The sequence below is a fragment of the Paraburkholderia sp. 22098 genome, from assembly GCF_052045935.1.
Taxonomy (GTDB): Bacteria; Pseudomonadota; Gammaproteobacteria; order Burkholderiales; family Burkholderiaceae; genus Paraburkholderia; species Paraburkholderia caledonica.
Window position 1 is genome coordinate 171304 of sequence record NZ_JBQEPV010000011.1, and the last position, 56496, is coordinate 227799.

The window sequence follows — 56496 nt, forward strand, 5'->3', positions numbered from 1 at the left end:
GGCCAAGGGAGTGAAGGCCCCTCGAGCGCCCGTGCGAACAACCTTTTGAGCCGCGCCCCGGGCAAAGCTCACGATTATCCCACAGGCCCCGGCTGCGTGCGGCTCACGCGGGCGGTCTTACGGTCATCGCACTGAAAATCGCCGTGATGCGGGAAAGGCGGTTCATAAAGAAAAGCGGCGCACGAAGGCGCCGCTTTGCGTTGCTACTGAGGCTGGAACGTCGCGCCCGCTCGTGGCCGACTTGTCGCCGCTTATTTAACGCCGCGGACTTGTCCCCGCTTACTTGTCGCCACTTACTTGTCGCCACTTACTTCGCGGTGACCGCACCGCCAGGCTGGGACCAACGCGGCTCCGCCGTTCTGTCCGCGCTTTTCGCGAGCAGACACACCACGGCGGCCGCGATAATGTCGAACACGGCCAGCACGACGAAGAGCGGACTGTAGCCGACCTGCGTGACGAGGACACCGAACAACGCGGTGAACGCCGCAGCGCCGAGATAGCCGGCCATGCCGCCCATGCCCGTTGCGGTAGCCACTTCGTTCTTGCCGAACATGTCGGACGTGATCGCATACAGCGCGCCGGACAACGTTTGGTGCGCGAAGCCGCCGACGCACAGCAGCGCAACCGCCACGTACGGACTCGCAACGAGGCCCACGCACGCCGGTCCGATCATGCACAGCGCGCCGACCACGAACACCATTTTGCGCGACGTGAACAGCGAGACTTTCGCGTACTTATGAAACAGCGGGCTCAGATAGCCGCCGAGCACGCAGCCGATATCCGCTGCGAGAAACGGCATCCATGCATACAGCGCTATTTCCTTCAGATTCATGTGACGCTCGGTCATCATGTACAGCGGAATCCACGCGTTGAATGTCTGCCATGCCGGTTCCGACAGAATGCGCGGAATGCCGATCGCGCAGAAGTCGCGGCTGCGCAGCATGGCCGACCAGCTGCGCTTGGGAGCGCCCGCGTCGCTGTGCTTCGCCTCCTGGCCGCTGAGGATATAGTCGCGCTCCCCGTCGCCGAGCAGTTTCTGATTGCGCGGATGCTTGTACAGCACCATCCACACGACGCTCCAGATAATGCCCGCTACACCGACGATCACGAACGCCAGTTGCCACTGGCCGTGCAGCAGCGCCCACACCACGAGCGGCGGCGCCAGCAACGCACCGATCGACGAACCGATGTTGAACCAGCCGATCGCAACCGAGCGCTCCTTTGCCGGGAACCACTCGCTGGTGGCCTTTACGCCGGCCGGAATGCCAGCCGCTTCGGCAATGCCGAGCAGGCCGCGGAAAAATGCGAGGCTGCGCCATCCGGTCGACCACGCCGCCGCCGCGCAGGCGAGGGACCACGCCAGCGCGAACGCGGCGAAACCGATTTTGGTGCCGACCGTATCGAGCAGGAAACCCGCAACCGGCTGCATGAATGCATAGCAAAGCTGCCACGCGACGACCACGTGAGCGTATTGCTCGGTCGTGATGTGCAGATCTTTCATCAACGTCGGCGCGGCCACCGACAGCGTATTGCGCGCGAGATAGTTGATGATGAGCCCGGCCGCGACCAGACTGACCATCCACCAACGGATGCCCTTGATCTTCATTGCTGCGTCTCCTAATACCTGATCGTTCAGGACGGCCGCGCGGCCGAAGCGGCTGCATCGCCTGCGCCGCTCTCCGCGTCGTTCTCCGCGTCGTCGCGCGAATAGTCGATGCCGACAAACCCGCCGCCCTGGAAGCGCTGACCCAATGCGTCGAGCGGATTGGGTCGTGCGAGAACCTCGTCGGCATAGTCTTCGGCGTTCTGCTTCGGCATGTAGCCGAGACGCTCGGCGCCGCTGTTGTCCCACCAGCTGCGCGTATTGGCCGACACGCCCCACACCGTGATGAAGCCCAGGTCTTCTGCTTCGATGCAGCGGTCGAGGAAATGCATCAGGTCCGCGTGACCGAACCAGGTGCTCAGATGGCGCGGCTCCGTCGGACGCTCGAGACAACTGCCGATGCGCACGCACACGCTTTCGATGCCGTGCTTGTCCCAGTACATGCGTGCGAGCGCTTCGCCCCACACCTTGCTCAGCCCATAGAAGCCGTCCGGGCGCAGTTCGCAATCGAGGCTCAGGCGCTCCGTCACCGGGTACATGCCGATCGCGTGATTCGAACTCGCGAACACGATCCGCTTGACGCCGTGCCGGCGCGCGCCCTCGTAGACCTCGACGAGACCGCGCAGATTGTTTTCGATGATCTCGGGCAGCGGACGCTCCACGCTGGTCCCGGCAAAGTGGATCAACACGTCGACGCCGTCGAGCAGCCGATCGACGACAGCCGGATCGCGCAGGTCGCCGTGCATCACATCCTCGCCTTCGACGAGAGGCGTCAGCGGCTTCGAGCCCGCCGCCGAACGCAACGGCGTGCCGCGCGCAATGAACGCGGCGCGCACGACCGAGCCAAGCTGGCCTCCGGCGCCACTCAGGGCAATCTTCTTCATAGGGGTTCCTTTACTGCACCGGCTCGCGAGCGGCGGGAATAACTCCACACCTCGGCTTGGGTGAGATCGGTTACTGCTCGATCTAGTTGTACGATGACGTACTATCTCTGATGCGGAAGAGGAATTCAATTAGGCATTTACCCTGATAAAAACGCTGCTTTCAAAGCTTTCTCTCAGATAGATTCAGCTGTAAACCGTTTAATCTTCATGCGATGTCGTATAACTCCTGATGGATGTCGCATTGGCTTCTGGTACAACGACATACTGAACGGGGCCGAGGCATCCGAAGCGCCTGGTCCGCAGGAGCACCGCGTGCGGATAGCTTTGCTGCGACGCGGTCGATTGCCGCAGTTTCGCGTCACCTCGCTTAATCACCGCAAAACTGACAATAAGAAAAAGCTGATATGCGTCAATGGCTTGCAGCATAAGAACCGCGCCGACCCACAAAACAACGCGGTTTTTTGACGCACGTCGCGGCGCAGCATAAATCCCGCGCTTCCCCTAATCTTCGGCCATCTGCGAAACGCAGTGCGCACCGACACCGGTCGACGCGCGTAGTCCGCCCACGCGGCATCACGCACTTCACGATCATGAACTCCGCAATATCGGCATTCGACCTCGCCCGCATCCAGTTTGCGTTCACCGTCTCTTTCCATATCGTCTTTCCGGCGCTGAGCATTGGCCTCGCGAGCTTTATCGCCGTGCTCGAATGGCGCTGGCTGAAAACCGGCAAGGCGTACTACAAGGACCTGTGCCTCTTCTGGTCGAAGATTTTCGCCGTCGCCTTCGGCATGGGCGTGGTGTCCGGCGTCGTGATGAGCTATCAGTTCGGCACCAACTGGTCGGGCTTTTCCAGTTTCGCCGGCCCAGTCACCGGACCTCTGTTGATGTACGAGGTCATGACCGCGTTTTTCCTCGAAGCCGGCTTCCTCGGCATCATGTTGTTCGGCTGGCAGCGCGTGAGTCCGCGCGCACACTTCGGCGCGACGCTGATGGTCGCCATCGGCACGCTGATCTCCACGTTCTGGATTCTCGCGTCCAATAGCTGGATGCAGACGCCGCAAGGATTCGAAGTCGTGAACGGCCGTGTGGTGCCGCTCGACTGGTTCAAGATCATCTTCAATCCGTCGTTCCCGTACCGGCTCGCGCATATGGCGCTCGCGGCGTTTATCGTCGCCGGGCTCGTCGTGGCGGCGGTGGGCGCGTGGCATCTGCTGCGCGGACGGCGCGACCCCGCCGTCAAGAAGATGTTCTCGATGGCGCTGTGGCTGCTGCTGATTCTCACGCCGATCCAGGCGTTCGTCGGCGATCAGCATGGCTTGAACACGCGCGAATATCAGCCGGCCAAGATCGCTGCGATCGAAGGCCTCTGGGACACCGAAAAAGGCGGCACGGCGCTGAACCTGTTCGGCATCCCCGATATGCAGGCGGAGACCACGCGCTATGCAGTGTCGATCCCACACCTGGGCAGCCTGATTCTCACGCATAGCTGGGACGGCGAAATACGCGGCCTGAAGGAATTCCCGCCGCAAGACCGGCCGAACTCGACAGTGGTGTTCTGGAGCTTCCGGATCATGGCCGGGCTGGGCGTGCTGATGATCGTCATGTCGGTCGCCGCGTGGGTGTTGCGCCGTCGCGGGCGTCTGTTCGAGTCTAAGTGGTTCCAGCGCGTCGCGGTGGCGATGGGTCCGAGCGGTTTCATCACGCTGCTGGCCGGCTGGGTCACGACTGAAGCCGGCCGTCAGCCATGGGTCGTCTATGGCGTGATGCGCACGTCGCAAGCCGTGTCGCCGCTCACCGCGCAACAGGTCGGCATTTCGCTGATGGCGTTCGTGGTCGTCTACTTCCTCGTATTCGGTACGGGCATCTATTACATGCTCAAGCTGATGCGTTCGGGCCCGGCGCTTCCTGGGCACACGCCGCACGGCGTGCCTGGGCAGACGCCAAACCAGACCGCGCGCCGCCCTTTCTCTGCCGCCGATCAGATGATCGACGCCGCCTAACCCTGATCGCCTGCGAGTAACAAAATGGACGTAACCGTGGTGTGGGCCGCAATCATCGCGCTGGGCCTTTTCATGTATGTCGTGCTGGACGGCTTCGATCTGGGCATCGGCATTGTCTTTCCGTTCTTCCCCGAGGAAAGCGAACGCGACCTGATGATGAACACCGTCGCACCGGTCTGGGACGGCAACGAAACCTGGCTCGTGCTCGGCGGGGCCGCACTCTTCGCCGTGTTCCCGATGGTGTATTCCACCGTATTGTCAGCGCTGTATTTGCCGCTCATCTTCATGCTCGTGTGCCTGATCTTTCGCGGCGTGTCCTTCGAGATTCGCGCGAAGGCGAACCGCACGAAGCATATGTGGGACCTCGCGTTCATCGGCGGGTCGGCGGGTGCAACGTTTTTCCAGGGCGTCGTGCTCGGGGCATTTCTGCAAGGCATTCCGGTGATCGACGGCGCTTATGCCGGCGACGCCTTCGGCTGGCTCACCCCGTTCAGCCTGCTGACGGGCCTCGGGCTCATCGTCACGTATGCATTGCTGGGCTGCTGCTGGCTCATCGCGAAAACGGAGGGCGACCTGCAGCGCCGCCTGCATCGCGTGGTGTGGCCGCTGACGGTGGTGCTGCTCGGTTTCATCGCGATGGTGAGCCTGTGGACGCCGCTGCAAGACCCGAACATCGCGCAGCGCTGGTTCCACGACGGTCTCTTCTATCGGCTACTGCCTGTTCCCTTCATGGTCGCGGCCTGCGCGGTCCTGATGCGACGGGCGGTGCGGGAGCGGCATCACAACACGCCGTTCGTCCTCGCGTTACTGCTCGTGCTGCTCGGTTATGCCGGACTGCTGGTGAGCTTGTGGCCGTATGCGATACCGTCGAGCGTGACGCTGTGGGACGCGGCCGCGCCGCGCTCCAGCCAGACCTTCACGCTGGTCGGCGCAGCGGTGATTCTGCCGATCATCATCGCGTACACGACGATGGGTTACTGGGTATTTCGAGGCAAGGTGCGTCATGGCGACCAACATCACTATCACTAACTCCGCGCGCAAGCTGCCGGGCTGGCTCTGGTTCATCGCGCTATGGTGCCTCGGCGTGGGCTCGGCCATGTCGCTTGGCTTCGCCTTCAAGCTTCTGATGAATGCGACGCTGTTTGCCGTGAAATGACGGCTCGCCGCGCGAGCGCTCGTACGGTTTATCCGGCTCGCATAAGCTTTCGCATCGGGCCGCCGCGGCTTCAAAAACGACGCGCACGGCTCGTCTACGTAGCAAGCCGGAACTAATGCGCGAGTGAGACCTGCCTGGATCAGGCATAGATAAAAACGTGGCGCCGGCGATGCCACCAGCAGAGAATGGGGCGGCGAGCCGCAAGGCCCGCCGCCCCACACCGATCGGCTTATGATCACGGGGTAGCCGGCAATGATGCGATTCACGACAACAGAAGTAAAACAAGACCCAGCAACAGCGGTAGTCCACAACGCGCAAGCCCGACTCGTGGAGACATCATGAAGTTTCTTGTGGCGGACGACCATGAATTGATCCGGCAAGGCGTCAAGGGCATGCTCCGCGGACTCGACGCCGACGCCCAGTTCGACGAAGCCGATACCTGGGAAACACTCGCCGCCGCGGCGCGGCCCGACGCCGATCACGATCTCGCAATCGTCGATCTGCATATGCCGGGCATGAGCGGCGCGTCGTCGCTCGAAATACTGCTGAAGGCAAATCCGGCTCTCCCGGTAGTCGTACTTTCCGCCGAAGAGTCGCCGGACGAGATGCGTGCGGTGCTGGCCGCCGGCGCGCTCGGCTTCGTGCCCAAGCGGCAGCCCGCCAGCGTCATGTTGAAGGCGATCGAGCTGGTGCTGTCGGGCGGCGCATATGTGCCGATGGAAGCGCTCAGCCTGCTTGGCTCACGCGACGCCCAATCCGCGGACTCATGCGCGGAGCGCGCCGGTGCTGGATCGTCGCAGCAGGCAGCGCCGGGCGGCGCCGGCCAGAGCACGGCGACGCTGACCGAACCGATCGCACAGTTGCAGGCGTTGCAGCCGCATCAGCAGCATCTGCTCGAGAACCTGTCGCCGCGTCAGCAGGAAATCATGCGGCTCGTGCATCGCGGCTGGACCAACAAGATGATTGCACGCGAACTCGGCGTGGCCGAGGGCACCGTCAAGGTGCATCTATCGGTGATCTTCCGGGCGCTCGGTGTGCACAACCGGTCGATGGCAATCGCGGTGATCAACGGCTGGCTCGAAGCGGGGAAAACGCTGTAGCGGCGGTGGTCGGCAGTGCGATGTGCTTGCGTTTATGAACTCCCGCGGGCACGTCGTGACGCAGATCCGCTTTTGCTCGTGCTTGCCCGTGCTTGCCTGCGCCCATTCTTGACCCTGGCGCCGCGCTGCTGCGAAAACCCGCGACCTCCCTGCTATCGCCGCCTACCCTTCCTGTTGCGATGCGCTCTGCGGACGATGCCGCACTTCGACACCCGCCCTGCCTTGCGGCATGATCGCCCGCGCGCCGCCAGTCTCTTCGCTCAGCACGGTCCCTTCACCGCCTGCATCGACGCTGTGGCCCGCAGGCGATTCGGAAGCGGCGCCCTGATGGCCCTTGTCGAGTTCCGCCTGTTGCCACAGCATTTCCAGCGTGCGGCGCAAACGCGCCGCCGTGACCGGCTTGTGCAAGACCGGAATGCCTTGCAACGCGAGCGCAGCCAGTTCGGCCGACGCCATGTCGCCAGTAATCAGCAGCGTCACCACACCTTCGTGGCCTGCGTGCGCGAGCATGCTGCGCACTGCCGTGAGCGCCTGCGCGCCGGTCCTGTGATTGGCCAGCTGGTAATCGCATAGCACCGCGTCAGGCACGAAACCGTCCGCCAGCGCGGCCAGCGCAGCGGCTTCGTCGCGTGCGCCGCGCACCGTGCAGCCCCAGCGCCCGAGCAGCGCGGAAAGGCCTTCGAGAATCGACGGTTCGTCGTCGATGCACAGCACCTGCCGCCCTTGCGCCGACGGTCCGCACGCCCCCGCTTCGTTCAGGCTCGCGACGATTGCGCTGGCGTCGCCCTCCTGCACCGGGAAGCGGAACACCGAACCGCGGCCCGGCGCCGAGCGCAACTGCAACTCGCCGCCCAGCATGCCGACCAGTCGCTTGACCGTCGGCAGCCCGAGGCCATGACCCTGACGCGCGTCGCGCTGCGGGTTCGCGACCTGATAGAACTCTTCGAAGATGCGTTCGTGCTCTTCAGCAGAAATGCCGATGCCCGAATCGCGCACCTCGATATAGCCGCCCGTGGTTCGCCCCGCGCGCCGGACACCGAGCCAGATCGCGCCTTCCTCGGTATAGCGCACGGCGTTCGACAGCAGATTGCTCAGCACGCGTTCGAGCAGCACCGGATCGTCCTGGACCACCATCGACGTTGGTGCAATTCGCAGTGCGAGCCCTTTCGCCGCCGCCTGCGGTCGATACTGGCTGCCGACGCGCTCGAACAACTCGGAGAGCCGGAAATGCAGACGGATCACCTGCGTGACGCCGCTCTCAAGCCGCGCGAGATCGAGCACCTGGTTGAACAGCTGATTGAGCGCTTCGACGTTATAGACAATGTGCTCGGCGGTCTTCGCATGCTGCGCGGGCGTCGCCGCCGGATCGTTGAGCGACGCCGCGAGCAGGCCGATCGCGTGCAGCGGCTGACGCAGATCGTGGCTCGCTGCAGCAAAAAATCGCGTTTTCGCGAGACTGGCCTCTTCGGCGACATGCTTTTGCAGCGCAAGCGATTCCGCGAGGTACTGCTGATCGACGCGCGCCTGCACTACCTGCTGGAAGAGCTTCCGGTAGCTGAGCGCATACACGTTGATCGCGCAGAAGAAGAACGCGAGCACGATGGCAAGAATCGTGCGGTCGAACGTATGCGTGCCGAAGTGCAGCAGGATCGACGGGAACAGCAGGAACGGAATGGCGGTGGCGAAATTGAGCATGTCGAAACCGTTCGACATGAACACGCCCGCTGCCAGCGTGACGAGCATCACCGTGTGCAAGAGCGGCAAATCGCTCTGCGGACTCTGGAACGCGAACCAGATGGCGATTCCAGGCGCGCTGTAAAGCAGCACGCCGCGCACCGCATGCAGATTGATCCAGCCGCGCGGCGAAACGAGATGCGGATAACGCCGGTTGCAGATCCACAGCGCGAGGCCCGCACAATTGGCCGCCGCATAGAACCCGAAGCAGGCGATGAAAAGCGGCGGCGAGGGGATGGCCGGCCAGTAAATGGCAACCAGCACCGCGATCGAAAACCAGTGCGAGAAGAACGCGATCGGATCTTGCGCGTACAGCACGCGCACCAGGTCTTCGTCGATTGCACGCTGGATCGGGTCAGCCCGCATCGCGCGGTCTCCTTGTGGGCACGGCAAATTCGGTGATGTGGCGCGAAAGCCCGGCGCTCGCATGAAGCGCGGCCCGGCGTGTTGCGCAAGAGCTTGCACGGTCTACGGCAATGCAGCGGCGAGGCGCAACCGCTTTCTCATCAGACGAATGAGGGGCGCCCTGTCGGATGGTTTACCCGGCAGTTTACCCATCAGCTACGACTTAATCCATATATGCGAAGCCGTCGGCGGCGACCATACTGCTTTCACAACATAGCGCGGCCCAAACAGTTCCATCGTCGATTCTTCGCCTGCAGTCGAGGCTCACCGCGCTTCTCGCCTTACCCTAATGGAGGCTTTCATGGGCGCAGTTCCGAGCCACGAGTTCGTCCGCAATCTCGACGATGCGATCCTGCCCGATCTATGGCGCCGCCGTACCCAGCTGTCCGCCGACGAGATGGTGTCGATGGTCGAGCTGGTCAAGCGGGCCCTGCGCACGTATCACCCGCTAGAATTGCAGGCGCTCGGCGAAGACAAGGAAGAACTGGTCGCGCAGTTCATTTATTCCAAGGTGTTGCGCCTCGCGCCCGGCCACACGGAAACGCATGCCTGCGCGGACAGCGCGCCGTCCAACGGCTACGCGTTGTGCGCGTACTTTCGCCGCTATCTGATCGACTGCCTGCGCAGCGCCGGCCATCAACGCAACGTGTCGATGGAAACCGACGGCATGGCGCAGGAAATCGATCTGCACGCCCAGGCATTGGAAGACCCCGTGCAAAGCGTGCTGCTGCAGTATGGTCTCAACGAGCAAAGGGTGCGGCTCGCAGCTCGCGCATTTATCGAAAGCCTCGACGAGCCCGAGCGCATCGTGCTGGCCGGCAGCCTTGGCTGGTGCTCGGAAGGCAAAGGCGGTTTGTCTGCGGTTGCGGCCCAGCATCGTGTGCCCTCGTATCACTATCGCGCCGTCAAACTCGGCGTCACCATGAAAAAGACGGCCACCGCCGACGATTTTTCCAACACGAAGATCGGCCGCTGGCTCACCGACGTGCTGGGCATCGAAATAGACGTCGACAATCGCGGCGCCATTCTGCTTGCGCTCAACCTGCTTGCGGCAGAATCGAACGACAGCGAAATGAATGAAGTAGCCGCGTAACAGCGCAAATGCATCAGCGCCACGCAGAAGGCAAAAACCGGGGGCGGCATCAACACCGCGTAGCGCATCGCTTCGATGCGCCTTTTTTTGTCATCCCGCACCGCCTACGATAAAAAAACCGCGAGAGCGCGCCGTCTTCGTTGCGCAGCCCGGATCCGTTTCCCAGCATCGATTCCTGACGAGGTGGTCCAGTATGAACCGCTTATCGAGCGCCATGACGGCGATGAAATCGCACTACGAAGTCGTCGTGATCGGTTCGGGTTACGGCGGCGCCATTGCCGCAAGCCGCATGGCGCGCGCGGGTCGCAGCGTGTGCGTGCTCGAACGCGGGCGCGAATTCATGGCCGGCGAGTTCCCGCGCACGCCGTTTCAGGGCGCCGAGCAGGTGCAATACAACACGGCGCTCGCGCAAATCGGCTCGCCGCTCGCGCTGCTCGAAGTGCATGTGAACGACGACGTCAACGCCGTGGTCGGCTGCGGCCTCGGCGGTACTTCGCTGATCAACGCCAATGTCGCGTTGAAGGCCGATCCGCGCCTGTGGGACGACCCGCGCTGGCCCGCCGCGTTGCGCGCCGATCAGGCCGGACGGGACAAAGGTTATCAGCGTGCGTGGGACATGCTCGAACCGTCGCCCGTCCCGGCGCGCTTCCGCAAATTGCCGAAACTGGTTGCGCTCGAAAAATCCGCCGAGGCGCTCGGCATGGCAGACCGCTTCAGCACGCCGCCCGTGACCGTTACCTTCGAGGACCGCACCAACGCGGCCGGCGTCCCGCAGAAAGCGTGCATCGGTTGCGGCGACTGCAATTCTGGCTGCAACTACGACGCCAAGAATTCCACGCACATGAACTATCTGCCCGATGCCGTCGCGCACGGCGCGCAGATTTTCACGGGAGCCGCGGTGCATTCGGTCGTGCGCAATGCAGACACGCAGAAGTGGCAAGTCGCCTACCAGCTCGTGCGCCTCGGCCGCGAGAGCTACGATGCGCCGGACCTGTTCGTCACCGCCGACATCGTGATCGTGTCGGCGGGAACAATCGGCTCGAGCGCGTTGCTCCTGCGTTCGCGCAACGAAGGCTTGAGCGTGTCCGCCATGCTCGGCCAGCGCTTCACGGGCAACGGCGACGTGCTCGCCTTCGCGTACAACACCGACGACGTGATCAACGGCGTCGGCTGGGGCGCGCATGTCGATCGTGACATACCTCCGGTTGGCCCGACTATTACTGGGCTGATCGATCATCGCAATACCGCGGACGTCAAAGACGGCTTCGTGATCGAGGAAGGTTCGCTCGCCGGGCCGATCGGCGCGGCGCTCGTCGGCATGCTAGGCGCCGCTGCACCGCTCTCGGGCGTGGACGTTTCGGGGCCGCGTACGATAGAACAGCAGCTTGCTTACGACGCACGGGTCGTCGAAGGGTTGCTGCACGGACCCTATCGCGGCGCGCTCAATCACACGCAAAGCTACCTCGTGATGGCGCATGACGACGAAAGCGGCCAGATCAGCGTGAATGAAAAGGGACGGCCACGCATCGCATGGGAAAACGCGGGCAAGCAGACCATTTTCGCAACCGTCGAGGACACGCTAAAGAAAGCGACGGTTCCGCTCGGCGGCAAATACCTGCGCGATCCGATTTCGAACGACATTTTCGGCAATCGGACCGTGACCGTGCATCCGCTTGGCGGCTGCCCGATGGGCGAGGACGCGGAACATGGCGTGGTCGATCATCTGGGCCGCGTTTTTAGCGGCAAAGCCGGCACCGGCGTACACGAGGGCCTCTACGTGATGGACGGCGCGGTCATGCCCCTGTCGCTCGGCGTGAATCCGCTGTGGACGATCTCCGCGCTCGCCGAGCGCAATTGCGCGCTGCTGGCGGCATCGCGCGGCTGGACGATCGACTACGATTCGAAAGGCACCGCCGGCACGCCACCCGCTCAGAAGATCGGACTGCGTTTCACCGAAACCATGGTCGGCCACTACACGCCGACTGGCGCGAACGAGGCCGCCGCAAGCCCCATGGCGTTCACGCTCACCGTCGAATCCGACGACCTCGCCGATATGCTTGGCAATCCCGATCATATGGCGAGAACCGCCGGCACGCTGACCTGCCCTGCTCTGTCCGCGCAGCCAATGACGATCACCGAGGGCACCTTCAATCTCTTCGTGGCCGACCCGAATGACGTTGACGAGCGCAACATGAACTATCGAATGACGCTCAATTCGGCAGAAGGCAAGACCTGGTATCTGAGCGGGCAAAAGATCATTACACGTACGTCGCCGCTCGAGTTGTGGGAGCAGACGAACACGCTGTATGCACAGGTTCGCGACGCGCCGTCGATCGACGCGCCGCCTGTCGGCAGCGCGAAGCTGGTCATCACGCCGGAAAACTTCCTGAAACAGCAACGCACGCTCGAAGTCACCAATGCGCCCGATCTGATAACGCGTCTCGAATGGACGTTGAAGTTCGGCAAATTCTTCGCTGGCGTGCTGTTCAGCGAATATGGCGGTGTTGCTGCGCCTTTGCAGTACTACGACCCGAACGGGGCACCACGCCTGAAGCGTGCCCTTCGTGCGCCGGCGCCACAGGTGTTCTTTTTCGACACGCCGGACGGCACGCACCTGCGGCTCACGCGCTACGTCGATCCCGCGCGCAAGAACGCGCGCCCTGTGTTGCTGATTCACGGCTCGGGCGTGTCGAGCCGCATCTTCTCGACGGATCTGGTCGGCACCAACCTCGTCGAATATCTGTGCGCCGCGGGGTACGACGTCTGGCTCGTGGATCTTCGCGTGAGCATTGAAATGCCGAGCGTGCTCGTACCGACGAACGTCGATAAGGTCGCGCTCGAAGATATTCCCGCTGCTGTTGCAAAGATTCGCGAAGTGACGGGCGCAGCGGATATCCAGGCGCTAGGCCACTGCATGGGCGGCCTCGCGTTGAGCATGTCGCTGATGGCGGGACTCGAAGGCGTGCGCTCTGCCGTGATATCGCAGGTAGCCGCGCATCCGGTGCCCGGCCGGCTCGGCAGGATCAAGGCCGGGCTGCATATTCCCGACATCATGCAGCACCTCGGCGTGACCGACCTCACCGCCTACACAAAGGACGAAAGGTGGCCGCACAATCTGTTCGACGAAGCACTGCGGCTCTACCCGGTCGATCACGACGAGGGCTGCGGCAACCCGATCTGTCATCGCGCGACTTTCATGTACGGCCTGTTGTACGAACACGCGCAGGTGAGCGAGACACTTCATTCGAATCTGCAGGAACTGCTCGGCGTACATGACGTCGGCGTGTTCAAGCATCTCGCCGCCATGGTGCGTGCGGGCAACGTCGTCAACGCCGACGGAGACGACGTTTATCTGAAAGGCGCGCGCGGCATGAAAGGCCTGGAGGGCATGCGGATTCCGATCGGCTTCATTCACGGTGACTGCAACGAAACGTATGTGCCGCAAAGCACCGCGCTCACCTACGAAATGCTCATCGATGCGTTTCCCGAGCAGCCTTATGAGCGGTATCTGATCCCGGGTTACGGACACATCGACTGCATCTTCGGCAAGAACGCGGCAGTCGATGTGTATCCGACTATTGCGCGCTATCTGAACGCGCACTAAAGCCGCATTTCAGAACAGCTTGCCTGGATTGAGAATGCCGTGAGGGTCGAGCGCATGCTTGATTGCTGCCATGGCTGCGAGTTCGGCAGGCGAGCGCGAGATGGGCAGAAACTCGCGCTTGAGCAAACCGATTCCATGTTCAGCCGACACGGAACCGTGCAGCGGCCCGAGCATTTCATAAACGAACGCGTACACGGCGTGATGATCGACGCCCGGGATCGAATGGCCGTCGACGGTGACATGCAAATTCGAATCGCCGATGTGCCCGAAGAAATAGGACTCGTTGCCGGGCCACCGTTCGTTCAGGGCCGCGCGGCAGCGTTCTACAAAGTCGCCGATCACGCTGATCGGCAGGCTCACGTCGAAATTGATCGCGTCGAGCCGCACTGGAAATTCGGCGGTGCATTCGCGAATTGCCCATAGCGCACGCGCGTCTGCCATGGATTGCGCAATCACCGCATCGCGGATCGCGCCTTGCTCGAGCGCGTCGGTGAGCGCAGCGGAAAAGCGCTCGCCGTTGTCGCTTGCATCGAAACTCGCGTGTTCGATCAGCGCGTAGAGCGGATGCGATCCGTTGAACGGCGAACGGGCGCCCGTCAGCTTGACGCCGAATTCGTAGAAGTCCGGCCACATGATTTCGAATGCGCCGATGTCGTTGCCGAAACTCGTCGACAGACGCCGAAGCAGATTGACGGCCGCATCATAGCCGTCGAGTGCGACGAGCGCCGTGTGACGCGCGGCGCGCTGCGGATGAAGCCGCAGCACCGCGCGCGTGATGATGCCGAGCGTGCCTTCGGAGCCGATGAACCAGTGCTTGAGGTCATAGCCGGTGTTGTTCTTGACCATCTTGCCAAGCGAGGTCAGCACGTCGCCATTGGCGAGCACGACTTCGAGACCCAGCACCTGGTCGCGCGCGGTCCCCGACTGGATCACGCGATTGCCGCCTGCATTCGTTGCAAGATTGCCGCCGATCTGGCATGAGCCGCGCGCGCCGAGATCGAGCGCGAGTTCAAAGCCCGCCTGCGCCGCCGCCTCCTGTGCGGTTTGCAAGGTAGTACCGGCGCGTACGGTCAGCGTGGCGGAAGCCGCGTCGATTTCCTCGATGCCGGTCAAGCGTTCCAGCGACAACGCGATGTCGGTGGCGCGCGCAATCGCTCCGCCGGCGAGGCCCGTCATACCGCCCTGCGGCACCACTGGCTGACAGGCGGCATGGCAAATGGCGAGCGCACGTGCGACGTCCTCGGTGCTGCGCGGCAGCAGCAATGCGGCCGGCCGGGTCGGAGCGTGACGCGTCCAGTCGGTCAGCGCGCGCTCGCCGATCTCGTCGCCCACGCGCACCGCCTCGTCGCCGAGCGCGGCACGCAGCGCGTCGAGCGTTGCGCCAAGCGGTGCAGTGAGCGCAGCCGTGCTGAGCGGCGGGTTCGCGTTGCTGTTGTCGGTCATGCAAGTGTTCCTTCGGTTACCTGTTTGCTTATGTCGTTTGAGCAGCGTGCTTTTTCCGATAGCCCATTGAATCGTTGATGCGCCCGAGAATATAGTCGCCCGCGGCCACCGGCTGATACTTCGAATGGTCCGCGCTCGCGCCCAGATCGCGCGGATCGACGATTGCACCGTAGGTCGGATCGTAGAACGTCGCGATCGAATAACGCTCACGCCCGGACGCATTGATCACGCGATGAAGCGTCGAGCGAAACCGGTCGTCGGTCCAGCGCGCAAGCAGATCGCCGACGTTGACGACGAAGCTGCCCTCCACAGGCGGCGCGTCGATCCACGTATCGTTAGCGATTTCGCGCACCTGCAAGCCACCCACCTGGTCCTGCCACAAAAGTGTGATGCAGCCGTAATCGGTATGCGGCGCCACACCGAACTGATCCTCGTCCGACTGAGGCGGCTGCGGCGGATAGTAGACCATCTGCGTGCGCTGCATCCGCTTCGTATAACGCGGCGCGAAAAAATGTTCGTCGACGCCAAGGCTGACCGCCACCGCGCGCAGCAGATCGGCGCCGCATGCGCCTACCGCCTCGTAGTAGCCGTACAACGCGGGACGCAGCTCGGGCATGAACTCCGGCCAGTTGTTCGGTCCGCGTAGCGCCTGGCCCGCGAGCACATCCGGGTCGTCTTCGGGCAGTTCGAGTCCGATGCTGAAGAACTCTTTGTAATCGGGCCGTTTTGCCTGGTACATGGTCGCGTCGCCAAGCGCATTGAAACCGCGATGCCGATGGTTGACCGCCGCGCGCCGTTTAATCTCGGGTGGAAAAGCGAAGAACGTGCGCGCCGCCTGTGCCGCCGCGTCGATTGTCGCTTGCGGCACGCCGTGATTGACGATGTAGAAGAACCCGATCGTCGTGCACGCTTCGCTAATTTCGCGCGCCACGCGCTGCAACGCATGCGGGTCGCCCGCGCCCACGCCGGCAAAGTCAATGAGTGGAATACGGGTCACAGGCATCGCGTTGCTCCGTAAGAGGACCGGCCGGACCGGCGGGTCGCCAGGTCATTGCAGTGGTATATACCGCCAAAAGCGTGCTCGCAAGTGAACGCGCGGCTCTTCCTATAAGGGCTTTTCTCTACTGGCGGGTTTATTTATTTCGCGCAAATACTGCGGTATATACTGCCTCGCATGACTTGCGCCGAACCGCTTTGTGCGGTCCTCGCTTTGCCAACCGGAGAATCTCATGAGCATCCTTTCAGGCTGGAAGTGTCGTTTGGTCGTGCTGGCATTGTGCGCCGCAAGTGTTGCCGCTCATGCGGAAGACCAGCTCGCCAAAGTGAAGAAGGCCGGTGAACTCGTGGTTGGCACCGAGATGCAGTTCGCACCTTTCGACTTCCTCGAAAACGGTCAACAGGCCGGTTTCAACAAGGATCTGTTCGCCGAGGTTGGCAAGGAACTCGGCGTGAAGGTGCGCTTTATCGACTTGCCGTGGCCGAGCGTGCTGCCCGGCCTCGAAGCGGGCAAGTTCGATATGGTAGGCGGCCCACTCACCGTCACCAAGGCGCGCATGGAACGCTACACATACACGCTGCCGGTTGCAGACGCCACCGACGCGCTCCTCAAGCGCGCGAACGACACCGCGCTCAAGCAATCGTCGGACATCGCGGGCAAGACCGTGGGCGCCGGCAAGGGTTCGGCTCAACTCGATCAGCTGAAGGCATATGTCGCCACGTTGCCGAAGCCGCCTGAAATCCGCGAATACGTCGACAACAATCAGGCGTATGCCGACCTCGCCGCCGGCCGCATTGCCGCGGTGGCGAATTCAATGACCAACATTGCCTACGTCGCCAAACAGCGTCCTGAAACCTTCGCAGTTGTGCAGCCGCCGTTCGGCGCGAAAGTGTACTTTGCTTACTGCCTGCGCAAAGACGCCGACAGCAAGCCGCTCGCAGACGCGTTCAATGCGGCGCTCGTGAAAATGCACAACGACGGACGGCTCGCGACTTTGCAGAAGAAGTGGTTCGGCGTTGCAATGGACGCCCCCACGACCATGCCCGCGCCGAACTATTGAGTTCGTTCCAGAAGCACGTTGCACGCATACTCAGCGCACGCTAGTGCCTGTTTAATGCGTACCTAACGCACATTGGCGAGGTCGACGCCCATGTTCAGCACGACCGTCTTCGTTCAGGGCATGCCGCTCCTGCTGCACGCGGCGCTTGCCACCATCGGCGTTTCGCTGACGGGCCTTTTCATCGGCTTTTTCGTCGCGGTCGGCGTGTGCGCAGCGCGCCTGTCGCCGAATCGCGCCGCGCGCAGATTCGGCGGTGCGTATGTGTTCTTCTTTCGAGGCGTGCCGATGCTCGTGCAATTGCTGCTGGTGTATTACCTGCTGCCGTTCGCAGGCATCAACGTATCGCCGCTCGTCGCCGCGATCAGCGCGGTGTCGCTGTGCTCGGCCTCGTACATTGCCGAAATTCTGCGCGGCGGTTTTCTCAGCATACCGCCGGGTCATATAGAAGCTGCACGCATGCTCGGCCTCTCGCCGTTCGACACGCTTCGGCGCATTCTCGTGCCCCAGGCGTTTCGCCTGACGCTACCGTCGCTCGTCAATGAAATGGTGCTGCTGATCAAGGCTTCGTCGCTGATTTCGGTTGTCGGTGTCGCAGAGTTGACCCGCACCGCGCAGAACATCGCCGCGAGTACTTACAGACCGCTCGAGGCATATCTTGCCGCCGGACTTATTTACTTCGTGATTTGCGGTGCGCTCGCGCTGATCGCGCATGCCGCCGAGTTCCGTCTGAAGCACGCCTGATCGGCCCGGAGCCTTTGCTATGCAACAGTTCGATCCCACTGTCATCACGCACAATCTTCAGCCGATCGCAGCGGGCCTCGCCACCACGCTCGGCACCTGGGCCGCGGGAGTCGTGATCGGCATGGTGATCGGCTTTCTGATCGCGGTGCTGCAGCTCTTTTGCGGACGCTGGGTACGCGGCCTGTTGCGCTTCTATATCGAGCTCTTTCGCGGCACGCCATTTCTCGTGCAACTGTTTTTGCTCTACTACGGCGGCCCGTCGTTCGGCCTCACGCTCGAACCGATGACAGCCGGCGTGCTCGGTCTCGGCCTCTATGGCAGTGCGTATTTCGCCGAAGCATTTCGCTCCGGGTTTCAATCTGTGCCGCCCGGCCATCTCGAAGCGGCGTCGTGTCTCGGCCTGACGCGCACACAGGCCGTGTGGCGCATCCAGATGCCGCAAATGCTGGTGTTGATCGTGCCCGCGCTCACCAACCTCATCATCGTGTTGAGCAAGGAGACGGCTGTGCTGTCCATCGTCACGGTCCCCGAGTTGACGTTCGTGCTGACCGGCATCGGCTCGGCAAGCTTCGCTTTCGTGGAAACGCTGCTCATGCTGTGCGTGTGCTATCTCGCGCTCGTCGAACTGACGTCGCGCGCGGGCATGTGGGCCGAAACCCGCATCGCGCGTTTCATGGCATAAAAGGAATCGGATCACTTCATGAACGCTATCGCCGACATGCCCTCCTCCGCGTCCGCCGTTCACGCCCGACATGGATCGCCGCTGATCCAGGTGCGCGATCTTCGCAAACGCTTCGGCGAAGTCGAAGTGCTGCGCGGCGTCGATCTGGAGATTGCCCGCTCCGAGGTGGTATGCATCATCGGGCCTTCCGGATCGGGCAAGAGCACACTGTTGCGCTGCCTCGCTGCGCTTGAAACGTACGATCACGGCGACGTGCGCATCGAAGGCGAACTGCTCGGCTACAGCGAGCGCAACGGCAAGCGCGTGCGTGCGACGCAAGGCGAAATCAATCGCGTGCGGCGTAACGTCGGCATGGTATTCCAGCAATTCAATCTATGGCCGCACATGACGGCGCTCGGCAACGTCATGGAAGCGCTGCTGCGCGTGCGGCATCTGCCGCACGCCGACGCGCGCCGCCGCGCGAACGCGATGCTGGAAACAGTGGGCCTCTCGAATAAGGGCGACGCGTACCCGGCGAAACTTTCGGGCGGCCAGCAGCAGCGCGTGGCGATTGCGCGAGCGCTCGCCATGGAGCCGCACATCATGCTATTCGACGAACCCACTTCGGCGCTCGATCCCGAACTCGTCGGCGAGGTACTGCAAGTGATGAAGCAACTCGCGCGCGACGGCATGACGATGGCCGTCGTCACTCACGAAATGGGCTTTGCCGCGCAGGTCGCGGACAAAGTCATGTTCATCGACCAGGGGCGCATTGCTGTTCAGGGCCAACCGCGCGAAGTTTTCCATGACGCCGGACAGCCGCGCTTGCGGCAGTTCCTGCAGAACTACTTCGACCGCAACGCATTCTGGGCGCGCGGCCCAGACGACGCAGAGCCGCTATGAACGCGCGCCCTGCCCCGACCGCATTGCGCGGACAGTAACCAGGGGCTGCCGATGTCCTCCATGCTTCGCGGCAAGAGCCACAAAGCCCACGGCAAGCCGCCAGCCGCCGCGGTTCGAAGCACGCGCGACGCGGCTGCGGGTACGAGCGCTGCAGGTGAGGCGCCGGCTGCACGCTACGAGCAGGTCAAGCAGCATATTCTTGGCATCATCGAATCGGGCGCGCGTCAGGCAGGCGAGCGTCTGCCCTCCGAACTGGACCTCGTTGCGACGCTGGGCGTTTCGCGCATGACTGTCAATCGCGCGCTGCGCGAGCTGGCGCACGAAGGGCTCGTTACGCGCGTGTCGGGCGTCGGCACGTTCGTCGCGCAAGCAAGGCCGCAATCCACGCTCCTGATGATCGCGCATATCGGCGACGAGATTCGCTCACGCGGACACGAATACAGCTACCGTACCGTGCTTTTGCAGCGCGAGACTGCGTCTGTCGTCGTATCGAATGCGTTAGGGCTCGCGCCGGCCGCTTCGGTTTTTCATGTTGTTTGCGTGCACCGTGAGAACGGCTTGCCGGTGCAACTGGAGGATCGCTACGTGAATCCCGCCATTGCGCCGGATTTTTTGCAGCAGGATTTTTCGGCGATCAGGCCGTCGGAGTATCTGTTCGAAACGGTGCCTGCGCACGACGTCGAACACATTGTCGACGCGGGATTACCGACTCAGGCCGAAGCCGGACTACTCGAAATTCGCGCGGAAGAACCCTGTCTCACGCTCGTGCGTCGTACCTGGACGAGCGGTGTTGCGGTGACGTTCGCGCGGTTCGTACATCCCGGCTCGCGGTACCGGCTCGGCTGCCGCTTCTCGCCGGATATGTCGCAACGGCAAGGCTGACGCGCCACGCTTCACGCTTCACGCGTCCACAACCTGGTTTCGTGCCGTGCCGGCGCCGTGCTGGTCCGTCACACATTGCCCGCCAGATGAAAGCGCGACGCCGGATGCCACAACTGCACGGACGTGGCCACGTCTTCGCCGACCCACGTACGACGCCATAGTTGCAAGCACGGCTCGCCGATTTCCATTGACAGATGACGGCGCACATACGCGTCCGGCTTCTGCGCGTAGATGCGAAACTCTGCGCGCTGGATGGGTGCAAGGCGCACCATGTAGTGATTCGGCGTCTCGATGGTGAAGTCCTGCTGCAGATACTCGGGAAACACCTTCGGGTTCACGTAGCGATCCTCGTACTGGATCGGCTCGCCCTCTTCGCTGTGCACGATGCACGAGTGGAACGCCGGGCCGCTCGACAGGCCGAGCGCTTCGAGCGCCTGCGGGTCGTCGCTCGGTTCGAGCGTCAACACGCGGGCCGAATGACGATGACCGCGCGCGGTGATTTCGTCGGCGATATTGCGGATTTCCAACACCGTCGATTCATAGCGCTGCGGCGCGACGAACGTACCGGACCCCTGCACACGGGTCAGCACGCGCTCAGTGGTCAATTCGCGCAACGCGCGCGACACCGTCATGCGAGCGACACCAAACTCCTTTACCAGTTCCGTTTCGGACGGGATCAGTCCGCCCGGCTTCCAGTCGCCTTCGCTGATACGCCGGATCACATAGCGCTTGATCTGTTCATAGGCGGGCATTGCTTTCGCGGGCGTCTCCTTGCACACGGCGCGGTCCGCGTTGCCGCCATTTGCCGCGCTTATTTGCGGGGCCGCATGTGCACCCGCATGTGCACCCGCTTGTGCACCCTCTTGCGCACCCTCTTGCGCACCGGCCTGTGCAACTGTCTCCGCGCTTTGTTGTGCGCGCTTTTGCTCATTTGTAGTTGTGTTCACTCCGACCTCGTGGGTGGGTTGCGGATCGCATCCGTTGTACCGCTTTTACGCCCGCAGTAAGTCCCTTGGGGACACCTCGGTCGGTTCGCCGGCGGGTAAGCCCGCTCACCGGATATGTCTGTGTCAGGCCACGTGAGCGACAACCGGCGCGCCGCCTGCAATGGCGACATGGCCCGCTACGTTCATCACGCCCGCGCTATCGCTCACACTATTTGCGGCAGCGGGCAAGTTACTGGCCGCTGCGAGCTTCCCGATAGACGCGTCCGCAACGACACTGAAATTGCGCTGCCTCAGCTTGTCAGGACCAGGCAACGGCGGCGGCGCCTCGCCAGCGATCATCCGGAACGCCACGCTCATGTCGTCAGCGAGCGGACGGTCGTCGCGATACGTCGGCACGATCTGCCGCACGCGCTGCCACAACGCCTGCGTATGCGGCGCCGGTGGGGCGTCCGTGGCTTGCAGGTCGTAGGCCTGCGCCGCGGCCAGCAGTTCTATCGCGACGATGCGCCCCGCGTTGTCGATGATTTCCAGCGCCTTCAATGCGGCAGGCGTGGCGTGGCACAAATGATCTTCCTGCAAGCCCGACGTGATGCCGCCGTCGAGACTCGCTGGCAGCGCGAGCCGCCGGTTCTGCGCAACCAGCGAGGCCGCCGTGTACTGCGCGATCATGAAGCCCGAGCAGGTGCCGCCAGGCTCGGCCAGAAACGCGGGCAAGCCGCTCACCAGCGGATTGACGAGACGATCGAGCCGCCGTTCGGCCATTGCGGCAACCTGCGCGATGGCGGTGGCGAGGCTGTCCATCGCAAGCGCAATGGATGCGCCCACCGCATGCGCCTGCGAATAAACGCGCGGATCTTCCGGCGTGCCCGCGACAATCGGGTTGTCGGTGATCGACGCCAGTTCGCGATCGACCACGTCGGCGGTCGCGGCAAGCACGTCGCGCGCCGCGCCGTGCACGTGCGGAATGGTGCGCATGCTGAGCGGATCTTGCGTGCGCTGGCCGACCACGGCCGCGAGAATGCCGCTGTCGGCAAGCGCGGTGCGCATGCGCTCGCCTACGAGGTTCAGCCCCGGCGAAATGCGCAGCGCGAGCGAGTCTTCGTCGAATGCTGCCAGTTGGCCGCGCAGATTCTCGAAGCTCATTGCGGCGACGACATCGGTCCAATCGAGCAGACGCACCGCGCGTGCAAGCGCCAATGCGGCAAGCCCGGTCACGCACGGCGTACCGTTGATCAGGCTGAGGCCTTCCTTCGCTTCCAGCACGAGCGGCTCGCGGCCGAGCATGTGCAACGCGTCGCGGCCCTTCATACGCTCGCCGCGATATCGCACATGACCTTCGCCGATGCACACCAGCGCGATATGCGCCATATGGCTCAGATAACCGACCGAGCCGAACGCCGGCACTTCAGGCAGGCAGTCGGCGTTGAGCAAGGCCACGAGTTGATCGGCGACCTCGATACGGATGCCCGAGTGCCCATGCGCGAAATTGTTGACGGCGGCGGCCATGATCGCGCGCGTCTCGGCGACACCGAGCGGCGTGCCGACACCGACTGCGTGACTCATCAGAATGTTGCGCGACAGCGTGCGCTGTTCGGTGGGCGACACGATCACGTCGCACAACGCACCCACGCCCGTGTTGACGCCGTACGCACGAATGCCGCGATCGACGATCTGTTGCACCAGTACATTTGCCGCCGCAATGCGCGCGCGGGCGTCGGCGGAAAGTTCGAGCGGCTCCCCGGCGGCGACCGCCGCCACCTGGGCCCAGTCGAGAGGACGATCGGAACGGATCACGGCCATGATGTTGCTCTGCTCGGTAGAGTGCGTGGCGATACGGATTAGTTGGTCGTGCGGTCCTGATGACTCGACACGAATTGACGGAAGCGTTCCGACTTGCATTCGACGAATACTTCGTCAGGCGTGCCGTCGGCTTCCACTTGGCCCTGATGCAGGAACATCACTCGGTTAGACACGTGCCGCGCAAAACCCATTTCGTGCGTGACGACCAGCATCGTGCGCCCTTCTTCGGCAAGCGAGCGCATCACGCGCAGTACTTCGCCAACGAGTTCGGGATCGAGCGCCGACGTGGGTTCGTCGAACAGCATCACTTTGGGATGCATGGCAAGCGCGCGCGCAATCGCCACACGCTGCTGCTGGCCGCCCGACAGATGCGCGGGATAGTGGCCGCGCTTTTCCGCGAGACCGACTTTCGCGAGCAGCGCCTCGGCTTCTTCCACCGACTCGGCGCGGCTGCGCTTTTGCACGCGCATCGGCCCTTCGATCAGGTTTTCGAGCACCGTCATATGCGACCAGAGATTGAAGTTCTGGAACACCATGCCGAGTTGCGAGCGCACGCGGTCCACCTGGCGGCGGTCGCTCGGTTGCAGCTTGCCGTCGCCGCGGCGCTTCATTTTCAGTTCTTCTCCGGCGAGCGCGACGGAACCGTCATCGGGTGTCTCCAGCAGATTCAGGCAGCGCAAGAAGGTGCTTTTGCCCGAGCCGCTCGCGCCGAGAATCGAGATCACATCGCCTTGATGAGCGTCGAGCGAAATACCTTTGAGCACGTGGTGGTCGCCGAACGATTTGTGAATGTTCTTGACCGACAGTGCAACGGGTGCCGTAGCGTTCATGGAATTCTCCAGGTTCATCCGGAATGGCCGGGCGCTCAGGGCGCGGCGCGGCGTGCTTCGGTAGTGGCGGACACTGGCCGGCTCGGCGCGGTCTGCCTGGGCGCCGCACGCAGATGCCGCGACAGTCGCGTTTCAAGCATGCCGAGTGCGCGCACGATAATGAAGTTCAGGAACAGATAGATCAGCGCGGCGCAGATAAACACTTCGGTCGTGCGATACGTTTGCTGAATGATCTGCTGCGCGACGCCGGTCACTTCCCACACCGTCACGAGACTCGCGAGCGCGGTGGATTTGACGAGCAGCACGGCTTCGGTCGAATAAGCGGGCAGACACTGGCGCAGTGCAATCGGGCCGATCACGCGGCGCAGCAGCCCGAAGCCCGACAGACCGATCGAGTAACCCGCCTCGATCTGACCGACCGGCACGGCCATCAGGCCGCCGCGAATGATCTCGGCCGTATAACCAGCGGTACAGAGCGCGAGCGATAAAACAGCGCACATATACGGCTCGCGCAGCACCGGCCACATGAAGCTCTCGCGAATCACGCCGAACTGACCCATGCCGTAGTACACGAGGAACATCTGGATCAGCAGCGGCGAGCCGCGGAACACGAGGATATAAGCGCGCGCGAACCGGTTTGGCAGCCAGTGCGGCGACACGCGCATCGTGACGATCACGAGCGACAGCAGCCCCCCGAGAACGAGCGAACAGAAGAACAGGCCGAGTGTGGTCGGCACGGCGGCGAGCAGTTGCTTCACCGTGTCGAGCAGAAAATCGAAGTCGAAGTTCATGATGCCGTCGCCGTCAGTTGCGCGCGAAGTTGCGCTTGAAGGACCGGCCCACGCGTGCCTCGGCGTGGTTGAAGACCCGGTTCGAGATGCTGGTCATCAGCAGATACAGCGCGCCGCCGACCACGAAGAACGTGAAGTATTGATGCGTGGAGCCCGCCGCCACCTGACTCGTGCGCAGCAGTTCGGCTAGACCCGTGACCGAGATCAGCGCGGAATCTTTCAGGCTCAGTTGCCATACGTTGCCGATGCCGGGCAAGGCGAAACGCAGCACTTGCGGAATCAGGATGCGGCGCGCCATGGTGAGCGTGGGCATGCCGATGGAGCGCGCCGCTTCGAGCTCGCCGCGCGATACCGCGAGCACCGCCGAGCGATACACCTCCGCCTGATACGCGCCGGAAATCATGCCGACAGCGAGCGCGCCGATTACGAACGGCGGCACGCCGACGAAGCCTTCGGCGCCGAACCATTGGCCCACGGTCGTCACGAGCGTCGAGCCGCCGAAGTAGAACAGGTAGATGACGAGCAGTTCGGGCACGCCGCGAAACACCGTGGTGTAAATGTCGCCGATCACGCGCAGTGTGCGCAGACGCGACAGCTTGGCCGCAGCGACCAGGGCGCCGAATACGGCCCCGACCGCGAGCGCTGCGAGCGTGAGCGCGACAGTCATCAACGCCGCGAGCAGCAGCACGCCGCCCCAACCTTCCGGCCCGAAGCCGAGCATCTGTATCAGAGCCATTGCCTACCTCCCGTCTTGACGGACGATGAAACAGCTGCACGCGCAAGCTCGCGCCCACGCATGCAGCATTCGTGCAACGCCTCGTGAATCAGGGCGTGACGTCGGTCTTGAACCATTTCGCGGACAGCTTTTTGACGGTGCCGTCGGCGAGCGCCGCGCTGATCGCGGTGTCGAACTTCGCTTTCAGGTCGGCGTCCTGCTTGCGGAATGCGAGGCCTTCACCCGGACCCCAGATCGGACCGCCGATCTTCGGGCCGGCCATCACGATCGATGCGGTTTCCTTCTTGTCGATGTTCGCGGCGTAGTACGTCACGTCGTCGAACGACGCGTCGATACGACCGTTCGCCAGATCGAGGTCGCGCTCGGGCGACGTCTTGTAGACGCGGATCGTGGCGATGTCCTTGAAGCCGTCGTTGATGAACTTGGTATAGACAGTGCCGGACTGGATGCCGATGGTCTTACCCTTCAACTGCTTGCGCAGCGCGTCGACGGTCGGCTGATCGGACTTCGGATCGCCCGTGAGCTTGACGACGCCCGCGTCCGCTGCGGCCTTGGGCAGCACCTTGGCGTCGGCCACCGCGAACGTGGCGGGCGTGGCCGCATACGGCTTCGAGAACGCGATGATCTTTTCGCGCTCCGGCGTGATCGAGATCGCATCCATCAACACGTCGAACTTGCCGGCCTGCAGACCCGGGATCATGCCGTCCCAGTCTTGCGCGACCAGGTTGCATTGCAGCTTGATGCGCTCGCAGAGGTTGGCAACCAGTTCAGGTTCGAAACCGCCGAGCTTGCCGCCGGGCAAGGTCAGGTTCCACGGTGCATAGCCGCCCTCGAGCGCGATCGTCACCGTCTTCCATTCCTTCGCCTGCGCCGGTGCGCCCAAAATCGCCGCGGCGCCGAGCACGGCGCCGATCAATGCTTTTGCTGCCGTGGTGCGTTTCACTTTCACGTCGAAACTCCTTTGATTGAGGAAACCGTCGAACCGGAATGCGGACCAGCGTTCTGAGCGCCGCTGAATTTGTATAGACAAGTCTGCATGAGTCAAAAAGCCGTCGCAAGCAGATTCTTGGAAAAATTGCCTGATCATCGGGTAAGCCCCTATAAGGCGCGGTGGATCGGGGCTTTCCGAGGGCATTAGCGACAAAGGCGCACCCCTGCCGCGCCGCAACGGATGCGTCGGCATGGTGCACTTTGTCTAGACAGGTTCGACGAATGCAACGCGAAGGTGCGCTGCGGGGATACGTCAGCCCGGCAAAAGGACCGACGGTGCGGGCGAGGAATTACTCGGAATCGGCCCGCGTGCGCACGCGGTCAAATATTTCCGCCAGGTCGATGTCGCTAGTCTTCAGTCCGAAGCGATCGTGCAGACAGGCCGCGAGTTCGTCAGCGCTTGCGAGGCGCTGCTCGCGGACGATACTGCCGTCCGCGGCGCGCTCGTTCAGTTGATCGTTCAGAAGAGTGAGGCGCGTTTCGTCCAACACGCGGCACACGATGAGATTGTTCGCGAAGATCGCTTCCGGCGACGTCGACGTGTACCAGTTCGACGTTTCGTAATCGATCCACTCGACCGGATGCAAATCGAAGCGATAGACGCGCGACCACGTTTGATCGCGCGCCTGCACTTCGAGATACAGCGCGTCGTGGGAAGCGTCGGCGAGACGGAAGATGCCAAGGTCCGTGCGTTGCGCAAGACCCGGCGTCAATCGCACCGGCGATGTCAGCGTAACGCTGCCGAAACCCACGTCCGCGATCCATGCTTCGTTATCCACATCGATTCGCAGCACCATGTGCGTACGAGGTGGAACCGCGTCGGGCTCCCGGCCCCACAGCACTCGCCCAATCAACGGCGTGACCTGAAAGCCCAATTCGATCAGTACGTTCGCGAGCAGCGCGTTCTGCTCGAAGCAGTAGCCGCCCCGGCGATCGTCAACGAGTTTTCTTTCGACGGATTCCAGATCCAGCTTCACTGCGCGACGCGTGAGCGGATTCAGGTTTTCGAACGGAATGGCTCGCGGATGCAACCGGTGAATTGCCTTCAGCACTTCGAGCGTCGGCGCACGCGGGCCCGTATAACCAATGCGCTCGAAGTAGTTGTCGAGATCGAGTGTGTGTGACATAGGCGTCGTCCGTCTGGTTCTAGTTACACTACTGCCCGCCTCCGAGCGCCGACTTCGCGATCGACGGCACGCTGATACCGTTGCTCGTTGCGAACTGTACCGCGGAACTGAGCGTCGACATCAGCGACTGCAACTGCCCCGGTGCCGATTGCGCGATATACGACGCGCTTTGCGCGGTCTGCGGATTCATGCCGGCCTGCAACAGCGAAGCAGGATTCATCTGCCCGATGCTGCCGAGGCCCGACTGCAAGCTCGAATACTGACTGACGCCTTTACCGAGCGACGCCAGGCCGTCGGTGAACGCCTGTTTGTTCACCGGCGTTTGCGTTGCGTTGCCCGTTCCACCCACGCGGCTGGCAAATGCCTGCGTCAATGTTTGCGACAGCGACTGCTGCGTGCTGCCCACTTGCGTCAACTGGCTGACCGACGGCGTACCACCGCTCAGCAAGCCCGCGGCCTGCTGTGCCTGCCCGGCCGCGCTCGACAGACCCATTGCGGACGCAAGCGACGACTGCCCGCTCAGCACCTGCTGATTCGCACCCACGTACGTTTGCAACAACTGCGATATGCCGCCAGACGATGCCGCGCCAGCATCCGCGGATGTGTCCCCGCCACCAATGCCGAACTGCTTCAGATTCAACTGTGCGTTCGAAACGCCGCTTGCGAAAAGACCGGCGCTCGCCAGCAACGAAATCAGAAGGACACGCTTCATATGTAACTCCTTGTAAGAGACTGCGGAAACTCGTGCGGTTCGACAAGCCGCACTGATACGCGTTCGCACAAATTTTCGACGCGTGAGTCCCCGGCATGTTGACGCGAGTCGTTTGCCTCGCGTTGACGCACCGGTACATGCCTCGGTACGATCACGCCCATTGTCCGGTTCGCGCGAACCGATGCCGGCCTGCGTCCGGTTAAATAGCTGTTTAACGCCGCGGCGCACGAAAGCAGTCGATAACAACATTAAAGGCATTTTGATGAAGCTCGCCCGATCCATTCGCCCCGTTGCATCCTTGCCTGTCCGCTTCGAGTTTCTGTCATCTGGCAGCAAGGCGGCCGGGCGCAGCCGCACGCGTTCGATTCGCCGCATCGCGTGGTGCACGGCGTTCGCTTGGGCTTGCACTTCGGGTGCGGCAATGGCGCAAGGCGATGCCAACGCAGCCGCAAATGCCGACGCCACGCGCGATGTAAGCAAAACAAACGAAGCAGCAGGCGCGGATACGGGCAAAGCCGCGGCCAGCGAGACCGGCTTCTGGAGCCGCGACCAGATGTTCGGCGACATGGGCGGCTTGCGCCCGTGGCTCGGCAAATATGGCGTGAGCTTCGCGCTTACTGAAACCAGCGAACTGCTTGGCAACCTGCGCGGCGGCCTCGCGCGCGGCGCCGCGTACGACGGCGTGACTACCGCGACTGTCCAACTGGATACCGACAAAGCGTTCGGGTTGCCGGGCGGCCAGTTCAACGTGAGCGCATTGCAGATTCACGGCGGCAACTTCAGCGGTGACAAGCTCGGCACGCTGAATACGGCAAGCGGCATTGAAGCCGAAAACAGCACGCGCCTGTGGGAGCTGTGGTATCAGCAGTCGTTCCTGAACAAACGGATCGACGTGAAGGTCGGTCAGCAAAGTATCGACCAGGAGTTCATCTCCAGCACGTACTCCGCGCTTTTCATCAACACGATGTTCGGCTGGCCCGCGCTGCCCACTTACGACATGCCGTCGGGCGGGCCGGCGTATCCGCTGTCGGCGCTCGGCGTGCGCGTGCGCGGACAGATCACGCCTTCGTTGACAGCGCTCGCCGGTGTGTTCGACGGCGATCCGCTCGGCAACAATCCGAACAACCGCAGCGGGACTAATTTCAACCTGCATAACGGCACGCTGTTCATCGGCGAGTTGCAGTATGCGATCAACCAGCCGGCGGACAGCGACACGCCGCCTGCGGCGAGCACTGCCGAAGGCGGACTGCCGGGTACCTACAAGATCGGTGTCTGGTACAACAACGGCCACTTCGCGGACCCACGCTACGACAGCAACGGTGTGTCGCTCGCAAGTCCCGCGTCAACGGGCGTCGCGGCGAACCATCGCGGCGACTACAGCTTCTATGCGGTGGCCGATCAGATGATCTGGCGGCCCAACCCGGGCGAAGCGCGCAGCCTCGGCGTGTTCGCGCGCGTGATGGGCGCACCGGGTGACCGCAATCTGGTGAGCGTCGCGGCCAACCTTGGCGTCGTGCTCAAAGCGCCGTTCGCCGGCCGCGACAATGACAGCGCGGGTCTGGCGCTCACGTACATCAAGATCGGCAACCACGCACACGGAATCGATCAGGATAACCTGGCATTCAGCGGCGGCCCGTACGGTGTTCGAACGAGTGAAACCGCGCTCGAAGCGACCTACCAGTACCAGATCGCCCCGTGGTGGATGCTTCAGGCCGACGCGCAATACACCTTCAATGCGGGCGCCGGTCAGAATCCGAACGATCCGACGAAGCCGCTGCGCAACACGTTCGTCGTCGGCTTGCGCACGAACATCGCGTTCTGATACGCATCGCACTGCGACCGAACGCGTGAAGTCGGCCGCACCCGTTCACTGCGCGGCCGCCGACCCGCGCGGCTGGGTGCGTAACGACAGATCCTGAACCATCTGCGCGGCCAGATAATCGCAGGTCGGCCTGTCTGACTTCGCGCTGCGCGCGACCACGATCTCCAGCGGCTCTATCTTCGGCAAGCCTTGTGCCTCGCCGAGAATAGCGAGACGCGGCGGCACGCTGCAACGCGTGAGCGCCACCACCGATAAACCGGCGTCCACCGTTGCGACGAGGCCCATCAGGCTCGCGCTGCTGAATGCCGCGCGATAGCGAATCCGCGCGCCGTCGAGCGCGGCCAGCGTATGCTGTCGCGCCACACAGCCGGGCTCGTACAGCCCGACGGGCAACGGCGACGCCGTCAGTACCGGCGTATCGACGCTAGCCCCTACCCACACCATCGGCTCACTGCGAACGAATTCGCCGCGCAATTTGCGGTCGCGCGTGACAAAGGCAAGATCGATCTTGTTGTCGGCCAGCATCGGCGCAAGCGAAGTGCTCTGCGCGCAGACGATTTCGATCTCCACGTGCGGGTAGAGATTCGAAAATCGCCGCAACACCGGCGACAACAGCGACGACACGTAATCGTCCGGCGCGCCGAGCACCACGCGTCCGGTAACTTCGGGCCGAACGATCGCCGACCACGCTTCCTCGTGCAATGCCAGCACGCGCCTCGCATATTCGAGCAGCGTATTGCCGGGGCGCGTGAGCGACAGGTTGCGCGTGTTGCGCGCGAACAGCGTGGTGCCGAGCATGGCTTCGAGACGCTTGATCTGCATGCTGACCGCGGCCTGCGAGCGGTGAACGGTTGCCGACGCTTTCGTGAAACTGCCCGTATCCACGACCGCGACGAAAGTGCGCAGCAGATCGGCGTCGAATTCGGGGTGCATGATTTATCAATCCCGCTTATGGAATTTCTCAATTTAATTCGTTTGTGGTTGCCGCGCAACCGGCGCAATACTTGGCTGCATCACTTCACGGAGACGATCGGCATGACCCTCACCCAACGTCAACAGGGCGCCATCACGTTGGCCGGCGGAGGGCTGCTGATGGGCACGCTCGGCGTCTTTGTCGAGGAAGCGCGGCTCGGTGCGCTGACCCTGGTGTTCTTCCGTTGCCTGTTCGGATTCCTCTCGCTGGCCGCGTACTGCGCGTGGAAGGGCTTCTTCACGCGCGCACATTTCACACGGCGAACGGTTGTACTCGCGCTGATCTCCGGCGTGCTGATGGTCACGCAATGGGTCGGTTTTTTCGATGCGATCCATCGCACCAGCATTGCGGTCGCTACCGTGGTGTTCCACGTACAGCCGTTCTGGGTCGTGCTGATCGGCGCGGCGCTTTTTAACGAACGGCTGGGCGCGGATCGGCTTGGCTGGATCGCGACCGCGTTCGTCGGGCTCGTGCTCGCGTCGGGTGTAGCGGCCACGGAAAATCTGCAAGGCCATGCGAGCTATCTGATCGGCATCGGCGAAGCATTGGCCGGCTCGGTGCTGTATGCGAGCGTCACGTTGATCGCCAAGGGACTCGGCGACTTGCGCCCGCACCTGCTGACACTCGCACAATGCGCGGTGGGTGTGGTGTTCCTGCCGATCATCGCGCCGCTTATTGCCCCTTTTGACGCCGGGCATATCGGGGCAATGCAGTGGTTCTGGATCGTCGGCATGGGGGTGCTGCACACGGGACTTTCGTATGTGCTGATCTACGGCGCGTTGCCCAAGCTCACCACGCCGATCATCGCGGTGCTGCTGTTCGTCTATCCGCTCACCGCGATTGCCGTCGATGCGATCGTGTACGGCCGCGCGCTTTCGCTGCCGCAACTCGCGGGTATGGCGCTCATCGTGATCGCGAGTCTCGGCGTGAATCTCGGCTGGCCGCTTGTATCGTTGCTGCTCCCGCACCGGCGCGCGCGGGGTCATGCAGAGTGAGTCGCAGGTTCAGGCTTGGCGATAAATAAGTGCCGGCAAACAGCCGGCACCGCGTTGCGAAGCCCTCTAAACCTACTGCGGCAGCACTTCACCCTTCGTCTCCGGCGCGAACGGAATGACAAACAGACCGGCGACGAACACGAGCGCCGTCAGGGCCACCGGCACCCCGAGCGTGTGCATATGAAGAACCGCCGCGCCAAGCAGAAAGTTCACGCCCGCGCCAACAAACCGTCCGAATGACGTACAGAACGCAAACGCCGTCGCACGCACGCGTGTTTCGAACTGCTCGGGCAGCCACAAGCTGAACAGCGCAAAGTTGCCGCCGAAGAAACCCAGCACGAACAGCCAGGCGATGAACGGCGCGAGCCCGTTCGGCAAATAGAAGGCCCAGCCGAAACTGCCGGTGATCGCCACCGCCATTCCGGCGAAGTAAAACGCCAGCGTCTTGCGGCGGCCGAAGCGTTCGGCGAGCGGCGGCAGTGCTAGGCATCCGAGAATCGTACCGATGGACAGCAAGCCCGTTGCGAGCGACGCCATTCTGATTGCATCGTTCTTCGCCATGCCCGCCTTGGACGCAAGCTGGATGACGGCCGACGGCTCATACACGGCTCCCGCCCACAAACCGATAATGGCAATCGTCAACAGAATGCACGCGACCCATGTGCGCCGCCGGTAGGCCGGTCCCAGGATCTCGCGCAGCGGTTTCGCGCGTTCGGCGTGCGCCTCGGCCTTCTGCCATTTCTCGGATTCCTTCACGCGCAACAAAATCAGAATCGCGACGACGACCGGCACGGCTCCCGTCAGGAACATTGCACGCCAGCCGAAGTGCACGCCAATTGTGTAATTTAGCGCCGCGGCCAGGAAGAAGCCCGCGTAATACCCCGTTTGCAGATAGCCGGCGCCCATCTTGCGACGATCCTCCGGCCACGCTTCCGCCACGTAGGTGCCGGCGAGCGCCCATTCCCCGCCTATACCGACTCCCGCGATGAAGCGATAGATGCCCAACTCCCACACGTTGTGAGAAGTCGCGGCAAGGCCCGTGAAAATCGCGAATGTGAAGATCGTGCCCGCCAGCACCTTGGTTCGGCCGAAGCGATCGGCGAGCGGCCCCCATATGAAGGACATGCCCCAGCCGACCAGGAACAGCGCAAACAGAATAGAACCGGCCAGTCCGATGTTGGCGGGCGTCGCCGCGTAGCCGGAGCGCGGCAATAGCTCGGTCAGCGCCGGCGTGAGCACGAGCGCGTAGATGAACGAGTCCATGCCGTCGAGCGTCCAGCCGGCCCAAGCGCCCCAAAAACCCGCAATCTGCGAGCGATTCAACGGCGTGCGGCGCCGTGCGGCCGACGTGCGGTCGGTGAGTGAACTCATCGTGCTCCTCCTGCCTGCTGTTACCTGCATATGAAAGGGAAACGACCGGACACGAGCTGTCGTGAAGCCATGGTTGCCGTGCAAGCCCGCAGCACTCTGCGGGGCCCGGAGAGAAATTCCGGGTTTGCCCGCGTTTAATTAGCGTCGTTTTGTATATAATATTTGAACTATGAACGACGCAACAGATGGTTTTCCCCTGGATGCCCCCGTACGCGCCCCGCTTCTTCCTGCAGCCGCGCCACGGGAGAGCACGTCCCGCGTAATCGCGGAGGCGCTGCGCGAGGCAATTATCGACGGCACGCTGGCGCCCGGTGCGCCGCTGCGCCAGGACGCGCTCGCCCGGCACTTTTCGGTTAGCGCAATCCCGGTGCGGGAGGCCTTGCGCCTGCTCGAGACCGAAGGCTGGGCGAAGGTCGCGGTGCACAAAGGGGCGACCGTCGCGCCCTTGTCCGCAGATGAAGCGCGTGAGATCTACGAGATCCGCTCCGCGTTGGAGAGCCTTGCCATCGGGCTGGCAATACCCAAACACACGGCGGCCACGCTGCGCGAATGCGCGGCGCTGTGCCGCGCGGCGGAGCGCGAGCCGGACCCGTCGCTATACGTAGCGCGCAATGCCGAATTCCACATGAGCCTGTATGCGCCGGCCGCGCGTCCTCAGCTCGAAGACCTGATCCGCGTGCTGCATCGGCGTGGCGAACGGTATCTGCGCCTGAAATTCGGTTTGCCTTCTTACAAGGGCGAATCCGACAATGAACACAGCGAATTGCTCGACGCCGTGCAACGGCGCGACGTGCCGGGCGCGCAAGCGCTCGTCGTTGCGCATCTGCTCGGCACGGGCGATCTGCTTCACCGTTTCCTGACCGAACGCGCGCAGGCGGAAGCCGCGCTCGCGAGCCGGCCCAAGCCGCGCGGCAGACCCCCGCGCATCACCACCGGGAGCTGATTGAGCCGATGAACCCATCCGCCGAAGCGTCATCCGCCGCACGTTCATGGACCACGCGCCGCGACGAAAAGAACCGCCGCCTTGCCGTTATCGCGCCATGGCTCGAAGACGGCGTCCTGCCGCCCAACCGCATCGTCGATGCTCTCGAAACGCTGATCCAGCCAGGCGACCGGGTCGCGCTCGAGGGCGACAACCAGAAGCAGGCGGATTTTCTGTCGCGCTCGCTGGCAAAGGTCGATCCGCAGAAGCTTCACGACGTGCATCTGCTCATATCGAGCATCAGCCGCCCCGAGCATCTGGCGCTGTTCGAACGGGGCATCGCGCATAAAGTGGATTTCTCGTTTGCGGGACCGCAGAGCTTGCGCGTCGCGCAACTGCTCGAAGACGGGCAACTGGAAATCGGCGCGATCTACACGTACGTCGAACTTTACGCACGCATGTTCGTGGACCTGACGCCGCACGTCGCACTGCTTTGCGCAGAAAAAGCGGACCGTCACGGCAATCTCTACACGGGCCCGAACACCGAAGACACACCGACTATCGCGGAGGCCGCCGCGTTTCGTCACGGCATCGTGATCGTGCAGGTCAACGAGATCGTCGATGAGTTGCCGCGCGTCGATATTCCAGGGTCGTGGGTCGACGTGGTCGTGCAGGCGGACCGGCCGTTCGCGGTGGAGCCGCTTTTTACGCGCGATCCGCGCCATATCGGCGACCTGCAGGTGCTGACCGCGATGATGGTGATACGCGGCATCTACGAACCGTACGGCGTGAGTTCTCTGAACCACGGCATTGGCTTCGATACCGCTGCGATCGAGTTGCTGCTCCCCACCTACGGCGAGTCGCTCGGCCTGAAGGGCAAGATCTGCCGCAACTGGACGCTCAATCCGCATCCCACGATGATCCCCGCGATCGAATCGGGCTGGGTCGAGAGCATCCATTGCTTCGGCAGCGAAGTCGGCATGGAGTCGTATATCGAGGCGCGTCCGGACGTGTTCTTCACCGGCAACGACGGCACGCTGCGCTCGAACCGCGTGCTGTGCCAACTGGCCGGGCAATACGGTGTCGATCTCTTCATCGGCTCGACGTTGCAGATCGACGCGGACGCCAATTCATCCACGGTGACGCGCGGACGTCTCGCCGGCTTCGGCGGAGCGCCGAATATGGGCCACGATCCGCGCGGCCGCCGTCATTCCAGCGAAGCGTGGCTCAAGCTTCTGAAGGATCAGGGGCCCGTGTCGCGCGGTCAGAAACTCGTCGTGCAACTCGCGGAGACATACAAGAAAGGCGGCGAGCCGACCTTCGTCGACGAACTGGATGCCGTCGCCGTGGGCGCGAAAAACGGCATGCCGATCGCACCGGTCATGATCTATGGCGACGACGTAAGCCATGTCGTCACCGAAGAAGGCATCGCGCATTTGCACAAGGCCGAAGGCATCGACGAACGGCGCGCCGCGATCGCCGCCGTGGCCGGCGTAACGCCGATCGGCTTGCGTGCGAAGCCCGAGAAAACCGCCGAACTTCGCCGGCGCGGCATCGTCGCGTATCCGGAAGATCTCGGCATTCGTCGCGGTGAAGCGAAGCGCTCGCTGCTGGCCGCACGCAGCATCGACGATCTGGTCACGTGGTCGGGCGGTTTGTATGCGCCGCCGGCTCGCTTCAGGAGCTGGTAATGAGAGCCGCTGCTGTCTTGTTCGAGCGCGATGAGCGTTCGCCCGCACAGGCCGCGCAAGCCGTGCAAGTCGGGCCCGCGCAGTTGCCGGCCGCTCGCGTCAGCAAGTCTTTCCAGAACCTGCTCACCGACGCGGAACTCGCCCATTACGCCGTGACAGCGTTAATCGACGAAGCCGAGCTCACGCCGAAGCCCGCGCTCGTCGATCGGCGCGGCAGCGGCGCGCATCGCGACTTGGACCTTGCGATCATGCGCCGCTCGGCGCAAGCGCTCGAACCGACGTTTGACGCGCTAGCGCGTACGGCGCGCCGCCGCGGCGAACCGTCGGCGCTGTTGCGCACTGAACTCGCGCAGATCGGCCGCGCGGGCGAGCAGGACATGCTGCGCGCGACAGGCGGCAGCAACGCTCATCGCGGCGCAATCTGGATTGTCGGGCTGCTGGTCGCGGGCGCGTCTTTGCAGCAGACCGCGGGCCGCCTCGACGCATCGAACATCTGCCAACGCGCGGCGCAGATCGCCTGCTTCCCCGACCGCTTTGCCGCTGCCACCGACAGTCACGGAGAGCGCGTGCGTCAGCGCTATCAGGTCGGCGGCGCACGCCGCGAAGCGCAAGAAGGCTTTCCGCATGTGATCGGCACGGGCTTGCCCGCGTTGATCGCGGCGCGCGAGCGCGGCATCGCCGAAGACGCCGCGCGCGTCGACGCCCTGCTCTCGATCATGGCTTCGCTCGACGACACCTGCCTGCTGCATCGCGCCGGTCTCGACGGCTTGCATGCCGGACAGCGCGGCGCGCAGCGCGTGCTGCAAGCCGGTGGCAGCTGGACACGCGAAGGCCAGATCGCGCTCGCCGCACTCGAACAGCAACTGCTGTCGCTCAACGCATCGCCCGGCGGCGCAGCCGACCTGCTCGCCGCCACCCTCTTTCTCGACATGCTGGCGCATCACGACGCCAGCGGGAGCTGAGCCACATGGAACATCTGACCTTCGACTATCCGGCGCAACGCGCCGTCACGACCCGCGCGCATGTCGGCGTGGTCGGCTCGGGCGATCTGGAAGTGCTGCTCGCCCCCGCCGATAAAGCCAACGCGCTGACCGCGCATGTCGTCGTGCGCACGAGCGTGGACGGCTACAGTCATATCTGGAAGAGCGTGCTCGACCGCTTCTTCACTCGCTACGACGGCGCCGCGCAAATCGAAATCAACGACTTCGGTGCGACGCCGGGTGTCGTGGCGTTGCGGCTCGCCGAAGCCGTCGAGGCCGCCGAACAGGGAGACGACGCATGAGCACGCTTGCAAGCACGCATGCCGCACCGCTGCTGCGCGACAGCTTCATCGAACTGCCCGCTCGCGAGCGCGCCCGCTCGCTGCTCGATCCGGGCACCTTTAGCGAATTGCTCGGCCCATTCGACAGGATCGAGTCGCCCTGGCTGCCGCTGCAAGGCGTCGTTTGCCAGGCGGACGACGGCTGCGTGATCGCGCGCGGCACGATCGACGGCGAGCCCGCCGTGATCGCCGCGATCGAATCGGCGTTCCAGGGCGGCAGCATCGGCGAAGTGTCGGGCAGCAAGATCGCCGCCGCGCTCGAACTGGCGCTGCGCGATTGCGAGCGCGGCAAGATCGTGCGGCCGGTCGTGCTGTTCGAAACCGGCGGTGTGCGCCTTCAGGAAGCCAACCTGGGCCTTGCTGTAATCGCCGAGATGCAGGCGGCGATCGTTGCGCTGCGTCGTCATGTGCCGGTGGTCGGCGTGATCGCCGGCATGGTCGGCTGCTTCGGCGGCATGTCGCTCGCGGCAGCGCTGTGTTCGTACCTCGTCGTGACGAAACAGGGCCGCCTCGGTATGAACGGGCCCGAGGTGATCGAACAGGAAGCCGGCATCGAAGAGCTGGATGCAAGCGACCGGCGCCGCGTGTGGCAACTGATCGGCGGAGAACAGCGCGCGGCGACGGCGCTCGCCGATAGCCTCGTCGACGACGACGCCGAGGCCGTGCGCGCCGCCGTGCGTTCCGCGTTCGCGCTCGGCGTGCCGGCAGCGCACCGAAGCGAACAGGTCGACGTGTTCTTGCAACGGCTTGCGCGGATCGACCCGGCCAGCGTGACGCCGGAAAGCATGCGCGAGGTTTATTCGACAAAGCAAAACGACAATCAGCCGCGCAAGGAGCAAGCATGAGCGACACCCAACTGAGCCGCGGCGCGCGCTGGTTCCACGCGCTCGCCGGCGATTCCCGCAGCGCGGCGCCGGTGTGGAGCGGCGATGCGCCGCTCGGCGACGAGACCGCGCGCTTCATCACCGTCGTGCCCGATCCCGCCAACCGCTTTCCGCGCGCGACCGACAACGTGGTCGGTCTCGAACAAGGTTGGCAACTTGCACGAGCGGTCCGCGAAACAATCGCGGCGGATGCGGCGAGCAGCACGCGCCGCCCTATCGTCGCAATCGTCGATGTGAAAAGCCAGGCGTATGGCTATCGCGAGGAAATGCTCGGCATTCACCTCGCGTGCGCCGCCGCAGTCGACGCATATGCATCGGCTCGCGATGCGGGACATCCGGTTATCGCGCTGATCGTCGGACCGGCGATGTCGGGCGCGTTCCTCGCACATGGCTACCAGGCCAATCGCATCGTCGCGCTCGATGCACCGGGCACGATGGTCCATGCGATGGGCAAGGAAGCCGCCGCACGCGTCACCCGACGCACGGTCGAAGCACTCGACGCACTCGGCGAAACCATCGTGCCGATGTCGTACTCGATGGCCTCGTTTGCGAAGCTCGGACTGCTCGATCAGCTGATAGAAGGCATCGACGCGGATGCACCTGACGCCGCGCAAATCAGGCGCGTACAGCAGGTGTTGTGCGAACAGATCAGCAGCGCACGCACGGGCAGCCGGAATCTGTCGCGGCGGCTGGAATCGGCGGCCGCACAGAAGAACCGCGCGGCGTCTATCGAAGTGCGGCGGCGGCTCGCCGAACAATGGGATGCCGTGTGATGCGTGTCTGTGCCGCGCCGCCCTTCGCCGCGCAGTCCGCTGCGCCATGCGCCGGGTCGTCTGATACACGTTGGCGGCCGCACGACCTGCTGCACTTACGGCGTCTCGCTACGTTCGAAGGCGAACCGGCATGGGTCCGCGACGCTTTCGAGCGCGCGCCGTATGCCGTCGTGCGGCGTGCGCTCACCGCGCTGGGCGTCGTTGCAGTCGGCGTGCGCGGCGCACAGCGCTCGCAGCGGTACGGCACGTGGGTGGCATCGGCGGAGATCGTCGAAGCAATCGCGCCCGAAGCGCTCGTGCGGAACGAGCCGCTCGCGGCGCGCGCCACATTGCCCGCCTTTGTCGCGCTCGCCGCGTTGCAGCGGGACCCGGCCAGTGCATTGAATCGACTCGTATGGGGTCCCACCGGAAGCGCGGGTTTCGAACTGGCAACGCGGAGAAACACGGTGTCGGAATCGAGCGACCTGGATCTTTTGATTCGGACACCCGAACGACTCTCTCGCGATTGCGCCGCAGACTTGCGGGACCGGTTCGACGCGCTCTCGCGACAAACCGGCATTCGCATCGACGCGCAGCTGGAAACGCCCGCAGGCGGTGTCGCACTCGCCGAGTGGGCCGCGGGCAAACCACGCGTAATGGCGCGCCACGCAAGCGGTCCGCAACTGCTTGCCGATCCGTGGGCCGTCGTTCAGCCGACTGACGTCTGATGCTCGCGCTGATCTTCCCGGGACAGGGTGCGCAGACCGACGGCTTCCTGCATCGCCTGCCGCCACATCCCGCCGTGCATTCGACGCTCGACGAGGCTTCTAATGTACTCGGCATCGACGTTCTCTCGCTCGACACACCCGACGCATTGCGCTCGACCGTTGCCGTGCAGTGTGGTCTGACCGTGGCAGGGGTGGCCCTCGCCCGCGCGCTGGCCGATGAAGGGCTGACGCCCGAGATGAGCGCCGGGCTGTCGGTGGGCGCGTACCCGGCGGCGGTGACCTGCGGCGCGCTCGCCTTTCACGACGCATTGACGATGGTTCGCCGTCGCGCCGAACTGATGGAGGCCGCGTACCCATCGGGCTACGGTCTCGCGGCAGTGTCGGGGCTGACGGAGCACCAGCTCGCAACGCTCGCCGCCCAGCATGCCGACGCGGGCGAGCAGCCCGTCTACATCGGCAATGTGAACGCGCCGCGGCAGATCGTCATGGCGGGTGCGAACGCCGCGTTGGACAGCTTCCTCGCCCGCGCGTTGGCTGCGGGGGCACGCAAGGCGACGCGCCTTGCGGTCAGCGTGCCTTCACATTGCGAACTGCTCGCGAACGCAAGCAACGAACTGTCGGCCTACGCACGTACCCTTCACTTCAGCGCGCCGCAAAGCATCTACATCGGCAATCGCGGCGGGCGCCCCTTATACACGGCTGACGCGATTCGCGACGACCTTGCGACCAACATGCGCTACACCGTGCGATGGTTCGACGCGCTCACCGTCATGCAGGAAATGGGCATGCGCGTCGCGATAGAGGCGCCGCCCGGCCAGGTGTTGACCGACATCACCCGCGAACACTATCCCGACGTCGCCGCGCTTGCGGCCAGCACGCTTCCGCTCGAACGACTGACGGCGACAGCACAGCGGCGCCTCGAAACCAGATAGGCACGCCGCGCCTCACCGGCGCTTTTCGGCGCTTCACGGGCGCTTCTCGATCAACTGCCGCCCCATCGCTTTCGCATACCCATCGCAGGCATTGCGCGCAACGCGTGCCGCTGCAAGCACGCCGACGTCGGAGTCGTCGCGGTAGTACATCGCCACGTTGATGGGCGGCGGCAGCGGACGCACCTGCAACTGCCCCAACTCTCCGCTCGTTAGATACGGCTCGACAAAAAGCGCGGGCACAGCCGCGATGCCGAAGCCGTCGCGCAATAGTTTGACGATGACCGCCACCGACGGCATGCACGTCACCTGCGTATCGGCGAGCGGTACGCCCGCGCGCGTGGCCAGCGTGTGCACGATGGCCTCCACCGCGATTTGCGGCGCCGTGCCGCGACCGAACGTGAGTACCGGTTTGCGCAGCAGCGCCCCGACATGCTTCGCACGGCTCGCGGGAATCAGGTCGCTCCGAGCAATCCAGCGCACCGGATAACTGGCCAGCAGCGCCGACACAATCGATGTCTCGCGCTCGCCCGCTTCTTCCACCTGGATCACGAGATCGAGTTCGCCCGCGCGCAGGCGAGGTCCGAGCACGGCGCTCGAATCGACAGTCAGGTCCACGACTATGCGGTGGTACTCCAGGTTCAGCATGCGAATGTAGTCGGGCAACCAGCTATGCACGACCGTCTCGATCACGCCGAGCCGCAGCCGGGTCGCCAACTGCGTTTCGTCCTGTGCGGCCAGTTGCAGCGAACGCGTGGCCTGCACCACCGAGCGCGCGTGAGCAAGCAGCCGCTCGCCATTTGCAGTGAGCTTGAATTCGGGTGCATCGCGTTCGATCAATTCGACGCCGAGCTCCGACTCCAGCGTCTTGATACGCAGTGAAATCGCGGCGGGCGTTGCGTGCATCGCCGCCGCCGTCGCACGAAAACTGCCGAGCCTGGCGAGCGTCAGGAATGTTTCGACGAAGCGGGTATTCATTGCATCTGGTCTCGCAATAGAGCGGATGAACAGGCGGCATGATCGCCGTAAAGCGGCACTTCCGCCGTTAAGTTTAATTTAACGGAACGGAAGAAAAACTCGCTGGATGGATATTTTTGACGTTACTACTCTGGAACGCATCAGAAGGTCAGTCCGTTAAATCCGAAGCGAGCCGTTCATGTCCTACACGCCATCCGAATTTCGTCAGCAGATACGCAGCGGCCGTCTGTCGGGCCCCACTGCAGGCGTTTGCGGCGACTACGCGCAAGCCAATCTCGCCATTCTTCCGCAGCAATACGCCGCCGATTTTCTGCGTTTCTGCACGCTCAATCCGAAGGCGTGTCCATTGCTGGGGATCGGCGAGACGGGCCAATGGCGCGTGCCGTCGCTCGGCGCCGACCTCGATATTCGTAACGACGTTCCTGCGTTTTATGTGTATCGCCACGGCGAGCGCGCCGAAGAAGTGCACAGCCTCAACGAACTCTGGCGCGACGACCTGGTGGTGTTCGCAATCGGCTGCTCGTTTTCATTCGAAGAAATGCTGCGTCGCGAAGGCATTGGTCTGCGTCATATCGAACAACAGGTCAATGTGCCGATGTATCGCACACGCGAACGCAATGTGCCCGCAGGCGTGTTCGGCGGCAACCGCGTCGTCTCGATGCGCCCACTGAAAGCCGCCGACGCAATCCGCGCGATTCAGATCACGAGCCGCTTTCCCGCCGTGCATGGCGCGCCCGTGCACATCGGCGACCCGTCGCTGATCGGCATTCGCGATTTAGGCCGGCCCGATTTCGGCGATGCAGTCGAAGTGCGCAGCGACGAACTGCCGGTATTCTGGGCATGCGGCGTCACACCACAAGCCGCCATAGAGAGCGCGCGCCTGCCGTTCGCGATCGCGCACAAACCGGGACACATGCTCGTCACCGACATTCCCAACGCCTCGCTCGCCGTCATCTAGCGCGGCGCCATTTCATCCGCAAGCCGCGCGCAAGACGCGGCCCATCACGACGACCGGAGTTCAAGCATGGAAACCAAAGCGCAGTTAACCGCGGACGCCGAGCGCTACGACGACTCCGTCGCGGCGAAAGGCCCATTTGCGTGGTATCGGCAGATCTCCGCTGCCGAGAAGCGCGCGTTCTGGAGTTGCAAGATCGGCTACGTGCTCGATGCAATGGATACTCAATTCCTGAGCTTCGTGATTCCGACGCTGATCGCGACATGGGGCATCACGCGCGGCGATGCCGGACTGATCGGCACGGTCACGCTGCTGAGTTCGGCGGTCGGCGGCTGGGCGGCAGGCGTGCTGTCCGATCGCATCGGCCGCGTGAAGACCTTGCAGATCACGATTCTGTGGTTCGCGATTTTTACGCTGGCCTGCGCGCTTGCGCAGAACTTCTCGCAACTGCTGTGGGCGCGCGGATTGATGGGGCTGGGTTTCGGCGGCGAATGGACCGCGGGCGCCGTGCTGATCGGCGAAGTGATCCGCGCGCGCGACCGCGGCAAGGCGGTGGGACTCGTGCAGGCTGGTTGGGCGATCGGCTGGGGCGTGTCGACATTGCTCTTCATGGCCGTGTTCTCGCTCGTCCCCGCCGATTACGCGTGGCGTGTGCTGTTCGCAATCGGCATTGCGCCGGCGCCGTTCGTGATCTGGATCCGCCGCTTCGTCGAAGAGCCGGAGGTGCATCGGCGGCAAAAAGAAGCTCAGGATGCGGCTCAGGCGCGTCCTTCGATGCTCGACATTTTCCGCGGCGATATTGTCTGGACGACGCTGCGTGCATCCATTCTCGCGACCGGCGTGCAAGGCGGCTACTACGCGGTGACCACGTGGCTGCCGACGTATCTGAAAACCGAGCGGCACTTGAGCGTGATCGGCACCGGCAGCTATCTCGGCGTCGTGATCGTCGGATCGTATTGCGGCTATCTGACGGGCGCCTATGTCAGCGACCGTATTGGCCGCAAGCGCGCGTTCATCGCGTTCGCTGTCGCCTCATGCGCGATTGCGTCGATTTACACGCAGCTTCCGCTGGATAATCTGTCGATGCTCGTGCTCGGTTTCCCGCTCGGATTTTGCGCATCGGGCATTTTCTCGGGCATGGGCGCGTTTTTGACCGAGTTGTTTCCGACGCGGATTCGCGGTTCGGGCCAGGGGTTCTGCTACAACTTCGGTCGAGCTATCGGCGCGACGTTTCCATTCCTGATCGGCTACGTGTCGCAGACGATGACGCTTGGACACGCAATCGGCGCATTCGCGGCGGCAGCCTACGGGATTGTGATTCTCGCCGCGCTTACTCTGCCGGAAACGCGCGGGCAGGCGCTGAGGGAGTGAGGGACGCGGCGGGTCTGGCGCGTTTCGATGGGCCGCTGAGGTTGCTGTTCGACGCCAGCGGCTCTCTCACGCCGCCGGCCACCGCTGATGCCTGCTCATGCCTGCTCACGCCTGGTCGGGCGCGCGTCCTATCACGTGCGAATCCGATGCGCCTGAAGGCTCGGTCTGCCCGCGCTCGCGTCCCGACGTGACGACCGCGCCGGTGCCGCCAGGTCGCCGCACCGACTTTGCATGCCGTTCGATCAGCCGTTGCAGCAAACAGAAAGCGCAAAGCAGCGCGCCGATCACGATGCGGGTCCACCAGGAACTGAGTGTGCCGTCGAACGTAATCAACGTCTGAATCGTGCCGAGAATGCCGACGCCGAACAGCGAACCGACCACATAGCCGACACCGCCTGTCAGCAGCGTTCCGCCGATCACGGTTGCCGCGATGGCGTCGAGTTCCATCCCTTGCCCTTGCAGGCCGTAGCCGGACAACACGTAAAACGTGAAAACCGCCCCGCCGAGCGCCGAGCAGAAGCCGCTCAGCGCATACACGCCGATGCGCGTATGCGCGACCGGCAGCCCCATCAGCAAAGCGGAGCGCGCATTGCCGCCTACCGCGTACACGTTGCGGCCAAAACGCGTGAAGTGAGCGACGTAGATCGCCCCGAGCAGCGCGACGAATGCGATCAGCACGTTCGCCGTCACAGAGCCGATGCCGATGTCGAGCCGGAATGCCGAGATGGCGTGGAAGGTCGGGTCCGTAATCGTGATGGACTGCGTGGTTATCAGGAAACACAAGCCGCGCGCGAAGAACATGCCGGCGAGCGTCACGATAAAAGCCTGCAGTCGAAAGAAATGAATCAGCGCGCCCTGCACGGCGCCAAATACGGTGCCCATCACCAGAACGATCGGCACGATTACCCACACCGATAAGTGATAGCGTTCCGACAATACCGCTTCGACGATAGTGGTGAGCGCAACCACGGAACCCACCGACAGGTCGATGCCGCCGGACACGATCACGAAAGTCATGCCGATCGCAACGATCAGCAAAAAGGCGTTGTCGACAAGCAGATCGAGCAGCACCTGCCACGAGAAGAAACCGGTGTACATCACGGAACCAAAGCCGAACAGCGCGCAGAACAGCAGGATTGTGACCGCGATCGGCAATGTGCGCGGATCGACAATATGCGCCCACGCAGAGAAGAATCGTCTCATCGTGCCACCCCGCGTTGCTTGATCATCTGCAAGCCAACCGACATTGCGAGTGCGCGCGCGGCCGGCGACTGGATTACGCTAACCGTGAGCACTACCGCTGCCTTTACGACCAACGTAGCTTCGGGCGGCACACCGATCGAATACGTCGTGTAGGTCAGCGTCTGGATGATCAGTGCGCCGAGCACCGTGCCGGCGAAACTGAAGCGGCCGCCGAGCAGCGACGTGCCGCCGAGCGTGACGGCGAGAATAGCGTCGAGTTCCAGCAGAAGGCCGGCGTTGTTGCCGTCGGCGCTACGCACGTTCGAACTGATCAGGATGCCCGCCATCGCCGCGGTCAGTCCGGAGAAGCCGTACACCGCGAAAACGAGCGCTTTCGAGCGCAAGCCGACGAGGCGCGTCGCAACAGGATTCACACCGATCGCGCGGATAAAGAGCCCGAGCGCCGTTCCCTCGACGAGCGCCGCTGTCGCCAGCACGGCGATCGTCGCGATCCACACCGAGCACGGCACACCCAGCCAGTACCCGCCGCCGACGAACAGATAGCCGGGCGCGCCGATCGGAATGATCTGCCCGGCCGTCAACAACTGTGCGATGCCGCGACCTGCGACCATCAGAATCAACGTCGCAATGATCGGCTGCATGCCGACAAAGGACACGAGCAAACCGTTCCACATGCCGCTCAACACACCGACGATCAGCGCCGCAAGCAACGCCTGCGCGATCAGGCTGCCGGTCGGCACAGGTTGCGTCGCGAGTATCGTCGCCGCGGCGGCGCCAGCGATTGCGACGACCGCGCCCACCGAAATGTCGATGCCGCGCGTCGCGATAACGAGCGTCATGCCGGTCGCGACCAGCACGAGCGGTGCGGCGCGGTTCAACACGTCGATCGGCGCGCCGAACAGATGGCCATCGAGCATGCGCAGCGACAGGAAGTGCGGATTGACCCAGAGGTTCAACGCGCACAACAACGCCAGTGTCACGCACGGCCAGATCAACGGACGCTCGACGCCGTCACGCGCGAGCCAGTTCGATAGCTTCATTCGCCGCTCCCCGCGATGAGTCGGTAGATATTGTCTTCATTCGACGCCTTACCCTCGACTTCAGCGATCTTGCGGCGGTCGCGCAAGACGACCACGCGATGACTGACGCGCAGCACTTCGCTGATCTCGGACGAAATGAACAGAATGCTCAGACCGTTTGCGCACAACGCAAGCAGACGGTCCATGATGTCGAACTTCGCGGCGACATCGATGCCGCGCGTGGGTTCGTCGAGAATCAGGAGTTTCGGATCGGTGGCGAGCCAGCGCGCAAGCAGCGCTTTCTGCTGGTTGCCACCCGACAGAAGCCCGATAGGCTGCTCAGCGTCCGAGGCCTTGATGCCGAGCCGTTCGATCCACAAGTCGGCCAGTTCGCGCGCGCGTTGACGGCTGATTTTGCGCCACCATCCACGTCTTGCCTGCAATGCCAGCAGGATGTTCTCGCGAATCGACAGGTCCGCGACGATGCCCTCTTTCTTGCGGTCTTCCGCGCAATACGCAATGCCGTGACGCACCGCATCGTGCGGCGAGCGCAGCCGTACAGGTTTGCCGTCCACGAGCATCGTGCCGCTATCGGCGCGATCCGCGCCGAACAACAGCCGCGCCGTCTCGGTGCGGCCGGAACCGAGCAGTCCGGCGAGCCCGAGTATCTGACCGCGCTCGACATTCAGGTCGATCGGCTGCAAGGTGCCGCGCTTGCCCACGCCGCGCAATTCGATAAACGCCGACGCTGCCCGCTCGCCTCGTTCCGTTCCGCCCGGAGCGGACGCTTCATGCGCGGCTTCGCGAAGGCGCTCGCTCATGCGCTCGTGACCGACCATCTTCGCAACCAGTTGATCGGCCGACAGATTCCGCGCGAGGTATTCGCCCTCGCGTTCGCCGTTGCGCATGACGGTAATGCGATCGGAAATGGCATACGTCTGCTCGATAAAGTGCGTGACGAACAGAATCGCAATTCCAGATTGCTTAAGATGCCGAAGTATTTTGAAGAGCTGTGCGACCTCGCTGTCGTCGAGACTCGACGTGGGTTCGTCGAGTATGAGCACGCGTGCATCGACGGAAAGCGCTCTGGCGATCGCCACCATCTGCTGCACTGCGATGGGATAGGCGTCCAGCGAGCGCGTCACGTCGAGCGAGATATCGAGGCGTGCGAGTGCAGCTTGCGCGCGGCGTTTGATGTCCGGCCAATCGATTGCGCCGAACCGCCGCGGCTGCCGGCCGGCGAAAATGTTTTCGGCGACCGACAGGTTCGGGCACAGATTCACTTCCTGATACAGCGTGCGCACGCCCGCTGCCTCGGCTTCCTGCGGCGAAGCGAAGGCCACGACTTCGCCCGCGAGCCTGATCGTCCCGGTGTCGGGTGCGATCACGCCCGTGAGCACATTGATCAGGGTGGACTTGCCGGCTCCGTTCTGCCCCATCAGCGTGTGAACTTCACCGGGGAATAATCGGAAATCGACGCGTTGGAGCGCCTTGACGCCAGGGAACGTCTTGCTAACACCGGTGGTGGCAAGAATCGGCTCGCAGGGGTCCACGTCGCCGTCGACTGCAACGGTAGCTGCAACGGACGGGGGCGTTCTCGTGGCCGGCGGATTCGGTTCGGAAGCGGGATGCGTCATAGACCTCGCTCGAGCGGCGGTGCGTTGGTGTCGTGGTGCCTTGGCGCGTCGTGCCTGTGTTGCCGTCGTTGCGGCAAGCCCCAGCATCGGGTGAAAAGAGACCGTCCGCTGCCCAAGCAATCGGACGGTCAGGCACCGCTGGAGAAACTTTTGAAGCTCGATTACAGCTTCCTCTGCTAATGCCAGTGCTGGATTAACCGTTATGGCATACAGGCAAATAGAGAGGAAGACTAATTACTTTTCCTAGTACTTTCGCGTTGGCAACGTCTGCGCCGCAACGCTCATCGGGAAGACAGTTTCTTCGGTCAGGATGCGCTTCGGCAAAGGCTTGCCGGCCACCACATCCTTTACCGCCGACATGAGTTGCGGTCCGAGCAACGGGCTGCATTCCACGTCGACGTTCATCTTGCCGGCGGCCATCGCCTGGAAGCCGCCCTTGGTTGCATCAAACGAAACGACGATGACGTCCTTGCCTGGATGCATGCCCGCCTCTTCCATTGCCTGGATGGCACCGAGCGCCATATCGTCGTTATGCGCATAAACTACATTTATTTTATTTCCATAAGTTTTAATAAACGCTTCCATGACCTGCTTGCCGCCGGCCAACGTGAAGTCGCCGCTTTGCGACGCGATAACCTTGAACTTGGGATCGCTCTTGATCACTTCGATGAGGCCAGCGTGCCGGTCGTTCGCCGGCGCGGAACCTACAGTTCCCTGCAATTCAGCGATGTTGACCGGACCTTGCGCATCTTTATAGTGATCGGCGAGCCATTTCCCGCCGCGCCGGCCCTCTTCAAGGAAGTCAGAGCCGATCATCGTCACGTACAGCGAGGTGTCTTTGACGTCGACGTTGCGGTCAGTGAGAATCACAGGAATCTTCGCGGCCTTAGCCTCGCGCAGCACCGGTTCCCAGCCCGATTCGACGACCGGCGAGAAAGCGATGACGTCGACTTTCTGCGCAATATACGAACGGATCGCCTTGATCTGGTTTTCCTGCTTCTGCTGCGCGTCGGAGAACTTGAGTTTGATCTTGGCGTCGGCCGCAGCGGACTTCACCGACTCCGTGTTGGCGGTCCGCCATGCGCTTTCGGCGCCGACCTGGGCGAAACCCAGCGTGATCTGTTTGTCCTGCGCATAGGCGCCGGGCGTTGCCAGCGTCAGCGTACCGAAACCCGCGCACAGCGCGAGCGCGCCCAACGCACGACATGCGGCGCGTCGTGTATTCGCCATGACTGTCTCCTGATCGTTGTTGTGTAAGCGACCCCGTCGAATCCGCGCGGCCCTAAGTCCTGCGCGATGCGTGGATCGTGATGTAGCGTAGTGTGCCGGGCCCTAACAGTCCAATCATATGATTCGCGTCGGCAATATCAATTTTGATATAGGACGCGGACTTATGCGGAGACCGCGGGCGCGAAGCTGGCGGGCGCTAATCCGCTCATGGATCGGAGTGGCGGCAAAGCGGCCGGTGGTTTTTATGTGCTTACCTGCTGGGTGACACGCGCTTTGCTGCGTCCGGAAGTCGAACCTGCGATGAGGCGTTTATCCGCGCGACGACCGGCCCGCTTCCTCGCGGGGTGTGACCCATCGGAAGGTAAGGTTGATGCGCTCGCCTGTTACGCGCGGCTCTTTCGGCACCCGATGCCGCCATTCGGCCTGCGTCTCGCCCTTCATGACCAGCAGGCTGCCGCTTTTCAGCGAAAAAGACTGAACGGTGCCGGTCTTGTTATGCCGCAGGTCGAATGTGCGCGCCGCGCCCAGGCTGACCGATGCGATCACCGGCTGCGGCCCGAGCTCGCGCTCGCGGTCCGCATGCCATCCCATACTGTCGGTGCCGCTGCGATAGCGATTGAGCAGAACGCTATTGAACCGCGCATTGCTGGCCGCTTCGGCAGCGGTCTTGAGTTCCGCGACTGTGGGCGTCCACGGTTGCGGCAGATTGCGTATGCCGGAATAGACATACACCGCGTCGGGATCGCCCTGCCACGAGGTTAGCCGCGGCAGCGCGACGCGACCGCCGGGCGTACCCATCGTATCCTGCCGCCATTCGACTTCGGCTAGGAGTTGCGCAAGGCACTGCTCGGCTCTATCGGGCGCGAGCCAATCGGGATACCAGGCGACGTCAGGCGTCGGAAGGTCATCGAATAGGTCCGTCATATGGTTGCTTGAAACGAGTGCGGAGCGTGCGCAATGGAACGTTGACTATTATGGTGGCAAAGACGACCCGCCTGCTTTAGCGGCTTGCGGTTTCATTGGACTCGGCGGATGCCTCTATTGGCGCTTCTCATTGCGCTGCGATCGCGGCGTCACCTTCACTGGACCATTACGATGAATTTATCCGATCAGTCATTCGATCAGTTGTTTCGGGAAGCCCGGACGTACAGTGCCTGGCAGCAGAAACCCGTTGATGACGCATTGCTCGAGCAACTCGTCGAGTTCACGCTGCTCGGCCCGACGTCGGCCAATTGCAGTCCAGGACGGTTCGTCTTTGTAAAAAGCCCAGCTGCCAAGGAGAAGCTGCGGCCAGCGTTGTCCCCCGGTAACGTGGACAAGACGATGGCGGCGCCGGTGACGGTCATTGTCGGGATGGACATGGCATTTTATGAGCACCTGCCGAAGCTTTTCCCGCATGCCGATGCGCGTAGCTGGTTTGCCGGTAACGACAAGGCAATTGCCGACACGGCGTTTCGCAACTCGACGCTACAAGGCGGATACCTGATCCTTGCCGCTCGGGCGCTTGGTCTCGACGCCGGCCCAATGTCGGGCTTCGACGCAACCCAAGTCGACGAGACGTTCTTCGCCGGCACGACGATCCGGTCGAACTTCCTGGTCAATCTCGGTTACGGTGATGCGTCGAAACTGTTTCCGCGCAGCCCCCGCTTGAGCTTTGCCGAGGCCGCGCGGATAGTCTGACGCACGCCGTTTCAGGTGAAGATTGCGATGTAAAACACGACGACGCCTATCACCGCGCCGACGAAGCAGAAATTTTCTACAGTTTCGTCGCCATTGGAGCGCAGCCAGGCGCCGACGACCCCGAACAGCCCCGCAATACCGAGCGCGACGCACAGCATTACGACACCGAATAGCGCGCTTTTGCCGACCTCGGAGAAGTCGATGTTGCGCACGCCAAGGTACAAACCCAACGCCATCAACGACAGGCCGACGAGAGGCAGCATCACATGACTGCCCTCGTATCCCACGTGATGAGTACGGCGCGCAGGCCCCCCGTGGTGAAAACGATGGCCTGATCCGAGCAGCTTCATGATCGCCTCCTGCCTCGCCTTTGTGGCGATAACGCCAACTGAATTCGACCGCTGTCGTGTCGATAGACGTTGCAGCGATTCTTTCCGCCAGCCGGCTTACTTTCAGAATAGTCCACGCCTACGCTTAATTCAAAGCCCATTTAATTAGGGTTATCAGCTTGCTGAGCCATGCTCATGGTGGATGGCTTTAGGCAAATGCCTTGTCGACACATGGCCTGCCTGCCGCTATCGCTGCGCTGCAGCGAAACACTCGACTGCGCGCGGACGCTTGTGCATTTCACGCGCCGGCACGCCGTTGCGCATGCCGGTAGAATAGCCAGCCAGTCGGTTACATCGCCGCAGCGACTGGCCAGCGCCGGCGCTTTATCCTTCCGGCCCCTACCCGCCCTCACGTTCTCTATGCGCCGCTCATCGTTCCTTGTACGCCTGATCCTGATTGGCATCCTGCTGCACATTTACGTCGGCTTCCGTTTGATACCGGACATGCCAGTCGGCATGACCGTCCGCACGCTGGCAGGCTTGTGGCTGGTGCTGTCGGTCCTGCTCATTCCGCTCGGCATGCTTGCACGCACGATCAAACAGCAACCGCTCGGGGACCGGCTCGCGTGGGTCGGCTTGCTGGCAATGGGCTTCTTCTCTTCGCTGCTGGTTCTCACATTTGCGCGCGACCTGGTGCTGGCCTCACTGATGACCGTGGACGCGATCTGGCCGGGCACAATCGCCCTCGCTCGTTGGCGGACCGGCACCGCGGCTGCCGTGCCGTTGCTTGCAATACTGTCGACACTGGTCGGCCTCTTCAATGCCCGCCGCCGCGCCCGCGTCGTGACGATCGACGTGCCGATCGAAGATCTGCCAGCCGCCCTCGATGGCTTCACGATTGTTCAGATCAGCGACATTCACGTGGGCCCGACCATCAAGCGCCGCTATGTGGACGCTATCGTCGACGCAGTGAATCATCTGAAGCCCGACCTCATTGCCGTGACAGGCGACGTAGTGGACGGCACGGTCCCACAATTGACTCATCACACACAGCCGCTCTCGCGCCTGAGTGCACGTCACGGCGCGTTCCTGGTTACTGGCAATCACGAGTATTACGCGGGAGCCAACGCGTGGATCGACGAATTCCGGCGCCTTGGACTCAACGTGCTACTCAACGAACACGTGATCGTCGAGCACGACGGCGCGCGCGCCGTCATTGCCGGCGTAACCGATTATTCGGCTGGCCATCATGATCCACTGCACCGCAGTGACCCGATGGCAGCGATCGCGGGTGCACCGGGCGACGTGCTGATCAAAGTGCTGCTCGCGCACCAGCCACGCTCCGCCGAAGCAGCCGCTGCAGCGGGCTTCACGCTGCAACTGTCGGGTCACACGCACGGCGGCCAGTTCTTCCCATGGAACTTCTTCGTGCGGATTCAGCAACCGTTCACCGCCGGCCTCGCACGCCTGAACGGATTGTGGGTATACACGAGCCGCGGCACCGGTTACTGGGGACCGCCGAAGCGCCTTGGCGCACCTTCGGAGATTACCCGTGTGCGCCTTGTGCCCGGCGTGCCGGACTAGGCGTCGCTCGAAGCGGCGTTCGTAAGCACATGCGTTGTTCGCTCGACGCAACACGCCGGCACATGAAAACGCTCATTACTGCAAGGGCGCGACCGCGACATTGATTTGCGGCGCGAACGCCACCGACACTTGCATGCCCGGCGTTACGTTCGCCAGCTTTGCCGGATCGCGGCCTTGAAGATGGAAGACTGAGCCGTTTGCGTCTTTCAACGCCATCACGCCGGAAGCATGGTCGATTGCCTGCACTTGAGCGCTTACGTTCTGTTCGGGGTTGGTCTGCCCGAGTGACGCAGCGGGAGCAGCGATTGCGCCTTCCCCGTTCGCACCATGCGTAACCCGGATCACAGCGGTACGCATCATACGGATATGTACCTTGCCGCCTTGACTGATTCGCGCCAGGTCTCGGCTATCCGTAATGTCGAACGACGCCTCACCGCCCTGCACGTCTCGCACAGTCACGGAATGCTTTGCGCGGTCGACAGATGTCACGACACCTTCCGCCTGCAGGGTACTGCTTCCTTCAAACGGAGCAGGCAAACCTGCGGCGAAGGACGCGAACGGGGCGGCGGCAATCAACGCGCCCGCAATGATGCCAAGAGCTTTAGTTTTCATACATTCCTCGACGACATGAACGGCAGAGAACGGCGGAGAACCAATGCGGTTCAGCGAACTGGCTATTTTTCCAGGCAGGCGTAACGATCTTGCGATGCCCAGACAAATACAAAACGTGCGGATAGTTTGTTTATCGTGATGACCGCCGTCAATATTTGGACTCCGTATTACTTTGTCGATTGGTCTGCGTTGATCGTCGAAATTTCCTGGTCGCTTTTGCCCGCGTGCGTTGTCTACATCTGGCTTACAACAGTTTCAGACAATGTTAATTCTGCATCCTGAATATGGACTGCCCCACCGGCATCGACTAAGCTTTGTCACCGCGTATTTTCCACATTCAACCATGGAGTCTCGATTATGGAACACGGCATCATTGCCTGGCTTGTCATCGGCGCGATCGCTGGCTGGCTGGCCGGCGTGCTCGTCAAAGGCGGCGGCTTCGGCCTTATCGTCGACATCATCGTCGGCATTGTGGGCGCGTTCATTGGCGGTTGGCTCGCCGGCGTGCTGCACATTTCGCTGGGTGGCGGCTGGATCGGCTCGATCATCACTGCTGTGATCGGCGCGGTCATCCTGCTGTTTATCATCCGCCTCGTTCGGCGCGGCGGCTAACGTAGCGCTTGTTGCACAAAGCTGGCGTCGGGGGCAACGTACACGACGCCAGCTTTGTCCTGGCTTAAGCAGCTGCCTGAGCCGCCGGCAACATCGACCCAGTGTCGCGTAGCCGCGCATGCCAGGCGAAAGCCTCTTCGAGCCGATGCGGTGTCTGACCTCCGGCTCGCAACGCATCCCGGTAATAGTCGCGAAGCAGCTCGCGATATTGCGGATGCACGCAGTTCTGAATAATGAGCGTGGCGCGCTCGCGCGGGGCGAGACCGCGCAGATCCGCTAAGCCCTGTTCGGTCACGACCACGTCCACGTCATGCTCGTTGTGGTCGCAGTGGGGAACCATCGGCACGACGCTGGAAACGCGACCGCCCTTCGCCGTCGACTTGGTCGCGAAGATCGCACACGACGCATTGCGTGCAAAGTCGCCCGATCCGCCGATGCCGTTCATCATATGCGTGCCGCCCACATGCGTTGAATTCACGTTGCCGTAGATGTCGAATTCGAGTGCGGTGTTCAATGCGATCAGTCCGAGCCGGCGAATCACTTCAGGATGGTTGCTCACTTCTTGTGGGCGCAACACGAGGCGGCTGCGGTAACGTTCGAGCTCGCCGAACACCTGCGCCTGACGCGCGGCAGATAACGTGATCGACGCGCCCGAGGCGAACGTAACTTTCCCTGCATCCAACAGGTCGAAAGTGGAATCCTGCAGCACCTCGGAGTAAATTTCGAACGCGTCGAAAGGCGCATCCACGAAGCCGGCCAAAACAGCGTTCGCGATCGTGCCTATGCCCGCCTGCAGCGGTGGCAAACGTCGCGGCATACGTCCGTGCGCAACTTCATGCTGGAAGAATTCGATCAGATGACCCGCTATCAGATTCGTCTCCGTGTCTGCGGGCAGCACTGTAGAAGGGCTATCTGGCTTGTCGGTTATAACGATCGCCGCGATTTTTTCGGCTGGAATTTCGATCGCCGGCGTGCCGATTCGATCGCGCGCATGAACGAGCGGGAGCGGGTCGCGATTCGGCCGGCGGCCTGGAATCCAGATGTCGTGCAGCCCCTCCAATGCGAGCGGCTGCGCCAGGTTGATTTCAACAATGACCTTATCGGCGAGTATCGCGAAACTTGCCGAGTTTCCCACCGATGTGGTCGGCACTATGCCGCCGCTTTCCGTGATAGCCACGGCCTCGATGATCGCGACATCGAGTTTGCCGAGCTGGTTGGCGCGCAGCATTTCGACCGTCTCCGAGAGATGCTGGTCGACGAACATCACCTCGCCGCGGTTGATTGCGTCGCGCAGCGTCTTGTCGACCTGAAACGGCAACCGGCGCGCCAGCACATGAGCCTCCGTGAGCATGCGGTCCACGTCATGGCCGAGCGACGCACCCGTCATTAAGGTGATGCGCAGCGGTTTGTCTGCGTGGCGAGCGCGCTCGGCCAATGCAAGCGGAACTGCTTTGGCGTCTCCCGCGCGCGTGAAGCCGCTCGCGCCCACGCGCATGCCGTCCTTAATTGCGAGTGCTGCGTCGGCGGCGGATGTAATCTTATTGCGCAGCGAATCGCAGCGAATCCGGTCTTCGTACATGAAACGGGTCCCTCCATGGTCAGCGATCGCTCTACCGGTGCGCGCGTCTGCGGTGCGCTTTGGTCGGCGGTCGACTTGTCGCGGTGGCCGCGGCGTCATCATCCATGCGTCGCGACACGCTCTCGAACGCGGCCTAATGCCGCTCGATTCTACTAGCTGCCGAAGTAAATGTTGCAGAAGCTCACAGGGCCGACACACTCGTCGGCGTTGTTCGCAGGCGCGACAGCCGGCTTGGCCGGGGCAACGCTATCGTTGCTTTGGACAATCGCCTGCGGCGCCTGCTGTTGCGGGGCGACCTGCGGCGTTTGTGCATGAGCGACAGCGGCAAACAAAGAGCACACGGCCAGGACAATCTTCAATTTCATTTCGTTCTCCAGGACTAACGGTTACTGCGTGACTACGATGAAACTATATGGCCGCTGTATGTGCGAATAAACGGGGCTGCCCAGAAGTGACCTTTCCATCCGGCGGAAAGATCGCGCGTGACGCAGACGCCTACTTTCGTCAGCGCGATGCAAAAGGCGCATCTTTGTCCAGCAAAGCTGTGCGGATGAAATGAAGGCAACTGAGAATGCGCTGTACGTCGTGACGTTTGCCGGGATCTGTGCGAACCGCAGCCAACAAGTCCTGAGCGATCCAGATAGCCGAGCGAACCGCTACGAAGGCGCCGTCCAAAGTTCGCGCGTCGGGCCGCTCGAACAGCTGCGCGAGACGATCGAGCACGGCTTCGACAGCCGGACGCCAACGCGGATCGAGCGGTTGCAGATAATAGGCATGGCTCACTTCGTTGCGCAGATCGATTACGGCGTGGCCCACTTCGAGCGTCGCCAGCATCCAGCGCAACGCGTGACGGCGGCGCCGTGACCGCCGCGTCAGCAGTAGACGCAATTGCGAAGCGAGGTCGTGAGTGCTCGACTGAAAACGTTGGTTGAGTTCCGGCCGCTGGTCTTTGCATGCGAGCACAGCTTGCGCCCGCAGATCGCCTATGATTCGTTCGATGAGCCACCGCATATCGGCGGGAAAGACCGTGGCGAGGACAATGGCGGCCAGAAACATCGATGCTGTGAGCGCAACGCCGTTGTTGATGAGCAGGTCAGGTTCGAAGACCACGACGTTA

52 protein-coding genes (1 of these 52 only partly in view) are annotated in these 56496 nt (G+C 62.9%); 26 read left to right on the top strand and 26 right to left on the bottom strand.

Going from position 1 to position 56496, the window contains the following annotated elements; genetic code table 11:
* Positions 1-307 precede the first annotated feature (307 nt).
* Together ACTJLB_RS23255 and ACTJLB_RS23260 are read right to left on the bottom strand one after the other, a co-directional pair.
* Complete coding sequence (locus ACTJLB_RS23255; RefSeq protein WP_440784583.1) at positions 308-1606, bottom strand: MFS transporter; 1299 nt, start codon at positions 1604-1606, stop codon at positions 308-310.
* A gap of 26 nt (positions 1607-1632) precedes the next feature.
* Positions 1633-2487 carry an NAD-dependent epimerase/dehydratase family protein gene (locus tag ACTJLB_RS23260; protein ID WP_440784584.1) on the bottom strand — a complete coding sequence of 285 codons (855 nt, stop codon included), beginning with the start codon at positions 2485-2487 and terminating at the stop codon, positions 1633-1635.
* Between the two features lie 590 nt (positions 2488-3077).
* Here ACTJLB_RS23260 and ACTJLB_RS23265 point away from each other — a divergent pair.
* The 4 genes from ACTJLB_RS23265 to ACTJLB_RS23280 all read left to right on the top strand — a co-directional run bounded on the left by ACTJLB_RS23265 (position 3078) and on the right by ACTJLB_RS23280 (position 6746).
* Positions 3078-4490 carry a cytochrome ubiquinol oxidase subunit I gene (locus ACTJLB_RS23265; protein ID WP_131317612.1) on the top strand — a complete coding sequence of 471 codons (1413 nt, stop codon included), beginning with the start codon at positions 3078-3080 and terminating at the stop codon, positions 4488-4490.
* 24 nt (positions 4491-4514) lie between these two features.
* Positions 4515-5519, top strand: a complete 1005-nt coding sequence (cydB, locus tag ACTJLB_RS23270) for a cytochrome d ubiquinol oxidase subunit II (RefSeq protein ID WP_020070324.1) — start codon at positions 4515-4517, stop codon at positions 5517-5519.
* A complete protein-coding gene (locus ACTJLB_RS23275; protein ID WP_020070323.1) occupies positions 5494-5646 on the top strand; it encodes a hypothetical protein in 153 nt (50 codons plus the stop codon). The genes cydB and ACTJLB_RS23275 overlap by 26 nt, the downstream gene beginning before the upstream one ends.
* Positions 5647-5984: 338 nt before the next feature.
* On the top strand, positions 5985-6746 hold the full coding sequence (locus ACTJLB_RS23280) for a response regulator transcription factor (RefSeq protein ID WP_131317616.1): 762 nt from the start codon (positions 5985-5987) through the stop codon (positions 6744-6746).
* 162 nt (positions 6747-6908) lie between these two features.
* On the opposite strand, the gene ACTJLB_RS23285 is transcribed toward ACTJLB_RS23280, so the two are convergent.
* Positions 6909-8846, bottom strand: a complete 1938-nt coding sequence (locus ACTJLB_RS23285) for an ATP-binding response regulator (protein WP_440784585.1) — start codon at positions 8844-8846, stop codon at positions 6909-6911.
* Between the two features lie 340 nt (positions 8847-9186).
* Here ACTJLB_RS23285 and ACTJLB_RS23290 point away from each other — a divergent pair, with 340 nt between their 5' ends.
* Positions 9187-9978, top strand: a complete 792-nt coding sequence (locus tag ACTJLB_RS23290) for a hypothetical protein (protein ID WP_087754502.1) — start codon at positions 9187-9189, stop codon at positions 9976-9978.
* Positions 9979-10171: 193 nt separating this feature from the next.
* Positions 10172-13582 carry an alpha/beta fold hydrolase gene (locus ACTJLB_RS23295; protein WP_440784586.1) on the top strand — a complete coding sequence of 1137 codons (3411 nt, stop codon included), beginning with the start codon at positions 10172-10174 and terminating at the stop codon, positions 13580-13582.
* A 9-nt stretch (positions 13583-13591) separates the two neighbouring features.
* Here ACTJLB_RS23295 and ACTJLB_RS23300 read toward each other — a convergent pair whose 3' ends face one another.
* Both ACTJLB_RS23300 and ACTJLB_RS23305 read right to left on the bottom strand, forming a co-directional pair.
* The gene (locus ACTJLB_RS23300; protein WP_440784587.1) at positions 13592-15025 is read right to left on the bottom strand and encodes an FAD-binding oxidoreductase; all 1434 of its coding nucleotides are present in this window, start codon (positions 15023-15025) and stop codon (positions 13592-13594) included.
* Positions 15026-15053: 28 nt separating this feature from the next.
* The gene (locus ACTJLB_RS23305; RefSeq protein ID WP_440784588.1) at positions 15054-16028 is read right to left on the bottom strand and encodes an isopenicillin N synthase family dioxygenase; all 975 of its coding nucleotides are present in this window, start codon (positions 16026-16028) and stop codon (positions 15054-15056) included.
* A 226-nt stretch (positions 16029-16254) separates the two neighbouring features.
* Here ACTJLB_RS23305 and ACTJLB_RS23310 point away from each other — a divergent pair, with 226 nt between their 5' ends.
* The 5 genes from ACTJLB_RS23310 (at position 16255) to hutC (ACTJLB_RS23330) (ending at position 20269) form a co-directional block, all read left to right on the top strand.
* Positions 16255-17082: a transporter substrate-binding domain-containing protein gene (locus ACTJLB_RS23310; RefSeq protein WP_204523431.1), complete on the top strand. Its 828-nt coding sequence runs from the start codon at positions 16255-16257 to the stop codon at positions 17080-17082.
* A 90-nt stretch (positions 17083-17172) separates the two neighbouring features.
* Positions 17173-17823 (top strand): amino acid ABC transporter permease, encoded by a 651-nt coding sequence (locus tag ACTJLB_RS23315; RefSeq protein WP_020070315.1) that lies wholly within the window; start codon positions 17173-17175, stop codon positions 17821-17823.
* 19 nt (positions 17824-17842) lie between these two features.
* On the top strand, positions 17843-18505 hold the full coding sequence (locus ACTJLB_RS23320; RefSeq protein WP_087754507.1) for an amino acid ABC transporter permease: 663 nt from the start codon (positions 17843-17845) through the stop codon (positions 18503-18505).
* 18 nt (positions 18506-18523) lie between these two features.
* Positions 18524-19387, top strand: coding sequence for an amino acid ABC transporter ATP-binding protein (locus tag ACTJLB_RS23325; protein WP_020070313.1), 864 nt, complete (start codon positions 18524-18526; stop codon positions 19385-19387).
* 51 nt (positions 19388-19438) lie between these two features.
* Positions 19439-20269, top strand: a complete 831-nt coding sequence (gene hutC / locus ACTJLB_RS23330; RefSeq protein ID WP_310071537.1) for a histidine utilization repressor — start codon at positions 19439-19441, stop codon at positions 20267-20269.
* A gap of 68 nt (positions 20270-20337) precedes the next feature.
* On the opposite strand, the gene hutC (ACTJLB_RS23335) is transcribed toward hutC (ACTJLB_RS23330), so the two are convergent.
* The 8 genes from hutC (ACTJLB_RS23335) to ACTJLB_RS23370 all read right to left on the bottom strand — a co-directional run bounded on the left by hutC (ACTJLB_RS23335) (position 20338) and on the right by ACTJLB_RS23370 (position 28202).
* Positions 20338-21021, bottom strand: coding sequence for a histidine utilization repressor (gene hutC / locus ACTJLB_RS23335; protein WP_027780245.1), 684 nt, complete (start codon positions 21019-21021; stop codon positions 20338-20340).
* A gap of 318 nt (positions 21022-21339) precedes the next feature.
* The gene (locus ACTJLB_RS23340) at positions 21340-23016 is read right to left on the bottom strand and encodes an HAL/PAL/TAL family ammonia-lyase (protein WP_440784589.1); all 1677 of its coding nucleotides are present in this window, start codon (positions 23014-23016) and stop codon (positions 21340-21342) included.
* Positions 23017-23054: 38 nt separating this feature from the next.
* Entirely contained in the window at positions 23055-23846 is a 792-nt protein-coding gene (locus ACTJLB_RS23345; protein WP_020070309.1) for an ABC transporter ATP-binding protein, read from the bottom strand.
* A 35-nt stretch (positions 23847-23881) separates the two neighbouring features.
* Positions 23882-24637: an ABC transporter permease gene (locus ACTJLB_RS23350; protein WP_020070308.1), complete on the bottom strand. Its 756-nt coding sequence runs from the start codon at positions 24635-24637 to the stop codon at positions 23882-23884.
* 13 nt (positions 24638-24650) lie between these two features.
* Positions 24651-25373 carry an ABC transporter permease gene (locus ACTJLB_RS23355; protein ID WP_027780247.1) on the bottom strand — a complete coding sequence of 241 codons (723 nt, stop codon included), beginning with the start codon at positions 25371-25373 and terminating at the stop codon, positions 24651-24653.
* A gap of 88 nt (positions 25374-25461) precedes the next feature.
* On the bottom strand, positions 25462-26322 hold the full coding sequence (locus ACTJLB_RS23360) for a transporter substrate-binding domain-containing protein (RefSeq protein ID WP_020070306.1): 861 nt from the start codon (positions 26320-26322) through the stop codon (positions 25462-25464).
* A 331-nt stretch (positions 26323-26653) separates the two neighbouring features.
* A complete protein-coding gene (locus ACTJLB_RS23365) occupies positions 26654-27490 on the bottom strand; it encodes an arylamine N-acetyltransferase family protein (protein WP_440784590.1) in 837 nt (278 codons plus the stop codon).
* A 28-nt stretch (positions 27491-27518) separates the two neighbouring features.
* On the bottom strand, positions 27519-28202 hold the full coding sequence (locus tag ACTJLB_RS23370; RefSeq protein WP_020070304.1) for a hypothetical protein: 684 nt from the start codon (positions 28200-28202) through the stop codon (positions 27519-27521).
* 262 nt (positions 28203-28464) lie between these two features.
* On the opposite strand from ACTJLB_RS23370, the gene ACTJLB_RS23375 reads away from it, so the two are divergent.
* Positions 28465-30024 (top strand): carbohydrate porin, encoded by a 1560-nt coding sequence (locus ACTJLB_RS23375; protein WP_440784591.1) that lies wholly within the window; start codon positions 28465-28467, stop codon positions 30022-30024.
* Positions 30025-30069: 45 nt separating this feature from the next.
* Here ACTJLB_RS23375 and ACTJLB_RS23380 read toward each other — a convergent pair whose 3' ends face one another.
* Positions 30070-30957 (bottom strand): LysR substrate-binding domain-containing protein, encoded by an 888-nt coding sequence (locus ACTJLB_RS23380; RefSeq protein ID WP_440784592.1) that lies wholly within the window; start codon positions 30955-30957, stop codon positions 30070-30072.
* Positions 30958-31059: 102 nt separating this feature from the next.
* Between ACTJLB_RS23380 and ACTJLB_RS23385 the strand changes: the two genes are divergently transcribed.
* Entirely contained in the window at positions 31060-31992 is a 933-nt protein-coding gene (locus tag ACTJLB_RS23385; protein WP_440784593.1) for a DMT family transporter, read from the top strand.
* A gap of 72 nt (positions 31993-32064) precedes the next feature.
* Here the strand turns inward: ACTJLB_RS23385 and ACTJLB_RS23390 are convergent, their stop codons facing one another.
* Entirely contained in the window at positions 32065-33363 is a 1299-nt protein-coding gene (locus ACTJLB_RS23390) for an MFS transporter (protein ID WP_027780254.1), read from the bottom strand.
* Positions 33364-33532: 169 nt separating this feature from the next.
* Between ACTJLB_RS23390 and ACTJLB_RS23395 the strand changes: the two genes are divergently transcribed.
* The 8 genes from ACTJLB_RS23395 to mdcH are packed head-to-tail and all read left to right on the top strand — an operon-like array spanning position 33533 to position 40593.
* Positions 33533-34306 carry a GntR family transcriptional regulator gene (locus tag ACTJLB_RS23395; protein WP_440784594.1) on the top strand — a complete coding sequence of 258 codons (774 nt, stop codon included), beginning with the start codon at positions 33533-33535 and terminating at the stop codon, positions 34304-34306.
* Positions 34307-34314: 8 nt separating this feature from the next.
* Complete coding sequence (mdcA, locus tag ACTJLB_RS23400) at positions 34315-35976, top strand: malonate decarboxylase subunit alpha (protein WP_310071554.1); 1662 nt, start codon at positions 34315-34317, stop codon at positions 35974-35976.
* A complete protein-coding gene (locus ACTJLB_RS23405) occupies positions 35976-36938 on the top strand; it encodes a triphosphoribosyl-dephospho-CoA synthase (protein WP_440784595.1) in 963 nt (320 codons plus the stop codon). The genes mdcA and ACTJLB_RS23405 overlap by 1 nt, the downstream gene beginning before the upstream one ends.
* 5 nt (positions 36939-36943) lie before the next feature.
* A complete protein-coding gene (locus ACTJLB_RS23410; protein WP_408131151.1) occupies positions 36944-37258 on the top strand; it encodes a malonate decarboxylase subunit delta in 315 nt (104 codons plus the stop codon).
* Entirely contained in the window at positions 37255-38142 is an 888-nt protein-coding gene (locus ACTJLB_RS23415) for a biotin-independent malonate decarboxylase subunit beta (protein ID WP_440784596.1), read from the top strand. Before ACTJLB_RS23410 ends, ACTJLB_RS23415 begins: the two co-directional genes overlap by 4 nt.
* Positions 38139-38954, top strand: a complete 816-nt coding sequence (gene mdcE / locus ACTJLB_RS23420; RefSeq protein ID WP_087754520.1) for a biotin-independent malonate decarboxylase subunit gamma — start codon at positions 38139-38141, stop codon at positions 38952-38954. The genes ACTJLB_RS23415 and mdcE overlap by 4 nt, the downstream gene beginning before the upstream one ends.
* Positions 38954-39661: a malonate decarboxylase holo-ACP synthase gene (locus tag ACTJLB_RS23425; protein WP_440784597.1), complete on the top strand. Its 708-nt coding sequence runs from the start codon at positions 38954-38956 to the stop codon at positions 39659-39661. Before mdcE ends, ACTJLB_RS23425 begins: the two co-directional genes overlap by 1 nt.
* The gene (gene mdcH / locus ACTJLB_RS23430; RefSeq protein WP_440784598.1) at positions 39661-40593 is read left to right on the top strand and encodes a malonate decarboxylase subunit epsilon; all 933 of its coding nucleotides are present in this window, start codon (positions 39661-39663) and stop codon (positions 40591-40593) included. Before ACTJLB_RS23425 ends, mdcH begins: the two co-directional genes overlap by 1 nt.
* Positions 40594-40626: 33 nt before the next feature.
* Here mdcH and ACTJLB_RS23435 read toward each other — a convergent pair whose 3' ends face one another.
* Positions 40627-41568 (bottom strand): LysR family transcriptional regulator, encoded by a 942-nt coding sequence (locus ACTJLB_RS23435; protein WP_440784599.1) that lies wholly within the window; start codon positions 41566-41568, stop codon positions 40627-40629.
* A 178-nt stretch (positions 41569-41746) separates the two neighbouring features.
* Here ACTJLB_RS23435 and ACTJLB_RS23440 point away from each other — a divergent pair, with 178 nt between their 5' ends.
* A complete protein-coding gene (locus ACTJLB_RS23440) occupies positions 41747-42526 on the top strand; it encodes a putative hydro-lyase (RefSeq protein WP_310071573.1) in 780 nt (259 codons plus the stop codon).
* Positions 42527-42592: 66 nt separating this feature from the next.
* The gene (locus ACTJLB_RS23445) at positions 42593-43894 is read left to right on the top strand and encodes an MFS transporter (RefSeq protein ID WP_020070289.1); all 1302 of its coding nucleotides are present in this window, start codon (positions 42593-42595) and stop codon (positions 43892-43894) included.
* Positions 43895-43999: 105 nt separating this feature from the next.
* Here ACTJLB_RS23445 and yjfF read toward each other — a convergent pair whose 3' ends face one another.
* The 5 genes from yjfF to ACTJLB_RS23470 form a co-directional block, all read right to left on the bottom strand.
* A complete protein-coding gene (gene yjfF, locus ACTJLB_RS23450) occupies positions 44000-45097 on the bottom strand; it encodes a galactofuranose ABC transporter, permease protein YjfF (protein WP_440784600.1) in 1098 nt (365 codons plus the stop codon).
* The gene (locus tag ACTJLB_RS23455; protein ID WP_440784601.1) at positions 45094-46137 is read right to left on the bottom strand and encodes an ABC transporter permease; all 1044 of its coding nucleotides are present in this window, start codon (positions 46135-46137) and stop codon (positions 45094-45096) included. Before ACTJLB_RS23455 ends, yjfF begins: the two co-directional genes overlap by 4 nt.
* Entirely contained in the window at positions 46134-47753 is a 1620-nt protein-coding gene (locus ACTJLB_RS23460) for a sugar ABC transporter ATP-binding protein (RefSeq protein ID WP_440784602.1), read from the bottom strand. The genes ACTJLB_RS23455 and ACTJLB_RS23460 overlap by 4 nt, the downstream gene beginning before the upstream one ends.
* 243 nt (positions 47754-47996) lie before the next feature.
* A complete protein-coding gene (locus ACTJLB_RS23465) occupies positions 47997-48983 on the bottom strand; it encodes an ABC transporter substrate-binding protein (RefSeq protein WP_020070285.1) in 987 nt (328 codons plus the stop codon).
* 309 nt (positions 48984-49292) lie between these two features.
* Positions 49293-49907: an alpha-ketoglutarate-dependent dioxygenase AlkB family protein gene (locus tag ACTJLB_RS23470; RefSeq protein WP_440784604.1), complete on the bottom strand. Its 615-nt coding sequence runs from the start codon at positions 49905-49907 to the stop codon at positions 49293-49295.
* Between the two features lie 171 nt (positions 49908-50078).
* Here ACTJLB_RS23470 and ACTJLB_RS23475 point away from each other — a divergent pair, with 171 nt between their 5' ends.
* A complete protein-coding gene (locus ACTJLB_RS23475) occupies positions 50079-50663 on the top strand; it encodes a malonic semialdehyde reductase (RefSeq protein WP_440784606.1) in 585 nt (194 codons plus the stop codon).
* 11 nt (positions 50664-50674) lie between these two features.
* On the opposite strand, the gene ACTJLB_RS23480 is transcribed toward ACTJLB_RS23475, so the two are convergent.
* Complete coding sequence (locus ACTJLB_RS23480; RefSeq protein WP_027780272.1) at positions 50675-51013, bottom strand: hypothetical protein; 339 nt, start codon at positions 51011-51013, stop codon at positions 50675-50677.
* A gap of 399 nt (positions 51014-51412) precedes the next feature.
* Here ACTJLB_RS23480 and ACTJLB_RS23485 point away from each other — a divergent pair, with 399 nt between their 5' ends.
* Positions 51413-52576 (top strand): metallophosphoesterase, encoded by a 1164-nt coding sequence (locus tag ACTJLB_RS23485; RefSeq protein WP_020070281.1) that lies wholly within the window; start codon positions 51413-51415, stop codon positions 52574-52576.
* A 75-nt stretch (positions 52577-52651) separates the two neighbouring features.
* Here the strand turns inward: ACTJLB_RS23485 and ACTJLB_RS23490 are convergent, their stop codons facing one another.
* Positions 52652-53188 carry a hypothetical protein gene (locus tag ACTJLB_RS23490; protein ID WP_440784609.1) on the bottom strand — a complete coding sequence of 179 codons (537 nt, stop codon included), beginning with the start codon at positions 53186-53188 and terminating at the stop codon, positions 52652-52654.
* Between the two features lie 357 nt (positions 53189-53545).
* Between ACTJLB_RS23490 and ACTJLB_RS23495 the strand changes: the two genes are divergently transcribed.
* Positions 53546-53800, top strand: a complete 255-nt coding sequence (locus tag ACTJLB_RS23495) for a GlsB/YeaQ/YmgE family stress response membrane protein (RefSeq protein WP_020070279.1) — start codon at positions 53546-53548, stop codon at positions 53798-53800.
* Between the two features lie 64 nt (positions 53801-53864).
* On the opposite strand, the gene ACTJLB_RS23500 is transcribed toward ACTJLB_RS23495, so the two are convergent.
* From ACTJLB_RS23500 to ACTJLB_RS23510, 3 genes are all read right to left on the bottom strand, one after another.
* Positions 53865-55379 (bottom strand): acetyl-CoA hydrolase/transferase family protein, encoded by a 1515-nt coding sequence (locus ACTJLB_RS23500; protein WP_131317651.1) that lies wholly within the window; start codon positions 55377-55379, stop codon positions 53865-53867.
* A 152-nt stretch (positions 55380-55531) separates the two neighbouring features.
* Positions 55532-55744, bottom strand: a complete 213-nt coding sequence (locus ACTJLB_RS23505) for a hypothetical protein (protein WP_310071593.1) — start codon at positions 55742-55744, stop codon at positions 55532-55534.
* 139 nt (positions 55745-55883) lie between these two features.
* Positions 55884-56496 carry the final stretch of an FUSC family protein gene (locus ACTJLB_RS23510; protein WP_440784610.1) on the bottom strand. 1553 nt of this gene lie beyond the right edge of the window, so 613 of the gene's 2166 nt are visible here — the last part of the coding sequence; its start codon lies beyond the right edge, outside the window; it ends in the stop codon at positions 55884-55886.

Excerpts from the sequence above, each read along its gene's own strand:
- ACTJLB_RS23255 (WP_440784583.1), bottom strand. The coding sequence starts at position 1,606 with ATGAAGATCAAGGGCATCCGTTGGTGGATGGTCAGTCTGGTCGCGGCC.
- ACTJLB_RS23260 (WP_440784584.1), bottom strand. The coding sequence starts at position 2,487 with ATGAAGAAGATTGCCCTGAGTGGCGCCGGAGGCCAGCTTGGCTCGGTC.
- ACTJLB_RS23265 (WP_131317612.1), top strand. The coding sequence starts at position 3,078 with ATGAACTCCGCAATATCGGCATTCGACCTCGCCCGCATCCAGTTTGCG.
- cydB (WP_020070324.1), top strand. The coding sequence starts at position 4,515 with ATGGACGTAACCGTGGTGTGGGCCGCAATCATCGCGCTGGGCCTTTTC.
- ACTJLB_RS23275 (WP_020070323.1), top strand. The coding sequence starts at position 5,494 with ATGGCGACCAACATCACTATCACTAACTCCGCGCGCAAGCTGCCGGGC.
- ACTJLB_RS23280 (WP_131317616.1), top strand. The coding sequence starts at position 5,985 with ATGAAGTTTCTTGTGGCGGACGACCATGAATTGATCCGGCAAGGCGTC.
- ACTJLB_RS23285 (WP_440784585.1), bottom strand. The coding sequence starts at position 8,846 with ATGCGGGCTGACCCGATCCAGCGTGCAATCGACGAAGACCTGGTGCGC.
- ACTJLB_RS23290 (WP_087754502.1), top strand. The coding sequence starts at position 9,187 with ATGGGCGCAGTTCCGAGCCACGAGTTCGTCCGCAATCTCGACGATGCG.
- ACTJLB_RS23295 (WP_440784586.1), top strand. The coding sequence starts at position 10,172 with ATGAACCGCTTATCGAGCGCCATGACGGCGATGAAATCGCACTACGAA.
- ACTJLB_RS23300 (WP_440784587.1), bottom strand. The coding sequence starts at position 15,025 with ATGACCGACAACAGCAACGCGAACCCGCCGCTCAGCACGGCTGCGCTC.
- ACTJLB_RS23305 (WP_440784588.1), bottom strand. The coding sequence starts at position 16,028 with ATGCCTGTGACCCGTATTCCACTCATTGACTTTGCCGGCGTGGGCGCG.
- ACTJLB_RS23310 (WP_204523431.1), top strand. The coding sequence starts at position 16,255 with ATGAGCATCCTTTCAGGCTGGAAGTGTCGTTTGGTCGTGCTGGCATTG.
- ACTJLB_RS23315 (WP_020070315.1), top strand. The coding sequence starts at position 17,173 with ATGTTCAGCACGACCGTCTTCGTTCAGGGCATGCCGCTCCTGCTGCAC.
- ACTJLB_RS23320 (WP_087754507.1), top strand. The coding sequence starts at position 17,843 with ATGCAACAGTTCGATCCCACTGTCATCACGCACAATCTTCAGCCGATC.
- ACTJLB_RS23325 (WP_020070313.1), top strand. The coding sequence starts at position 18,524 with ATGAACGCTATCGCCGACATGCCCTCCTCCGCGTCCGCCGTTCACGCC.
- hutC (WP_310071537.1), top strand. The coding sequence starts at position 19,439 with ATGTCCTCCATGCTTCGCGGCAAGAGCCACAAAGCCCACGGCAAGCCG.
- hutC (WP_027780245.1), bottom strand. The coding sequence starts at position 21,021 with ATGCCCGCCTATGAACAGATCAAGCGCTATGTGATCCGGCGTATCAGC.
- ACTJLB_RS23340 (WP_440784589.1), bottom strand. The coding sequence starts at position 23,016 with ATGGCCGTGATCCGTTCCGATCGTCCTCTCGACTGGGCCCAGGTGGCG.
- ACTJLB_RS23345 (WP_020070309.1), bottom strand. The coding sequence starts at position 23,846 with ATGAACGCTACGGCACCCGTTGCACTGTCGGTCAAGAACATTCACAAA.
- ACTJLB_RS23350 (WP_020070308.1), bottom strand. The coding sequence starts at position 24,637 with ATGAACTTCGACTTCGATTTTCTGCTCGACACGGTGAAGCAACTGCTC.
- ACTJLB_RS23355 (WP_027780247.1), bottom strand. The coding sequence starts at position 25,373 with ATGGCTCTGATACAGATGCTCGGCTTCGGGCCGGAAGGTTGGGGCGGC.
- ACTJLB_RS23365 (WP_440784590.1), bottom strand. The coding sequence starts at position 27,490 with ATGTCACACACACTCGATCTCGACAACTACTTCGAGCGCATTGGTTAT.
- ACTJLB_RS23370 (WP_020070304.1), bottom strand. The coding sequence starts at position 28,202 with ATGAAGCGTGTCCTTCTGATTTCGTTGCTGGCGAGCGCCGGTCTTTTC.
- ACTJLB_RS23375 (WP_440784591.1), top strand. The coding sequence starts at position 28,465 with ATGAAGCTCGCCCGATCCATTCGCCCCGTTGCATCCTTGCCTGTCCGC.
- ACTJLB_RS23380 (WP_440784592.1), bottom strand. The coding sequence starts at position 30,957 with ATGCACCCCGAATTCGACGCCGATCTGCTGCGCACTTTCGTCGCGGTC.
- ACTJLB_RS23385 (WP_440784593.1), top strand. The coding sequence starts at position 31,060 with ATGACCCTCACCCAACGTCAACAGGGCGCCATCACGTTGGCCGGCGGA.
- ACTJLB_RS23390 (WP_027780254.1), bottom strand. The coding sequence starts at position 33,363 with ATGAGTTCACTCACCGACCGCACGTCGGCCGCACGGCGCCGCACGCCG.
- ACTJLB_RS23395 (WP_440784594.1), top strand. The coding sequence starts at position 33,533 with ATGAACGACGCAACAGATGGTTTTCCCCTGGATGCCCCCGTACGCGCC.
- mdcA (WP_310071554.1), top strand. The coding sequence starts at position 34,315 with ATGAACCCATCCGCCGAAGCGTCATCCGCCGCACGTTCATGGACCACG.
- ACTJLB_RS23405 (WP_440784595.1), top strand. The coding sequence starts at position 35,976 with ATGAGAGCCGCTGCTGTCTTGTTCGAGCGCGATGAGCGTTCGCCCGCA.
- ACTJLB_RS23410 (WP_408131151.1), top strand. The coding sequence starts at position 36,944 with ATGGAACATCTGACCTTCGACTATCCGGCGCAACGCGCCGTCACGACC.
- ACTJLB_RS23415 (WP_440784596.1), top strand. The coding sequence starts at position 37,255 with ATGAGCACGCTTGCAAGCACGCATGCCGCACCGCTGCTGCGCGACAGC.
- mdcE (WP_087754520.1), top strand. The coding sequence starts at position 38,139 with ATGAGCGACACCCAACTGAGCCGCGGCGCGCGCTGGTTCCACGCGCTC.
- ACTJLB_RS23425 (WP_440784597.1), top strand. The coding sequence starts at position 38,954 with ATGCGTGTCTGTGCCGCGCCGCCCTTCGCCGCGCAGTCCGCTGCGCCA.
- mdcH (WP_440784598.1), top strand. The coding sequence starts at position 39,661 with ATGCTCGCGCTGATCTTCCCGGGACAGGGTGCGCAGACCGACGGCTTC.
- ACTJLB_RS23435 (WP_440784599.1), bottom strand. The coding sequence starts at position 41,568 with ATGAATACCCGCTTCGTCGAAACATTCCTGACGCTCGCCAGGCTCGGC.
- ACTJLB_RS23440 (WP_310071573.1), top strand. The coding sequence starts at position 41,747 with ATGTCCTACACGCCATCCGAATTTCGTCAGCAGATACGCAGCGGCCGT.
- ACTJLB_RS23445 (WP_020070289.1), top strand. The coding sequence starts at position 42,593 with ATGGAAACCAAAGCGCAGTTAACCGCGGACGCCGAGCGCTACGACGAC.
- yjfF (WP_440784600.1), bottom strand. The coding sequence starts at position 45,097 with ATGAGACGATTCTTCTCTGCGTGGGCGCATATTGTCGATCCGCGCACA.
- ACTJLB_RS23455 (WP_440784601.1), bottom strand. The coding sequence starts at position 46,137 with ATGAAGCTATCGAACTGGCTCGCGCGTGACGGCGTCGAGCGTCCGTTG.
- ACTJLB_RS23460 (WP_440784602.1), bottom strand. The coding sequence starts at position 47,753 with ATGACGCATCCCGCTTCCGAACCGAATCCGCCGGCCACGAGAACGCCC.
- ACTJLB_RS23465 (WP_020070285.1), bottom strand. The coding sequence starts at position 48,983 with ATGGCGAATACACGACGCGCCGCATGTCGTGCGTTGGGCGCGCTCGCG.
- ACTJLB_RS23470 (WP_440784604.1), bottom strand. The coding sequence starts at position 49,907 with ATGACGGACCTATTCGATGACCTTCCGACGCCTGACGTCGCCTGGTAT.
- ACTJLB_RS23475 (WP_440784606.1), top strand. The coding sequence starts at position 50,079 with ATGAATTTATCCGATCAGTCATTCGATCAGTTGTTTCGGGAAGCCCGG.
- ACTJLB_RS23480 (WP_027780272.1), bottom strand. The coding sequence starts at position 51,013 with ATGAAGCTGCTCGGATCAGGCCATCGTTTTCACCACGGGGGGCCTGCG.
- ACTJLB_RS23485 (WP_020070281.1), top strand. The coding sequence starts at position 51,413 with ATGCGCCGCTCATCGTTCCTTGTACGCCTGATCCTGATTGGCATCCTG.
- ACTJLB_RS23490 (WP_440784609.1), bottom strand. The coding sequence starts at position 53,188 with ATGAAAACTAAAGCTCTTGGCATCATTGCGGGCGCGTTGATTGCCGCC.
- ACTJLB_RS23495 (WP_020070279.1), top strand. The coding sequence starts at position 53,546 with ATGGAACACGGCATCATTGCCTGGCTTGTCATCGGCGCGATCGCTGGC.
- ACTJLB_RS23500 (WP_131317651.1), bottom strand. The coding sequence starts at position 55,379 with ATGTACGAAGACCGGATTCGCTGCGATTCGCTGCGCAATAAGATTACA.
- ACTJLB_RS23505 (WP_310071593.1), bottom strand. The coding sequence starts at position 55,744 with ATGAAATTGAAGATTGTCCTGGCCGTGTGCTCTTTGTTTGCCGCTGTC.